General features: G+C 63.1%; 50 protein-coding genes and 2 pseudogenes (2 of these 52 only partly in view). 10 read left to right on the forward strand and 42 right to left on the reverse strand.

Annotated features, from left to right (window positions below):
- The 4 genes from QX132_RS19160 to istA form a co-directional block, all read right to left on the reverse strand.
- Window positions 1–445 carry the 5' portion of an alpha/beta hydrolase gene (locus tag QX132_RS19160; RefSeq protein WP_315744980.1) on the reverse strand. It extends 314 nt beyond the left edge of the window, so only the first 445 of its 759 coding nucleotides appear in the window; its start codon is at window positions 443–445; its stop codon lies off the left edge, out of view.
- A 69-nt stretch (window positions 446–514) separates the two neighbouring features.
- A complete protein-coding gene (locus tag QX132_RS19165; protein ID WP_315750880.1) occupies window positions 515–1,318 on the reverse strand; it encodes an FUSC family protein in 804 nt (267 codons plus the stop codon).
- Between the two features lie 449 nt (window positions 1,319–1,767).
- A complete protein-coding gene (istB, locus tag QX132_RS19170) occupies window positions 1,768–2,634 on the reverse strand; it encodes an IS21-like element helper ATPase IstB (protein ID WP_316162385.1) in 867 nt (288 codons plus the stop codon).
- Window positions 2,634–4,133 (reverse strand): IS21 family transposase, encoded by a 1,500-nt coding sequence (gene istA / locus QX132_RS19175; protein WP_409977817.1) that lies wholly within the window; start codon window positions 4,131–4,133, stop codon window positions 2,634–2,636. The genes istB and istA overlap by 1 nt, the downstream gene beginning before the upstream one ends.
- Before the next feature lie 145 nt (window positions 4,134–4,278).
- Here istA and QX132_RS19180 point away from each other — a divergent pair, with 145 nt between their 5' ends.
- Entirely contained in the window at window positions 4,279–4,725 is a 447-nt protein-coding gene (locus QX132_RS19180) for a hypothetical protein (protein ID WP_315764428.1), read from the forward strand.
- A gap of 327 nt (window positions 4,726–5,052) precedes the next feature.
- Here the strand turns inward: QX132_RS19180 and QX132_RS19185 are convergent, their stop codons facing one another.
- From QX132_RS19185 to QX132_RS19195, 3 genes are all read right to left on the reverse strand, one after another.
- On the reverse strand, window positions 5,053–5,217 hold the full coding sequence (locus tag QX132_RS19185) for a hypothetical protein (RefSeq protein ID WP_315744986.1): 165 nt from the start codon (window positions 5,215–5,217) through the stop codon (window positions 5,053–5,055).
- 334 nt (window positions 5,218–5,551) lie between these two features.
- The gene (locus tag QX132_RS19190) at window positions 5,552–6,304 is read right to left on the reverse strand and encodes an alpha/beta hydrolase (protein ID WP_315744988.1); all 753 of its coding nucleotides are present in this window, start codon (window positions 6,302–6,304) and stop codon (window positions 5,552–5,554) included.
- 454 nt (window positions 6,305–6,758) lie between these two features.
- The gene (locus tag QX132_RS19195; RefSeq protein WP_315773850.1) at window positions 6,759–7,772 is read right to left on the reverse strand and encodes an alpha/beta fold hydrolase; all 1,014 of its coding nucleotides are present in this window, start codon (window positions 7,770–7,772) and stop codon (window positions 6,759–6,761) included.
- A gap of 359 nt (window positions 7,773–8,131) precedes the next feature.
- On the opposite strand from QX132_RS19195, the pseudogene QX132_RS33060 reads away from it, so the two are divergent.
- A pseudogene (locus tag QX132_RS33060) lies at window positions 8,132–8,305 on the forward strand (ferritin-like domain-containing protein); the annotation flags it as partial.
- A gap of 539 nt (window positions 8,306–8,844) precedes the next feature.
- Here the strand turns inward: QX132_RS33060 and QX132_RS19200 are convergent.
- On the reverse strand, window positions 8,845–9,513 hold the full coding sequence (locus QX132_RS19200) for a type 1 glutamine amidotransferase domain-containing protein (RefSeq protein WP_315750757.1): 669 nt from the start codon (window positions 9,511–9,513) through the stop codon (window positions 8,845–8,847).
- A 370-nt stretch (window positions 9,514–9,883) separates the two neighbouring features.
- Window positions 9,884–10,341: pseudogene (locus QX132_RS19205) on the reverse strand (transposase); the annotation flags it as partial.
- 65 nt (window positions 10,342–10,406) lie between these two features.
- Between QX132_RS19205 and QX132_RS19210 the strand changes: the two are divergent.
- The 3 genes from QX132_RS19210 to QX132_RS19220 all read left to right on the forward strand — a co-directional run bounded on the left by QX132_RS19210 (window position 10,407) and on the right by QX132_RS19220 (window position 17,670).
- Window positions 10,407–11,006 (forward strand): cytochrome-c peroxidase, encoded by a 600-nt coding sequence (locus QX132_RS19210; RefSeq protein ID WP_316162389.1) that lies wholly within the window; start codon window positions 10,407–10,409, stop codon window positions 11,004–11,006.
- An 847-nt stretch (window positions 11,007–11,853) separates the two neighbouring features.
- Complete coding sequence (locus QX132_RS19215) at window positions 11,854–17,394, forward strand: AAA family ATPase (protein WP_315773851.1); 5,541 nt, start codon at window positions 11,854–11,856, stop codon at window positions 17,392–17,394.
- 36 nt (window positions 17,395–17,430) lie between these two features.
- The gene (locus QX132_RS19220) at window positions 17,431–17,670 is read left to right on the forward strand and encodes a hypothetical protein (protein WP_315745072.1); all 240 of its coding nucleotides are present in this window, start codon (window positions 17,431–17,433) and stop codon (window positions 17,668–17,670) included.
- A gap of 341 nt (window positions 17,671–18,011) precedes the next feature.
- Here QX132_RS19220 and QX132_RS19225 read toward each other — a convergent pair whose 3' ends face one another.
- The 25 genes from QX132_RS19225 to QX132_RS19340 form a co-directional block, all read right to left on the reverse strand.
- Entirely contained in the window at window positions 18,012–18,233 is a 222-nt protein-coding gene (locus QX132_RS19225; protein ID WP_315750751.1) for a DUF2274 domain-containing protein, read from the reverse strand.
- 3 nt (window positions 18,234–18,236) lie between these two features.
- Window positions 18,237–19,439 carry a TrbI/VirB10 family protein gene (locus QX132_RS19230; RefSeq protein WP_315750749.1) on the reverse strand — a complete coding sequence of 401 codons (1,203 nt, stop codon included), beginning with the start codon at window positions 19,437–19,439 and terminating at the stop codon, window positions 18,237–18,239.
- On the reverse strand, window positions 19,436–20,383 hold the full coding sequence (gene trbG / locus QX132_RS19235; protein ID WP_316162391.1) for a P-type conjugative transfer protein TrbG: 948 nt from the start codon (window positions 20,381–20,383) through the stop codon (window positions 19,436–19,438). The genes QX132_RS19230 and trbG overlap by 4 nt, the downstream gene beginning before the upstream one ends.
- Window positions 20,380–21,063 (reverse strand): conjugal transfer protein TrbF, encoded by a 684-nt coding sequence (gene trbF / locus QX132_RS19240; protein WP_316162560.1) that lies wholly within the window; start codon window positions 21,061–21,063, stop codon window positions 20,380–20,382. Before trbF ends, trbG begins: the two co-directional genes overlap by 4 nt.
- A gap of 2 nt (window positions 21,064–21,065) precedes the next feature.
- Window positions 21,066–22,289 carry a P-type conjugative transfer protein TrbL gene (gene trbL / locus QX132_RS19245; protein WP_316162393.1) on the reverse strand — a complete coding sequence of 408 codons (1,224 nt, stop codon included), beginning with the start codon at window positions 22,287–22,289 and terminating at the stop codon, window positions 21,066–21,068.
- Window positions 22,286–22,600 carry a putative entry exclusion protein TrbK-alt gene (trbK-alt, locus tag QX132_RS33065; RefSeq protein WP_410052874.1) on the reverse strand — a complete coding sequence of 105 codons (315 nt, stop codon included), beginning with the start codon at window positions 22,598–22,600 and terminating at the stop codon, window positions 22,286–22,288. The genes trbL and trbK-alt overlap by 4 nt, the downstream gene beginning before the upstream one ends.
- The gene (trbJ, locus tag QX132_RS19250) at window positions 22,600–23,337 is read right to left on the reverse strand and encodes a P-type conjugative transfer protein TrbJ (RefSeq protein ID WP_316162395.1); all 738 of its coding nucleotides are present in this window, start codon (window positions 23,335–23,337) and stop codon (window positions 22,600–22,602) included. The genes trbK-alt and trbJ overlap by 1 nt, the downstream gene beginning before the upstream one ends.
- A complete protein-coding gene (trbE, locus tag QX132_RS19255; protein ID WP_316162397.1) occupies window positions 23,334–25,778 on the reverse strand; it encodes a conjugal transfer protein TrbE in 2,445 nt (814 codons plus the stop codon). Before trbE ends, trbJ begins: the two co-directional genes overlap by 4 nt.
- A 10-nt stretch (window positions 25,779–25,788) precedes the next feature.
- The gene (locus QX132_RS19260; RefSeq protein WP_315750739.1) at window positions 25,789–26,070 is read right to left on the reverse strand and encodes a VirB3 family type IV secretion system protein; all 282 of its coding nucleotides are present in this window, start codon (window positions 26,068–26,070) and stop codon (window positions 25,789–25,791) included.
- Window positions 26,070–26,399, reverse strand: a complete 330-nt coding sequence (locus tag QX132_RS19265; protein ID WP_315750737.1) for a TrbC/VirB2 family protein — start codon at window positions 26,397–26,399, stop codon at window positions 26,070–26,072. The genes QX132_RS19260 and QX132_RS19265 overlap by 1 nt, the downstream gene beginning before the upstream one ends.
- Entirely contained in the window at window positions 26,396–27,376 is a 981-nt protein-coding gene (gene trbB, locus QX132_RS19270; protein WP_316162399.1) for a P-type conjugative transfer ATPase TrbB, read from the reverse strand. Before trbB ends, QX132_RS19265 begins: the two co-directional genes overlap by 4 nt.
- 140 nt (window positions 27,377–27,516) lie before the next feature.
- Window positions 27,517–27,957: a CopG family transcriptional regulator gene (locus tag QX132_RS19275; protein ID WP_315750733.1), complete on the reverse strand. Its 441-nt coding sequence runs from the start codon at window positions 27,955–27,957 to the stop codon at window positions 27,517–27,519.
- Window positions 27,958–27,969: 12 nt separating this feature from the next.
- Window positions 27,970–29,973, reverse strand: coding sequence for a conjugal transfer protein TraG (locus QX132_RS19280; RefSeq protein WP_316162401.1), 2,004 nt, complete (start codon window positions 29,971–29,973; stop codon window positions 27,970–27,972).
- A gap of 157 nt (window positions 29,974–30,130) precedes the next feature.
- Window positions 30,131–31,942 carry an MFS transporter gene (locus QX132_RS19285; protein ID WP_316162403.1) on the reverse strand — a complete coding sequence of 604 codons (1,812 nt, stop codon included), beginning with the start codon at window positions 31,940–31,942 and terminating at the stop codon, window positions 30,131–30,133.
- Window positions 31,943–32,020: 78 nt separating this feature from the next.
- On the reverse strand, window positions 32,021–33,073 hold the full coding sequence (locus QX132_RS19290; RefSeq protein WP_316162405.1) for an alpha/beta hydrolase: 1,053 nt from the start codon (window positions 33,071–33,073) through the stop codon (window positions 32,021–32,023).
- 47 nt (window positions 33,074–33,120) lie between these two features.
- Window positions 33,121–34,872 carry a relaxase/mobilization nuclease domain-containing protein gene (locus tag QX132_RS19295; protein WP_316162407.1) on the reverse strand — a complete coding sequence of 584 codons (1,752 nt, stop codon included), beginning with the start codon at window positions 34,870–34,872 and terminating at the stop codon, window positions 33,121–33,123.
- Window positions 34,869–35,834 carry a lytic transglycosylase domain-containing protein gene (locus tag QX132_RS19300; protein WP_316162409.1) on the reverse strand — a complete coding sequence of 322 codons (966 nt, stop codon included), beginning with the start codon at window positions 35,832–35,834 and terminating at the stop codon, window positions 34,869–34,871. The genes QX132_RS19295 and QX132_RS19300 overlap by 4 nt, the downstream gene beginning before the upstream one ends.
- A 212-nt stretch (window positions 35,835–36,046) precedes the next feature.
- The gene (locus tag QX132_RS19305; RefSeq protein WP_316162410.1) at window positions 36,047–36,562 is read right to left on the reverse strand and encodes a S26 family signal peptidase; all 516 of its coding nucleotides are present in this window, start codon (window positions 36,560–36,562) and stop codon (window positions 36,047–36,049) included.
- Window positions 36,559–37,023: a DUF2840 domain-containing protein gene (locus QX132_RS19310; protein WP_316162412.1), complete on the reverse strand. Its 465-nt coding sequence runs from the start codon at window positions 37,021–37,023 to the stop codon at window positions 36,559–36,561. The genes QX132_RS19305 and QX132_RS19310 overlap by 4 nt, the downstream gene beginning before the upstream one ends.
- Before the next feature lie 313 nt (window positions 37,024–37,336).
- The gene (locus tag QX132_RS19315) at window positions 37,337–38,242 is read right to left on the reverse strand and encodes a replication initiator protein A (protein WP_316162562.1); all 906 of its coding nucleotides are present in this window, start codon (window positions 38,240–38,242) and stop codon (window positions 37,337–37,339) included.
- Window positions 38,242–38,523 carry a helix-turn-helix domain-containing protein gene (locus QX132_RS19320; protein ID WP_316162414.1) on the reverse strand — a complete coding sequence of 94 codons (282 nt, stop codon included), beginning with the start codon at window positions 38,521–38,523 and terminating at the stop codon, window positions 38,242–38,244. Before QX132_RS19320 ends, QX132_RS19315 begins: the two co-directional genes overlap by 1 nt.
- Window positions 38,524–38,808: 285 nt before the next feature.
- Window positions 38,809–39,324 (reverse strand): DUF2285 domain-containing protein, encoded by a 516-nt coding sequence (locus QX132_RS19325; RefSeq protein ID WP_316162564.1) that lies wholly within the window; start codon window positions 39,322–39,324, stop codon window positions 38,809–38,811.
- A gap of 67 nt (window positions 39,325–39,391) precedes the next feature.
- Window positions 39,392–39,577: a transcriptional regulator domain-containing protein gene (locus QX132_RS19330; protein WP_316162416.1), complete on the reverse strand. Its 186-nt coding sequence runs from the start codon at window positions 39,575–39,577 to the stop codon at window positions 39,392–39,394.
- A gap of 157 nt (window positions 39,578–39,734) precedes the next feature.
- On the reverse strand, window positions 39,735–40,010 hold the full coding sequence (locus tag QX132_RS19335; RefSeq protein ID WP_316162418.1) for a DNA -binding domain-containing protein: 276 nt from the start codon (window positions 40,008–40,010) through the stop codon (window positions 39,735–39,737).
- 785 nt (window positions 40,011–40,795) lie between these two features.
- Window positions 40,796–41,281: a hypothetical protein gene (locus QX132_RS19340; RefSeq protein ID WP_316162419.1), complete on the reverse strand. Its 486-nt coding sequence runs from the start codon at window positions 41,279–41,281 to the stop codon at window positions 40,796–40,798.
- Between the two features lie 103 nt (window positions 41,282–41,384).
- Here QX132_RS19340 and QX132_RS19345 point away from each other — a divergent pair, with 103 nt between their 5' ends.
- The gene (locus QX132_RS19345; protein ID WP_316162421.1) at window positions 41,385–41,723 is read left to right on the forward strand and encodes a helix-turn-helix transcriptional regulator; all 339 of its coding nucleotides are present in this window, start codon (window positions 41,385–41,387) and stop codon (window positions 41,721–41,723) included.
- Window positions 41,724–41,989: 266 nt separating this feature from the next.
- Here the strand turns inward: QX132_RS19345 and QX132_RS19350 are convergent, their stop codons facing one another.
- The 8 genes from QX132_RS19350 to QX132_RS19385 all read right to left on the reverse strand — a co-directional run bounded on the left by QX132_RS19350 (window position 41,990) and on the right by QX132_RS19385 (window position 54,161).
- Window positions 41,990–42,310 (reverse strand): DUF736 domain-containing protein, encoded by a 321-nt coding sequence (locus QX132_RS19350; RefSeq protein ID WP_316162422.1) that lies wholly within the window; start codon window positions 42,308–42,310, stop codon window positions 41,990–41,992.
- A 544-nt stretch (window positions 42,311–42,854) separates the two neighbouring features.
- The gene (locus QX132_RS19355) at window positions 42,855–43,313 is read right to left on the reverse strand and encodes a hypothetical protein (RefSeq protein WP_316162423.1); all 459 of its coding nucleotides are present in this window, start codon (window positions 43,311–43,313) and stop codon (window positions 42,855–42,857) included.
- Between the two features lie 188 nt (window positions 43,314–43,501).
- On the reverse strand, window positions 43,502–44,431 hold the full coding sequence (locus QX132_RS19360; RefSeq protein WP_316162424.1) for a DUF2493 domain-containing protein: 930 nt from the start codon (window positions 44,429–44,431) through the stop codon (window positions 43,502–43,504).
- Window positions 44,432–44,772: 341 nt separating this feature from the next.
- Window positions 44,773–45,819 (reverse strand): toprim domain-containing protein, encoded by a 1,047-nt coding sequence (locus tag QX132_RS19365; RefSeq protein ID WP_316162426.1) that lies wholly within the window; start codon window positions 45,817–45,819, stop codon window positions 44,773–44,775.
- Entirely contained in the window at window positions 45,816–50,123 is a 4,308-nt protein-coding gene (locus QX132_RS19370; RefSeq protein ID WP_316162427.1) for a strawberry notch family protein, read from the reverse strand. Before QX132_RS19370 ends, QX132_RS19365 begins: the two co-directional genes overlap by 4 nt.
- 213 nt (window positions 50,124–50,336) lie before the next feature.
- Complete coding sequence (locus tag QX132_RS19375; protein WP_316162430.1) at window positions 50,337–52,460, reverse strand: ParB/RepB/Spo0J family partition protein; 2,124 nt, start codon at window positions 52,458–52,460, stop codon at window positions 50,337–50,339.
- 108 nt (window positions 52,461–52,568) lie between these two features.
- Window positions 52,569–53,525: an ArdC family protein gene (locus QX132_RS19380; protein WP_316162432.1), complete on the reverse strand. Its 957-nt coding sequence runs from the start codon at window positions 53,523–53,525 to the stop codon at window positions 52,569–52,571.
- 399 nt (window positions 53,526–53,924) lie between these two features.
- On the reverse strand, window positions 53,925–54,161 hold the full coding sequence (locus tag QX132_RS19385; RefSeq protein WP_316162434.1) for a helix-turn-helix transcriptional regulator: 237 nt from the start codon (window positions 54,159–54,161) through the stop codon (window positions 53,925–53,927).
- Window positions 54,162–54,379: 218 nt separating this feature from the next.
- Between QX132_RS19385 and QX132_RS19390 the strand changes: the two genes are divergently transcribed.
- The 4 genes from QX132_RS19390 to QX132_RS19405 all read left to right on the forward strand — a co-directional run.
- On the forward strand, window positions 54,380–54,883 hold the full coding sequence (locus tag QX132_RS19390; RefSeq protein ID WP_316162435.1) for a hypothetical protein: 504 nt from the start codon (window positions 54,380–54,382) through the stop codon (window positions 54,881–54,883).
- A 195-nt stretch (window positions 54,884–55,078) separates the two neighbouring features.
- On the forward strand, window positions 55,079–55,261 hold the full coding sequence (locus QX132_RS19395) for a helix-turn-helix transcriptional regulator (protein ID WP_316162437.1): 183 nt from the start codon (window positions 55,079–55,081) through the stop codon (window positions 55,259–55,261).
- A 266-nt stretch (window positions 55,262–55,527) separates the two neighbouring features.
- Entirely contained in the window at window positions 55,528–56,514 is a 987-nt protein-coding gene (locus QX132_RS19400) for a hypothetical protein (protein WP_316162439.1), read from the forward strand.
- Window positions 56,515–56,643: 129 nt separating this feature from the next.
- Window positions 56,644–57,671, forward strand: partial view of a cysteine desulfurase family protein gene (locus QX132_RS19405; RefSeq protein ID WP_316162441.1) — the 5' portion only. Its footprint extends 154 nt past the window's final position; the window shows 1,028 of its 1,182 coding nt (coding positions 1–1,028); the start codon lies at window positions 56,644–56,646; its stop codon lies off the right edge, out of view.

Genomic DNA, 57,671 nt, shown 5'->3' on the forward strand with positions numbered 1-57,671 from the left:
AACCGTCCGGATCCTTGACGAAGGCCTTGAGGCTCTCGGGATCCGGATATTTCGAGGTGGCGCTTTTCACCGATTCACCCTTATCGGGCGCGTATGCCGCCACATACACGAGCGATTTGACCTTTTCGTCATTTCCCGCTTCAGTTATGACGGCACCACCCCAGGAATGGGCGACGAGGACGACAGGACCTTCGGCATTCCGGATGGCCCGCTTGGTCGCGGCGACGTCGTTGTCTAGCGAGTCCAGCGGGTTCTGGACTGCAATGACCTTAAGCCCGGCCTTCTCGAGATAAGGAATGACTTTCTCCCAGCTCGACCCGTCCGCGAACGCACCATGCACAAGGACGGCGGTCTTGGCTTTTGGTTCGGCAGCCAAGACTTGTTGGCTGATCGCGACCATAGCTGTTAGGAGGCTCAGGCTCAAAACGCCTTTATACGACTTCATTGCTGCATTCCTTCATTTGGTGGGAGGTCTTGGTTTTGTCGATACGAGATCATCGATAACTTTGCTCGGTCACGTAGCTATAAACTTGCGGCCGCGCACCGCTGTGCACACGTCATAGCGAGAGTGGATGCGGTATACGAGATCGATCGTCGGGAGCATCGCTTGCAGTTCGTCTTGCGTTGAAACGTTCGCTCTGACGGTCATATCTTCCAGTCCGGCCGCGGTTATGCGACCAGTAGAAGCGTCTGGTCGCGATAAAGCGAGTTTAAAGATGTAAAAGCGCTGGGCGTGGATAAATCGTGCCGACCGCACTAAGCGCTGATCGCGTGGGTGGCTTGCTTCGGGATAACCGTCACAGGTGTCGACGATGAGTATCGGCACTTCCTTTTCCGGTAGGAGCGTGCGCACCACGCGCTTCTTGCGATCGGCAGGGCGCCCATCCGGTCGGCGTCTGTCATGCGCCGGCCTGCCTCTCTTTCGAATGGGACGCGTCGTCGGAAGCCGGGACGATGTCAGCTTGGGCCACGGCCCTTTCGCCAGCGTGCCGACCCTGATCCCAACCACGGTGTCGAGCAGACGGAGCGATGGCTGCGCCAGCGCATGCTTCGGATCGATGGCAGCGACGACCAGCACAACCGTCGTCGTGATCCCGATCGTCACCATATCCTCGTGCCGTCCCAGCACCATCATCACAATGGCGCCTAGGCCGATCACGAGGCCTATGCCCGCCGCATTGACAGGAGACAGGGCAATGTAGATGAAGCATAGAACGAAGCTCACGAAAGTCGCGGCCAACCGCGAAATTCCGGATGAAAGGCTCCCCTGGCGCGTCTCGCGGAGGACGAACAGTGTTGCGACAGCGGCCCACTCCACCAAGGAGGGTATCGCTCCGATCGATAAAGCCGCCGAGCAATTCAGTCGTCAGTAGGTAGGCGCCAGCGCAGGCTGCCGCCATAACGGACGCGTGAATCAAGTCCCGAGCCGTGAGTTGGTTCATGACAACCCAGATCCGATGTTCACACAGCGCCGCCTCCCTCAATCGCCAAGAAGTCCGTCATGGCACTCTTTGGCGTGGAAACAGGTGGCGGCAAATCGATCAAGTTCACGCCTCGGCGGCGTGACGTTCAGCTGCGCTGTTGTTCGGCTCTTCATTGTAGGTGCTCTATGCGGGGCTCGATCAGGCCAATCGGCTCGATTGGCTCGGGTCCGCATCGTGGTCAAGCTGTTTGCTAGGGGCGCCGCCCTGTTCATCGCTTTCCTTGCTAAGGAACGGACCTACGGTCCAGAATATGGACCGGGCCTTCGAGGCTTATACCCAGGTGTCAACCGGCGTTCAAAATTGACCCCGGATCGGCGTCCAATTTTGACCCCCTCGGGCCACGAGTCCTGGCGGTAGCGCTCGCGGCGTCGGAGCTGGTCGGGGTTGCGGAGACGCCGCGAGCGCGGGTTGGGATGTGATCGTCGTCGCGGCTCTTGAAGCGCCAGCTGTCATTACCGGTTTCGATGATGTCGCAGTGGTGGGTCAGGCGGTCCAGCAACGCAGTCGTCATCTTGGCATCGGTGAAGACGGTCGGCCATTCGCCGAATGACAGGTTCGTGGTGACGATCACCGAGGTGCGCTCGTAGAGGCGGCTGATCAGGTGGAACAGCAGCTGGCCGCCGGACTGGGCGAATGGCAGATAGCCGAGCTCGTCGAGAACGACGAAGTTCATGCGGGTCAGGTGGTCGGCGAGCCGGCCCTGCCGGCCGCTGCGGGCCTCGGATTCCAGCCGGTTGACGAGGTCGACGACGTTGAAGAAGCGGCCGCGGGCACCGGCACGGATGCAGCTGCGGGCAATCGCGATGGCCAGATGCGTCTTTCCGGTCCCGGTGCCGCCGATCAGGACGGCGTTACGCTGCTGAGCAAGGAAGCTGCCACCGGCGAGATCGCGCACCAGAGCCGCGTTGATCGGCGTGCCCTCGAACTGGAAGTCGCCGAGATCCTTGGCCAGCGGCAGCTTGGCGATGGTGAGCTGGTACTTGATCGAGCGGGCCTGCTTCTCGCTGATCTCGGCGGTCAGCAGATCGCCGATGATGCGCTGGGGTTCATGCTGGCGCTTGACGGCGTTGGCCATGATCTCGTCGAAGGCAGCCTTCATGCCATGGAGCTCAAGCTCAGCCATGAGATCGAAGAGTTCGGATCGTTCCATCAGACGGTTCTCCTGAGGTTGTCGTAACGGGCGCAATCGGCGACCGGGGCGTGGCGAAGGGTCAGTGCGGCGGGCGTGAAGATGGTGGGAGGCGGTTCCGGATCGCGCCGGCGCGCGAGGATGTTGAGGATGACGTCGGCGGAGTGGACGCCCTCGGCGATCGCCTCGGTGCAGGCAGCCTCGACCGCCGGCAGGCCATCGGTCAGCACGGCGGTGAGGATATCGACCATCTGCCGGCCGCCATCGTCGACACCGGCGAGCCTGCGCCGCACGCGCTCCATCGCAGCCGGCAGCACCCAGTCCTTGAAGGGGGCACCGTTGCGCAGGGCTCCGGGCTTGCGGGCGAGCACCGGGACGTAGTGCCAGGGGTCGTAGAGCGTCTCGCCTCGGCCGAACGCGCGGCTGTGCTCAGCGACGATCCTGCCGTCCTGGCGGATGACGATACGGTCCGCATAGGCATGCACCTCGACCGGGCGGCCGACGGCGCTCGCCGCCACCGAGTACTTGTTGTTGTCGAAGCGGACCAGGCAGGTCTTCGAGACCGAGGCCGGCACCGCATGGAAGCCATCGAACTGTCCGGCATAGGGGACGAGCTTGGGGCGTTCGGCCTCGAACACCTCCCAGATCGTCTGCTCCGCCAACTCGGGATGGCGATGCGCCTTGGCGTAGGCGATACACTTGTCGAGCAGCCAGGCGTTCAGCTCCTCGTAACTCCTGAACCGCAGCCGGGGCGTGAAGAAGCGCTCGCGGACCAGGCCGACCTGGTTCTCGACCTGGCCCTTCTCCCAGCCGGAAGCGGGCGTGCAGGCGACCGGCTCGACCAGATGATGGCTGCACATCTGCAGGAAGCGGCGATTGTATTGCCGGTCCTTGCCGACGAACACCGTCTCGACCGCGGTCTTCATGTTGTCGTAGATGCCGCGACGGCAGGCGCCCTTGAACAAGGCGAACGCCCGGTCGTGAGCGTCGAACACCATCTCCTGCGACTCGCGCGGATAGGCGCGGACGAACAGCATCCGGCTGTGACAGAGCCGGACATGGGCGACCTTCACGGTCACCGTCACCCCGTTCAACAGGACGATCTCGTGGCTCCAGTCGAACTGGTAGGCCTCACCCGGCGCAAAGCTCAACGGCACATAGGCCGCCGCCGTGGCCTCACCGTGTTCCTTGGCCCAGCGCCTGGCGTAGCGCCGCACCGCATCATAGCTGCCGTCATAGCCTTGGCCGCGCAGCTCCTCGAAGATCCGGATCAGCGTCAGCTGTTCGCGTGACGTCTTCGCCGCGTTGGCCGACAACAATCGCTCGAGCTCGTTCGTCCATTGCCCAAGCTTCGGCCGGGGCTGCACCACCCGCTCGTACTCGAATGATGTCTCGCCCGACCGCAGCACCTTGCGGACGGTGTTCCGCAAGACCTTGAGGTCACGGGCAATCTCCTTGATCGTCTTGCCCTTGACGAAGTGCTCGCGCCTGATGCGCCCAATCGTCTCCACAACCAGCATCCCCCTGACCACCCGCTTCAACCCAAAGCGGGCAGCCTGCTACGGCCAACAATCGGGGGGTCAATTTTGGACGCCGATCCCCCAGCTTAGGGGGTCAAATTTGCACGCCGGATAACATACCCAGGTTCTCGGCGGCAACGAGGTCATGCGGGATGGCGATCTTCACGGCCTCCCGATCCATAACACGCTTATTACCGACCAGGACATCGTAGTGCGAGAGCTCAAGGTCGATCCACGTTCGATCGGCCTGCCCGACTTAACGGGCGGCACGCAGCGGCTGGACCTCCGCTTCGTTCAGTTCGACATTTTTGTGATCGAGCTCTTTCAGCATCGCAAAGCGGACCAGCCGATGGGACGCGGAAACAGCTGGGCGGAGCCACGCGACCATATGAGCCCCGCTTACCCACGACCCATGCATATCTGCTACTACATCCACGATGATGTGAATTTTTCAAATTTCATCAACGATCTCGAGGCCCTATGGGCCCGCGGCGGCATGACTCTGGTCAAAGCGAACCGCGTTGTTTCGGTGCAAACGGAAGATCAGCGCAAGGCCGCGCCCCCGAGCGCCGATGCCAACAAGATTGCTTGAGGCAAATCGAATGGCTGGTCGCCGATCTACTGCAAAGGGCCGGAAGGCGAGCAGCTTGAGTTCGTCCAGGCGCTCGCCCCCGTGAAGCAGACTTTCCAACAAGCTCTCGAACAGCTTCGGCGCCCCCGAAGCGCTGGCTGAGTGCCCGATTTCTTGGCGGGGATGTGGAGGGCTGACAATGCTGCATCCGATCAAGGTGCGTTCTTTTGGCTTGTTGTTGGCCGTCGGGATGACTTGCGCGCGAGCGAGTGGGCAAGACGGTCCCCGAGCTGAATATTCCAGCGTACCCGACAATGCCTTCTCGACCGACCATCTTGCTTCTCTTGGTCAGCTCACCGCGGGCGTCGCCCACCAAATCAAAATACGCTCAATTTCGTCAACAACTTTACGGCGTTGGCCGTTGAACTGACGGACGATTTTAATGATCTCTTGAAGCCGATCATCGTCGCAGAAGATAATCCGTTCGAAGGCCGACGAATTGATTGTTCTCAAGGACAATCTCGGGAACTGTCTAGCATGGTGGGCGAGCCGACTTCACCGTCAAAAGTACGCTGCTGCACCCGCGCGACCGCACAGGCGAGCGCCGCTCCGCTGACATCAATGCGCTGGTCGAGGAGAGCCTCAGCCTCGCCTATCACGGGGCGCGTCTCAGCGCATATTGCCTGGCTCCGCCCTGCATTGGGCAGCCATCTCGTCGAGCAACAACCAGAGTCCTTGCACCTTTTTGGGACGCGCGGTCAGGACTGCGGCGATCCTTTACGGCTATAATCATCGCGTGACCTCCACGAACCAGTGTACCCCGTTTCGAGTGAGTTGATCGCGTCGATCATCGATCGGCAGACTCGATGAACGCGGCGACCTCGCGCGGATGAGACAACATGACCGCGTGGCTGCTCTTGATCTCTTCCGTGCGCGCACCGCTTCGCTGGGCCATCTTCCTTTGTGAACTCGGCGTTATCATGCGGTCCTGAGACGGGATCAGGAAGGAGCTCGGCTTTGCCTTCCAGCCAACTTTCGTGATCTTGGCTTCGACGGCCTTCAGTCCCCATGGCACCTGCGCGACCGCCATGAATTTGGTGAGTGCCTCAGGGGAATCAGCGGCGAAGGAAGCCGGGAACTTCACGGGATCAACCAGCAGGTACCCGTCCTGCGGCGGCAGCAGGGGCGCCTTCGCCTCACCGGGCTCTGCTGGCCATTCATTCAGCGATGCGGCAGATTCGCCAGCATCCGGCGCAAACGCCGCGACGTAAGCCAGGCTCTTGACCTTCGGATTGGTGCCGGCCTGGGTGATCACCATGCCGCCATACGAGTGGCCAACCAGCGTGACAGGGTATTTGGCTGCTGCGATCACGGCTTCCGTGGCGGCGACATCACCCTCGAGCGTGATAGTCGGATTCTGGACCACCAGTACCTCGTATCCGACGTTGCTGAGGAGATCGTATACCGCTTGCCAGCCTGAGCCATCGACGAACGCGCCATGCACGAGTACGACGGATGTCGTTTTCTGTTGCTGGGCTACCGAGGAGGTCGATGTTAATGCGAGAGCGGAGAAGGCCAACAAAGATGCCCGATCGTTCATGGGATTCCTCTCGTGTTGTGAGGACGGCGTTTGGAATGTTGGATTGGATCGACGATCTGGCCGTCATAACGGAACGACGGTGCCATTGCGCACAGAGTTGATCAATTTTGCGAAAAGATAATCAGACCAGGATTCCCGCCGTTGATGAGCCTTCGCGCGCTGATACGCGTTCGTGGTATTAACGAAATACATGGCCGAGTCGGGCGCATCGTCGCTGGTGGGCTGGCGCCCAGTTGGAGTTGCAAACACGACCCTGAACACCCCTCAATGTCCACCGTGGCTGGTGGCACGACCAGTTCATTAAAGTAATGGCCGGTTGGACCGGTCCGACTCGTGCCTATGCGCACGTCGATCCGGGTCGCTGTCGACACCAGGATCTGTATTTTTCCCTTGGACATAACTCATTCTTCCTTGAGCTAAGTAGGCCATGGTCTGGTTCGTGCGAAAGCATGCGTCAGCGTCGTTCATTCATTCGGTCGAGAAAATCGTTGATCAGCGGCGCCATCACGTCGAGTTGGTCCTCGAGCGCGAAGTGACCGGTGTCGAGGAGGTGCAACTCGGCGTCGGGCAAGTCGCGCAGATAGGCGTGTGCGCCGACTTCAGCGAAGACCTTGTCGTTCTTCCCCCAGACAATTAGAGCGGGCGGCTTCCATTCGCGGAAAAAGGCCTGGAACGCAGCGTAAAGCGGGACGTTGGTCCGGTGGTCGTAGAACAGATCGAGCTGAATGTCTTTGTTGCCCGGACGATCCAGTAGCGCTTGGTCGTGGAGCCAGTTATCAGGACTGATGCGCGTCGGATCGCGGACACCATCGGTGTACAGGAATTTCGTCGCGGAGAGAGAGACGAGGGACGAAATCGCATTCCTCCGCTCCTCCGTCCCTTCCTTCCAATACGCCTTGATGGGGTCCCAGGCCTCCCGCAGTCCCTCTTCGTAGGCGTTGCCGTTCTGGATGATGAGGGCAGTCACACGCGCTGGATGCTTGATGGCGAGGCGATAGCCGACCGGTGCGCCATAATCCATGACGTACATGGCGTAGCGCTTCGCTCCGAGTTGGTTTAGCAACGCGTCGATCATCTCGGCATAGTTGGCAAACGAATAGGAAAATCGGCTGCGATCCGGCGAATCGCTTTGCCCGAAGCCCGGGTAATCCGGCGCGATGACACGGTATCGGTGGGCCAGATTCGGGATCAGGTTGCGGAACATGTGTGAGGATGTCGGAAAGCCGTGCAGAAGGAGCACGACGGGTCCATCTACTGGCCCGGCTTCGCGATAGAACACGTTCACGCCGCTGATCACGGCCGTGCGGTAATGAACCGTTGAAGCGTCCACGCTGCCGAAGGGCGTCGGCGAAATGCAGCGACGAACGGGCGTTTCGGCCGGTCCAAATGCCGATGTCGTGGACTGCCCAAACGCTGGATGCGCGCTTGCAATGGTCAATGCGATGACGGTCGCGCAAGAAAGTCGCATGGCGGCTCCTCCAGTAGGTACACGTCGGGTCTGTTGGCAATAATCGGGTGTAATCGACCTGAGATCCAGTAAAGGAATGTAAAGGGTGCTGAGCCATCATCGAGCACGCAGCAAGATCCTTTGGAGAGGGACGGTTTAGACAGTCGGCGGATCGATCCCGGACAGCGTACGAGGAGTTATCGTTCTCGAAAAGCCAACCCATCGGTTTGCGAACGACTTGATGTCGACAATTGCCTCCATCGAGATCGCGGCGCGAAGGATAACGAGCGAAGAGGTGCGCGTTACACTCGCTAGCGTGGCACAGCACGTTTCAACACGATCCTGACGGACATCTTTGCCGCCATTGCAAGACCAGGAACTATCATTGGTATATGACCGGGCCGCGCTTTCGCGGCTATCACCTATTGCTGGACGATCAGGCGTCGGAAATCTTCACGGTTACGGACGACATCGCCGAGCGGCTTTGCAAGACGGGCCACACCACCCTGCGGTCGCGGAATAGTCGCTCCTCGACAGACGATCAAGGATTATGATGCCGATTTCGTATCTCTCCTCAACATATTCGTCGAGCTCCGCGATGAGAGTTTTGCGCCAGTCCGCGCGCTCTGGGAGGCGAAAGTGATCGCTGATGAAGCCAACGGCACCTCCGGACTGCTCGGCCCGGCAGAGCAGCGGGCCTATTTTACTTTTTGAAGCCACAAGGTCGACATGATGCTCGCAGCAGTTCAGTCGCGGTGCTCTCTCAAGATGATATTCGTGGATCGGACGCGGAACACGTAACCAAGATGACGATTACCCAGTCATCTTCCGTCTACCGCCTCCGCCGTTATCGACATACGCTCGGCAAATACCGAAACCTCGGCCAAATAGGCTTGATAATGCTGCGAGGCTCGATAAGCTTCGCTCGCTGTGCCGTCTCGGTAAAACTCTCAAGGCCGTACGACTGCTATTTTAGCGTACGCAATCGCTCTTGCCCGGACAAGCGACTAAGATAGCAGTAATTTTGACGGCATGTCCTCGCTGGCCCGTGGGAAAGTGACTTTTGCCCAGCGTTGCTCGGCCGCCTAATCACTTATTTTCTAAGTGCAGCCAGAAGCTCCTCAGCAAGTAGCCCGGCCGACGCCGGATTCTGGCCAGTGATCAGACGTCCATCGACGACGACGTGAGGTTCCCAGTTTGCTACAGACGTATATTCGGCGCCCTCTGCACGCAGTGCATCTTCCAATTCGTAGGGAACGTCTTTGCGCGCGTAGTCGTACTCTTCCTTCTTCGAGAAAGAGGTGAGCTTTTTGCCTTTCACGAACGGCTTGCCATCGCCGAGGTCGACCCCGAGAAGCGCGCACGGACCGTGACAAACGGCAGTCACAAACTTTCCCGTACTCCAGGCGCGCACAACTGTATTTTGAACGACAGGGTTACGCTGGATATCGACCATTGGTCCAAGACCGCCTGGCACGAAGATGGCATCAAAATCTGCAGCATCCACGTCCGCAAGTTTGCGACTGCGGTTCAGGCGGCGAAAAGCCTTGCTTTCAAAGAAGACCTTCTCCGCGCGATCTTTCTCGTCGTAGGCATCATATGGTGTCCATCCGCCTCTCAAGGAAGCGAACTCGATGGCGATACCTGCCTTGTCAAGAACATCGAACGGATGCGCGACCTCGGCGAAAAAGAAGCCTGTTTTACGATTGTGCGGACCGATCACCGCTGCGTTGGTTACAACAAACAGAACATGGATAGTCATGACTTCCCTCTTTAGTGTGTGGACGCACCAAACCAACCTTGTCCTTCGCTAGCAATTCGCTATACCCAGCAGCGCGTAGCAGGTCGCCGAGCAAAGGAGGCTCTTGTTCATAGGCCGATACGAAAGACCTTTGCGTAGAGTGCAAGTGATGTCAGTCCGCTTCTGTAGGCGCTTTATCGATGAAGGCCGCAACTTCTCGCACGTACGCACTTTAGGCTGCCGGGTGGCGCAGACGAGTTAATTCAGGTAAAGATTTGCGGTCTTTGGAAGTACCGTAAGCCCTAGTGACGGCCGCCTTGCGTCGGCGGTGAGGCTTCGCGAAGCGATAGGACCAGTACCTCGACACAGAGGTTTTGACTCTTTCGTTTTTCGCCGGTTTGGCGGGTTTTTTGGGATAGGCACGGCCTAATTTGGTGCGCGCCTGTTCGGTGGTGAACATCCAATTGATTTGGGCGCGCGCGGTGTTTCGACGTCTCTCCCACGCCGGGGTCTCTTGGACGAGCTTGGCGTAGCTGTCGATGCGACGATCGAGACATTGCTGCTCGAGAGCGCCGATCTCGACCATGTTGAGCCAGCTGGCATGCTTCGGGGTGTGATGGAATTCCAGGCCTCGCAGCAAGCGACGCGCCTGGTCGGCCGGGAACGCCTGATAGAGCGCGCCGGCCGTATGGGTTGACAGATTGTCGAGCACGACGCGAATGCGACCGGCCCTGGGATAGTGCACGTCGACGAGTTCGCGTATGCACTGGCGAAGTCGGTGGCGGCGCGGCGCTCGGTGACCTTGACTTTGCGCCAGGGTCGGTTCACTTCCATGAACACGAACAGGTTGTAGTGATGAAGCGGGGGCAGAAGCCGTTCTTTGACAGCCGGCTTTTGGGCGGCGGGATCGTGCCTTGCGCCACAGTCACGATCCGGCACGCGCTTTCATTGATGGGCGGTCGAAGTCTGTTAGTATTTACGGCCGCGTCGGTCAACGCAACGCCCCGACGGCGCTCAACGCGTTCTATTACACGACCCAGCTCCGGGAAGGCCGTGTTCATACGCTGGAGCAGCAGGCTGCCCTCTCGATCACCAACCCGTTCGAACAGGGCTCATCCAGCGTCGCCGATGCTGCATCCAGGATCGCCGGCGACAAGGACTACCAAGCGCAATTCATGGACGGCTCTGGCCGCGAGGTAAACGAGAAGGAAATGCTGCGCGCGATAGCGAGCTACGGACGCGCGCTGATTTCCTTCGATTCACCGTTCGATAATTTCGTCGCTGGAGATGCGAACGCCATCAGTGACGCGGCCGAGCGCGGCTGGGATCTGATCAATACCAAGGCGCGCTGCAATCTCTGCTATGCACCGACGGAGAATGAGCGGGACGTCACGTTTCTCTCCGACAATAAGTTCCATCACATCGGGATTGGATTCTCCAGCATCACGTTGGCCCTCTGGCACAGCAGGCGAAGCGTGAACTGGTGCAGGGCCAGCAGTTGGATCTCGACATAGCGGCGATCGAGGGCGAGATGTCGATCTTGGGGCGTTTTCTCGTCACGAATAGGCAGAGAGAAATTGCCGTCTTTAAGACGCCCAACCTGCGGAACGTCCTTTTCACAGGCCTTACTTTCACGACGGGTCGATGCAAACATTGTGGGACGCCATGCATCACCATAACCATGGAGATGGCGTCACAAACCCATGGCTCAACCGGGATATCCAGCCTCTGGCGAGCTGATAAAGATCGAAAAGGTGGATGGAACCGTGATCGTCACCAGTGATCTTGTCGGCGACTTTCCCGGAAGCCCCATTGACTTGCGATATTTCCTTCGGCTACAGGCAGAAGGATCGCGGTCCTGGAAATGGCCTTGTGAAGTCCAGCCCCGACCGCCAGGCCAAACGTATTTTGCTCGGCAGATTGGCAGAATAATATCTCACGCGAAGACGAACTCGCCCTGGTGCTCCGCGCGAGCCGCGCATTTTAACAAGCGGAGATCAGCGTTTGGCGCAAGTCATGACTGCACATCGGGTTAGGATGCAAGCTCGTTGATGGACAACGTCACTAGATCGGCCCAGGGCGGAGTCAATGAAGCGGAATGTCGCTCCTGCGAGGTTACTTATCTCAAATATGATCTACTCGATGTGAGTTTGCGTTAACTTCTCAGACGAGATAACGTACAGTACGTCTGCAAGTTTACAAATTTTAACAAGCGCTAAGTACCGAAAGCGAGCTTTCCGGTGCTCTATTGCAACCTCCGCAGTCAGAAGGTGCGGTTCCGTCGATGGCGCAGGACGCAGCTCTCACGGCCGGCGGCTCGGCGCCAGACGTCGCTGGCCGGTGGCCGGGGAGTATGATAAGTTGAGCCAGTCCGTCCCTTTTTTGGGATCCTCGACGCAGCAGGGCGGTGAGTTGCAACCGCTTTGGGAGGATGGAGAAAGGGTATTTTCCCGTGGGCAGCTAAACGGGGACGAGCGCAGGCAGAGGCCTGTGCTGGTGGTACGTGCCGCAGATGATCGAGCGCCGCCAGCACTCCTCGATCGCTTCGCTCATGAATATGGCTTGCGCGATGTATTGAAAGATGCGCCCGTCCTCGTGCCACTTGCGTTGGAACGAGACGGCAACAAGACTCTGCTGCTGCTCGAGGATTTTAACGGCGAGCCGCTCAGCCAGTTGCTGGGCGAGCCGATCGAGGTCGGCATCATGCTGCGCATCGCCATAGCAATCTGCGCGGCAGTCGGTGTGATCCATCGGCGCGGCCTCGTCCACAAGGATCTCAAGCCCGCGAACATCGTCGTCGATATTCCGTCCGGGCAGGTGAGACTCACTGGCTTCGGCATAACCTCGCGGCTGCCACGCGAACGGCAGTTTCCCGAGCCGCCCGAGACCATCGCCGGCACGCTTCCCTACATGGCGCCTGAGCAGACAGGGCGCATGAACCGTTCGATCGATTCCCGCAGCGATCTCTACGCGCTCGGCGTGACGCTCTACCAGATGGCAACCGGTTCGCTTCCCTTCTTCGCCCATGACCCCATGGAATGGGTCCACTGCCACATCGCCCGCAAGCCGACGCCGCCAATCGAGCGGCTCGAGAGCCTTCCCAGCGCGATCTCCGCGATCATTTTAAAGCTGCTCGCCAAGATCGCGGAGGAGCGCTATCAGACCGCCAGCGGCGTCGAGCGCGACCTTCGGCGCTGCCTCCACGAATGGGAAGCCGGGGGCCATATCCGCGATTTCCCGCTCGCCCGTGAAGACACACCGGACCGCCTGCTCATCCCCGAGCGCCTTTACGGCCGGGACCGAGAGGTCGAGGCCCTGATGTTAGCCTTCGACCGCGTGGTCGGCTGTGGCGAGCCGGAGTTGGTGCTGGTCTCGGGCTATTCTGGCATCGGCAAGTCTTCGGTCATCAACGAGTTGCACAAGCTACTGGTGCCGCCACGGGGCTTGTTCGCGGCCGGCAAATTCGATCAGTACAAGCGCGACATCCCCTACTCGACCCTGGCGCAGGCTTTGCAGGGACTAGTGCGACCACTGCTTGGCAAGACTGATGCGGAACTGGCCCGCTGGCGCCGCTCCTTCCTTGAGGCGTTCGAGCAGAACGGCCAACTGATGGTGGATCTCGTGCCCGACCTCCGGCTTATCATCGGCGATCAGCCCGACGTGCCGGAAATGCCGCCGCAGCAGGCGCAGGCGAGATTCCAGCGGGTGTTCAGGAACTTCATCGGTGTTTTCGCACGCCCCGAGCACCCGTTGGCACTTTTCCTAGACGACCTTCAGTGGCTCGACGCCGCGACCCTCGACCTGATCGAGGACGTGCTGACCCGATCGGATCTTCGCCACTTGATCCTGATCGGCGCCTATCGCGACAACGAGGTCGACACCGCTCACCCACTGGTGCGCAAGCTCTTCATCATCAAGGCGACCGGCGTGAAGGTGCAGGAGATCACGCTCGCGCCGCTGGGGCGGGAACACATTGCGCAGTTGATCGCCGACACGCTGCACTGTGCACCGATCGCAGTCGCCCCCCTAGCCCAACTGGTATTGGACAAGACCGGCGGCAACCCATTCTTCGCGATTCAGTTTATCTCCGCGCTCGCCGACGAGGGAATGCTGTATGTCGACCACGTGACCGGCCGGTGGTCATGGGACTTCAGCCGTATTACCGCCAAGGGCTTCACTGATAACATCGTGCACCTCATGATCGGCAAGCTCGCCCGTCTGCCGGAGAAGACACGGCGAGCGGTGCAGAATCTGGCTTGCGTCGGCAACGTGGCCGACCTGTCCCTACTCGCGACCGCCTTCGGCGTGTCCCGAGCCCAGGTCGAGGCGGATCTGTGGGAAGCGGTTCGGCTCGAACTTGTGGAACGGCGCAAAGACGCCTACGCCTTTGTCCATGACCGGATATATGAAGCCAGTTACTCGCTGATACCGGAAAATGCGAGGGCGCCAATCCATCTTAGGATAGGCCGCCTCCTAGTCGACCGGACGACGCCGGAACAGCGGCAGGAGACGATATTCGAGATCGTGAACCAGTTGAATCGTGGCTCGGCATTGATCGAGGAAGACGACGAGCGGGCACGGCTTGCTGAGCTGAATTTGATCGCCGCCCGGCGCGCCAAGACGTCGACTGCCTATGTCTCGGCCTGCGCCTATCTGCGTTTTGGCATGGCGCTGCTCGGGGACGAGGCATGGAAGTTTCGACGAGAGCTCGCTTCCACCCTGTGGCTGGAACGGGCCGAATGCGAATATCTGAGCGGTGACTTCGACGAGGCCGAGCGGCGTATCGCCGAGTTGCTAACTCAGGCTGGATCAAAGATCGACAAGGCGGCCGCATATCGCATCAGGATCGACCTTCAGGTGATGAGGTCGGAACATGTGGAGGCGATCGACACTGCCATAGAGTGCCTTCGTCTGTTTGACATCGAGCTCTCGCCCCATCCCCCGCGCGCGGAGATGGACGCGGCCTATGCGCAGGTCCTGCACAAGCTCGACGGCCGTCGGATCGAGTCGCTGGTCTCGTTGCCGAGGCTGACGGATCCGAACGCGGAAGCGGCGATGACGATACTAGCGACGATGTGCGGCCCGGCCATGTGGACCGATTCGACACTCTCGGTACTCCAGCTCTGTCACATGGTGGTGCTCGCACTGGATCACGGCGTGACGGGAGCCTCCGCGCCAGGCTTCGCGGCGTTCGGCATCATGCTCGGGCACGTCTATGGGCGCTACGAGGAGGGTTATCGCTTCGCGCAGTTGGCGCGCGCGCTGGTCGCTCGGCACGGCCTGGCAGCGAACGAGGCGATGGCTCTCTGGGCACTCGAACTCGTAAGCCTCTGGACCCAGCCGGTCTCCACCGCCGTGGAGGCGATAAGGGCGGCTTTCGAGAGCGGCGTGAAGTCCGGCGACATCCCCGTGGCCTGTTATTGTTGCAACCACATCGTCTCCAATCTCCTGCTCCGCGGGGACCGGCTGGAGGAGGTTTGGACGGAATCAGAGCGCAGCCTCGCCTTCGCTCGGCGTGCCGGCTACCGTGACGTGGTGGATGTGATCACCGCGCAGCGGCGCTTCATGCTCACGATGCGCGGCCTCACAGAGAGCTTTGGGAGCTTCGGCGCCGGAGATTTCGACGAGAGCGAATACGAACGCTCGCTGACATCCGACCGCGCGACGATCATGATCTGCTGGTACTGGATTATCAAGGGGCAGGCCAGATTTCTGGCGGGCGACCTAGCGGTCGCGCATGACTGCTTCGAGCGCGCTGCGCCTCTACTGTGGGCCTCTCCGGGGCACATCCAGCTGCTCGACTATGAGCTCTACGCGGGATTGACCTTGGCGTGCCTAGAACCAGAGCTGCCGGACGTGGGAGCCGATGTCAGGCGCGCACGTCTCCTTGGCCATTGCGGTCGTTTGGCAACGTGGGCGGAAAGCTGTCCGTCGACCTTCGCCGACAAACACGCCCTTCTCCGCGCCGAGATCGCCCGCCTGGACGGCCACGATACCGATGCGATGCGCTTTTACGAGGTGGCCGTCCGCTCCGCACGGGTCAACGGATTTCCCCATTACGAGGGTCTCGCATACGAGCTTGCCGCCCGATTCTATCGCGCGCGGGGATATGAGGAGATCGCCGATCTCTACCTGCGCAATGCTCGTCGCTGCTACGCCCTCTGGGGAGCAGACGGCAAGGTGCGCCAACTCGACGAGACCAATCCGCATTTTCGCCCCCTTGAAACCGCTTCCGCCTCCTCCAACACGATCGGGACACCGGTCGAGCACCTCGACCTCGCCACCGTGATGAAGGTGTTGCAGTCGATCGCCGGCGAAATGGTGCTAGAGAAACTCCTCGACACGCTGATGCGAACCGCGCTCGAGCAGGCCGGTGCCGAGCGCGGCCTGCTCATCCTCGCCCGCGCCGCCGAGCCGCGAATCGCGGCGCGGGCGGCGGTCGCCGGCCCCGTCATCCGCGTGGACCTGCCGGACGAGTCCGTCGACCCCGCCGCGCTGCCGCAGTCGGTGCTTCAATATGTCCTGCGTACCCATGACGCCGTTATCCTGAGCGACGCTGCGCTGGAGGCTCCCTTCGCCGGGGACGCCTATGTCCGCGAGCACAGGCTGCGCTCGGCGCTGTGCGTGCCCTTGATCAATCAGGGTAAGCTCATCGGCGCGCTGTATCTGGAGAACAACCTCGCGCCGCGGGCCTTCGTGGCCGCGCGGATTGCGGTCCTAAAGCTGATCGCCTCGCAGGCCGCGATCTCGCTGGAGAACACGCAGCTCTATCGCGACCTCGAACAACGTGAGGCGCGGATCAGAAGCCTGGTGGACGCCAACATCATCGGCGTCTTCTTTTGGGATTTCGAAGGCCGGATCCTCGATGCCAACAATGAGTTTCTACGCATCGTCGGGCGTGATCGCACCGATCTCGCCTCCGGTTCGCTGCGCTGGACCGACATCACGCCTTCCGAATGGCTCACGCGCGATCAGGAGTTGTGGGTACCAGAGCTCCGAAGGATCGGCACCACCCCACCCTTCGAGAAGGAGTTCTTGCATAAGGGTGGGACGCGAGTTCCGGTGCTAATGGGCGTTGCGTTGCTTGAGGGTAACCAGGAGCAGGGCACGGCCTTTGTGCTCGACCTTAGCGAATACAAGCGCGCAGAGGCCGAGGCGATCGAAAGCGACCGTCGCTACCGTGAAGCGCAGACCGACCTGGCGCGCGCCAATCGTATCTCGACGATGGGCCACCTCACCGCCTCGATCGCCCATGAGGTGCGCCAACCGCTCACCGCGACGATCGGCAACGCCCAAGCCGGCATGCGTTGGCTCGACCGTGCACCTCCCGACATAAAGGAGGTCCGCAAAGCCTTCACCGCCATCGTGAAAGACGCGGCGCGCGCTAACGACATTGTAAATCGAATCCACGACATGGTGCGGAAGGCGCCGCCCCGTGTGACGCAGGTCAACGTTAATACGGTCGTGCGGGAAGTCATCGAGCTGACCCGCAGCGAGACGAACCGCCATAGGGCACTGGTCGAGGCCCGCTTTGCCGAGCAACTCCCTCTTGTCACAACCGATCGGATCCAGTTGCAGCAAGTGATGCTCAACTTGATACTCAATGCCGTTGAGGCCATCGGCAGCGTCGAAGACGACCCCAGGGAAGTCCTGATCCGCACTGCAGTAGAGGGCGCCGGTGTCATCGTGACGGTGTGCGACACCGGGCCTGGGCTGCAGGTGGCCGAGCCCGAGCAGGTTTTCGAGGCTTTCTATACGACCAAGTCGGGCGGATTCGGACTCGGCCTGTCCATCTGCCGCTCTATTGTCGAATCTTACGGCGGCAGACTGTGGGCGATGGCTAACCAACCCCGCGGCACCACCTTCCTGTTCACGCTCCCAGCGTCGATATCGGTCGGGTGAACTAAAACGCCCTCCATAGCGCGACCGGACATGGTCATGGGCCGCCTCAAGCTCGGTCTGGCCGGTGGACCGCCACGCATTCCACACGTCCGAAAAAATGACGCTTCAACCAAGCCGATGTCGTCTACCAGCAGGGTAAAGGCGATAGTCGATGCGATCTGTGAAAATGCAGCCGATCGTCCTGCTGATTCGTTGATTGTCATGACTGAGTCTTGCGTTGTTTCTTGCATGCCACTGATGTGCGACGAACTCTCTTCAGTGGCTCTGGCGGTTTGACTGGCCAATGACTGGACTTATGAGGCGACCACCGCAAAACCTGGCGCCGCGCGCCGGCGCGGCTCGACCTGACTTCGCAATGCGTGTCGTCAAGCTTCTTTTGAGCGCCAAATCCGACCAGCAAATCGCCCTGGTAACCGTTCAAACGGCATGGAATTGGCTAGAAGGCCACCCACATCTCATGCTTGAGCGCGTCGCGAGCATTGTCATGAGAGATGCTTTTGGACGACGTTGCGGCGTGTGGCGCTCCTCCGTAACTTGGATGACCAAGATGCGTCTCCATTAGTGGCCCGTTCCTCGGCAGACGACGGATCATGATGGCCTGATCCTCGCTTGTCATGTTATTCGCGATTTTTCCGCAGTTTCGCGAAGGCCCGGTCTGTCGCCATGAAGCGCGCGACCATCGCGGTCACGAGTTTTCCCAGATCACTGGCCGGCTGCCCCGATTGATGCGACACCAGCTCCGAATAAGCCAGGAGATCTCGGTGCACCGCGGCAGGCAGCTCGACGGAGACCTTAACGGGCTTGTCATCCGGCAACGTTGTAATCCTGAGTTTTGCCATTGCTCACCCTCGATACGGCTCGAGCACAAGATCATGGTTGACCATCACCCGCACCGGAAATCCCGGCCGGATCGTCAAGGTCGGCTGGATGTTCATCTGCTGCCGCACGAGCTGCTGCCCTGTCTGGCTCGTCGCGTTGCCGAAGCCTTGCCGCAGCGCCTGAATGATTGCGGCATTGTTGGCATTGCCATTGCCTCCCGCGTTCACCTCGCTGCCAACGGAGAGTAACGTCGACAGCAGGGCGGACCCGATCAGCTGCTTCCAATGATTGTCGACCTCGTCGTCAAGACCCGAATAGCCACCGGAATCCGCGCCCTGCTGCCGCTCCAGGACGATCGAACGGCCATTCGGCAGGATCAGCCGCGTCCAGACCAGAAGCACCCGCGACTGGCCGATCGCCACCTGGCTGTCATAGGCTCCGATCAGCCGGGCTCCTTGAGGAATGAGCAGCAACCGCCCTGTCGGCGTATCGAACACATTCTCTGTCACTTGGGCCGTAACTTGTCCTGGCAGATCTGAGCGGATTCCCGTGATCAAGGCGCCCGGAATGACCGTGCCCGCCTGCACGACGTAAGGAGACGCCGGCCGCGTGATGCGATCAGGGCTCGTGGTGCGGCGATCCACCGGCCCATTCACGAAGGCGAGCTTGCGGTCCTGGCCGTTCTGCGCGAAGGCATCGTCCGTGGCCGGCGGCATCCCTCCAAGCCCGGCGCCCAGAGCCACATTTGGCGAGGGCTGCGTTGCCGTCGTCGTGGCCGTCGCAAACAACCGGCTGACGCGCGCGGCCTCCTGCTCCTGTTCGCGGCGCTGCTGATCCTGGTCTTGACTTGAACCAGGTGTTTGCCCTTGGGAGGCAAGGATTGGCCGTCCGAGATCGCCGGGCAAGGGCGGCCCGAGCACCGGGACGTCTTTGGCAACCTGCGTGTAGTCACGCGGCAGGCTGGAGACGCCGTCCGCGACCTCGCGATGCCCCGAACTGGCGAGCTCGGGTTGGGCCGCCGGCTTACGCGCGCCAGGGCTTTGCAGCGCCCACAGAACTGCGCCTGCGATCAGCGCGAGCGCCACGGCGCTGCCGCTGGCCAGAATCTTGCGCGACAACCGAGTGATCCGTGGCGGCTCACCGCCGAGGCGGAAGGGCGCCGCAGGATCGGCAGCCGGCTCCGGATCGTTCGGCCGTGCGCTCGTGCCTTTGTCCTCCGCACTCATGGCCGAACCTGTCCGTCGGTGCGAACGATCCGCACGGTCTGCTGCGGGTCGCCGCCCAGGCGCAGCTCGGCTGCCGCGAACAGCCGGTCCACGATCAAGACGTTGCCATAAGCTCGATAGTTGACGATTTCCGGCTTGCCGTCGGAGCCGGTCACGAACAACGGCGGCATCTCGCCTTGAACGATGCCGGGAGAGAATTCGACATAGACCTTGCGGCCGTCGTCATAAGCGGTCACCGGTCGCCATGGCGGGTCATCGCCCTCGATGCGATAGCGGAACCGGCGCTGCACGGGATCTGGCAGGACGGGCGTCAGGGCTACGAGCGCCCTGCGCGCAGCATTCGCTTCCGGATAGTACCACGCCACGGCCGGCATATAGGGCTTCTCACGCGCGCGCAGCTCGATCAGATAGGTGCGGCGGTCGGTGTTGACGACGAGATTGGTTTCGATGCCTGCGCGCGTCGGCTTGACCAGAATGTGCACGCGACGCGTATCGCCGGCGCCGCTCTCGGTGTCGCCGACCACCCACCGCACGGTGTCGCCGGCCGCGACCGGGCCTGATCCCGTGAGCTGTTCACCCTGCTCAAGCGCAATATCGGTAATTTGCCCCGGTGCTGCATAGACCTGATAGATCGCTCCTGGACTATAGGCATAGATCTGCGCCGCGTTGTAATAGCCCCGCTTGCGCGGCTCGACGCGGGCCGCACCATTGGCCGCTTCGATCCGATCGACAGGATCGCCCTCCTCCTTCGCGCCAGCCTTGCCACCAAAGGACACCTTCCATGGCGGCGGCACATGGAGCGCCCGCGGCCTGTCATCAACCGTGACAGGCGCCGCCGGCAACGGTGGCACCTCAGCGTCATAGCGGATCTCCGGCGGCTTCGACGTGGCGCAGCCGCTCAGCAGAAACGAAAGCGCCGTCACAGTGAGGAGGCGGCCGTTCATTGCGACAGCTCCTTCGACCAGCTGATGGCGTGGACATAGACCCCAAGAGGGTTCTTGCGCAGCCGGTCGGCATCGTCAGGCATCGCGAGCACGATGGTGAGAATGGCGGTCCAGCGTTCGGTCGCACTCAGCGCGCCATTGTCGTAGTGCCGCTCGATCCATGCCACGCGAAAACTTTCGGTCGAGGCCCGGATGACGCTGGAGACCTCCACCGAGACCTGGGCTTTGCCTAGCCTCGCGAAGGGATCATTCGTCCGGGCGTAGTCATTGAGCGCGGCTGCCCCGCGATCGCTCGTGAAGTCATAGGCGCGCAGCCAGCTCTGGCGCAGGACGATGGGATCGGCGGGGAGGCTTCTCACGTCCTCGATGAAGCGCGCGAGATGAAAGGCGATCTGCGGATCGGTCGGTTGATACTCGGCAATCGCCGGGGCCACCCGCTGGACGTCGCCGAGATGGCCGACCTCCACCACCCAAGGCGTCACACTGCCCCTTGCCGATTGCCAGACGAGGGCCGCGGCCAGGCCGCTCGCCAGCGTCAGGCACCCGAACGCCATCAGCCGCCAATTCCTGGCTTGCACACGCGCCGAGCCGATGCGCTCATCCCAAACCTGCGCAGCCTTCTGATACGGCGTGACCGGTTGCGGCGTACGGCCATAATGGACAGCGGGACGTTTGAACATTGTCATGATTTGTCCTCCGAAAGATCGACGGAGCTGCCCTGCCCGCCTTGTCCGGCGCCGCGCACGGCCTGCGTCGCCGCCGAGGTGCCCTGACCGATGGTCCGCCCTGCCGTCAGCTGCTCGGCCCATCGCGGCGAGCCCGATGCGGAACCCCCGCCATCCTCCGACCCTGCGGACGAAGGGCCTCCCGCATTGTTCGCGGCTGCCTGTCGCAATGGACTGGCGGCGGAAGCCTCCGTCGGAGATTGCTCTCCGCCGCCGCGCAGCGCTTGGACCACTCCGCCGCCCAGCGCCGACGCGCCTCGACCCGCACCGGTCGCCGCCGCGCTGGCAAGACCGGCACCGCCCGCAATGAGCCCCGCGCCGGCAACAGCGAGACCGCCTGCCGCGAGCGCCGAGCCTGCCGCCGATGCGGCGCCGAGCTGCGGTCCGCCGGAGACGAGTCCGTTGGCGATACCAGGACCGAAAATGCCGAGGCCGAGCAACGCCAGTGCGCCGAGCACGAGCGTCATCGCGCTTTCGATGGTCGGCGGATCACCGTTGCTGGCCGAGATCAGCTGCGAGAACTGGGTCGAGCCGATGCCGACGATCACGGCGAGCACGAGGACCTTGATGCCCGAGGACATGACGTTCCCGAGCACGCGCTCCGCGGCAAAGGCCGTCTTGCCGAACAGTCCGAACGGAATCAGCACGAAGCCAGCAAGTGTCGTCAGCTTGAACTCGATCAGGGTGACGAAGAGCTGGATTGCCAGGATGAAGAAGGCGAGCAGCACCACGATCCAGGCGAACAGCAAAACCGCGATCTGGACGAAATTCTCAAAGAAGCTGACATAGCCCATGAGATTGGCGGTGGCCTGCAGCATCGGTCGTCCGGCATCGAGGCCGACTTGCGCGATCTTGCCCGGACGCAGGAAGTCGGCAACCGAGAGCGCGGAGCCCGACGCCTTCAGACCGAGACCAGCAAAGCTCTCGAAGACGATCCGGGCGAGGCTGTTCCAGTTGCCGATCAAATAGGCGAAGACGCCGACGAACAACGTTTTCTTCACAAGGCGTGCGATGACATCGTCCTCGCGGCCCCAGACCCAGAACAAAGCAGCGAGGGTGAGATCGATCGCAGCCAGCGTCGTCGCTAGCGTGCCAACATCGCCGCTGACGAGACCGAAGCCGGAGTCGATGGTGCGGGTGAACGTCTCCAGAAACTGATCGATGATTCCTGTCCCGGTCATCGCGTTCGCTCCACAGGTTCGGGTGCCGGCGAACGCGAGTCACCGCTCGGTGTGGCCGGCAAGATCGTGCCGAAGAAGTGGCGACGGCCCTCCGACCACGTCCCGCGGCAGTCCGCGAACGCCTCAGCCTGCTCTGGTCGAACAGCACGGCAGCGTGTGAGCTTCATCTCGAGCGCGTTGGACTTTGGCGCCGGCTGCCGCATCTCCGCGTCCTGCCCACTCCGCAGCGGGATCGTGCAGGCGGAGAGAACAGCGAGCGTAGCAACTGCCACAGCAATAGGCCGTGGCCATTTGATGGGACTTCTCTGCATCAATGGAACATCTGTACGTTGGAGGGCTGGTAGCCTTGACCTGGCGTCAGGAATCGCTTGAGCTGCTCGCGGCCCTGATCCTGGGCCGCGGCGCGCTGGGCAGTGTCCAGCATCGCGGCCCGGCCTTGCGCGGCCACGCTCGCAGTGAGATCGGCCAATTGCTGAGCCTGCAGCGCCAGGATCTGGTTGCCGGCCTGGGTGACCTGCAAAGCCCCGCTCGCGCCCTGGCTCGCCGCAATCAGCGCGGACGACTGGGTCTTGACGATGTCGAGATTGCCGACGACACCGGCCTGCACCTTCAAGGCATCCTGCAGCGCGGCCACCGAAGTCTGCCAACGCGCCTGCGCATTATCCATCAGCGCCTGACTCGATTGGCCGCTGCTCGCCGGCGCATAGGTGGTCGCGAACGCCTTGTCGATCTGCTGCACGTCGTAGGCGAGGCGCTGGGCCTCCTTGAGCAGCTGCTGAGTGCGCTGGATCGACTGCTGCAGCTGCGCCAGCGACGAATATGGCAGACTCGCAAGGTTTCTCGCCTGGTTGATCAGCATCTGCGCCTGGTTCTGCAGCGAGATGATTTGATTGTTGAGCTGCTGAAGCTCGCGCGCGGCCGTGAGTACATTCTGGGCGTAGTTGTTTGGGTCGAACACGACCAGCTGCGCCGACGACATGGAGGTCGACGCCGCCCAGACGACGATCGCCGCCGCAGCGCAACGGGCGAGACCACGAGGATCCGTCATGCGAGGACCTCGCGGCCATTCAGATGGGGAATGAGGTCGATCGCCCAGCCGATACCGCGATGGGTGAGCCAGCCGGCAAGGAAACCATCCTGTCCGTGCTCGGCAAGCACGCGCGTGATGTCGGCCTGGTCGGTCTTGGAGGACGCCGCGATCAGCGCCAGCGCGACCTCGCCGAGACCGAGCTCGAACAGCCTGTTGCCGCGGCGCGACTGGCAATAATAGTCCCGCTTCGGCGTGGCACGGGCCAGGATCTCGATCTGGCGGTCGTTCAGGCCGAACTGTCGATAGATGGCTGTGATCTGCGGCTCGAGCGCGCGCTCGTTCGGCAGTAACAACCGGGTCGGGCAGCTCTCGATGATGGCGGGTGCAATCTTCGATCCATCGATGTCGGAGAGCGACTGCGTGGCGAAGACGACGGACGCGTTCTTCTTGCGCAGCGTCTTCAGCCACTCCCGGAGCTGGCCGGCAAAGCCGTCATCGTCGAGCGCGAGCCAGCCTTCGTCGACGATCAGAAGCGTCGGGCGGCCGTCGAGCTGGCCACCGATGCGGTGAAAGAGATAGGCGAGCACGGCAGGCGCTGCCGCCGTGCCGATCAGACCTTCGGTCTCGAAAGCCTGGATGGACGCACCACCGAGCCGCTCGGCGTCGGCATCGAGCAGCCGGCCGTAAGGACCGCCACCGAGGCAAAAGGGTTGTAGAGCCCGCTTCAGCGCATTGGACTGCAGCAGGATCGACAATCCCGTCAGCGTTCGCTCAGACTCGGGCGCCGACGCCAGCGAGGTCAGCGCCGACCACAGATGATCCCTCACCTCAGGGGTGATGCTGATCTGCTCGCGCGAGAGCATCGCCGCGATCCAGCCGGTCGCCCAGCCGCGCTCCGTCACATCCTCGATGGCCGCAAGCGGCTGCAGGGCGACCGCGTCCGCTGCGCCCTTCGACAAGGCACCGCCGAGATCATGCCAGTCGCCGCCCATGGCGAGCGCGGCCGCGCGGATCGAGCCGCCGAAATCGAAGGCGAACACCTGGGAGCCGGGATAGCGTCGGAACTGCATGGCCATCAACGCCAGGAGCACCGACTTGCCAGCACCGGTCGGACCGACGACGAGCGTATGCCCGACGTCGCCGACATGCAGCGAGAACCGGAACGGCGTCGAGCCCTCGGTGCGCGCCACGAACAGCGGCGGCGCGCCGAGATGCTGATCGCGCTGCGGGCCGGCCCAGACCGCCGATAGCGGGATCATATGGGCAATATTCAGGGTCGAGACCGGCGGCTGGCGCACATTGGCGTAGACTTGGCCAGGCAGCGACCCCAGCCAAGCCTCGACCGCATTGACCGTCTCGACCATGCAGGTGAAGTCGCGGCCCTGGATCACCTTCTCAGCGAGCCGCAATCGCTCGTCGGCAATGCGCGGATCCTCATCCCAGACCGTGATGGTCGCGGTGACCAAGGCTTCCCCGATCAAATCCGAACCGAGATCCTGAAGCGCCGCATCGGCGTCGAGCACCTTGTTGTGGGCATCGGTGTCGACAAGTGCGGCGGCCTCGTTGGTCACGACTTCCTTGAGGAGCGCGGCAATCGACTTGCGCTTGGCGAACCACTGCCGCCGGATTCTGGTCAGGAGCTTGGTCGCGTCGCTCTTGTCGAGCATGATCGCCCGGGTCGACCAGCGATAGGGAAACGCCAGCGCGTTGAGTTCATCGAGAATGCCTGGTGTCGTGGCGGTCGGGAAACCGACGATCGTCAGGACCCGCAGGTGAGCGTCGCCCAGCCGCGGCTCGATGCCTCCTGTCAGCGGTTGATCGGCCAGCAGCGCATCGAGATGGACCGGGATTTCGGGGACGCGGACGCGCTGCAGCTTGGTCGAGATGGTCGCATGCAGATAGGTCAGCGTCTCCTCGTCGTCGAGCCACCGGCACTCTGGCATGAAGCCATCGAGCAGTTGCAGGATGCGATCCGTGCGGTCGGCGAAACCACGCAGGATCTCGTGGGCATCACTCCCCTCGCCTTGCGCGCGTCCCTCATACAGCCAGCGCTCGGCGCGCGAGGCATCTTCGGACGGCGGCAGATATACGAAGGTCAGGAAATAGTTCGACTCGAAATGCGCGCCTTGCGCCTGGAACTGCGCCCGGCGCTCGGCCTCCACCAGCGCGGAGGCGGGATCAGGGAATTGGCTCGCGGGATAGAGCTGAGACGGATACCTGAAGGCCTCGACGAATAGCGCCCAGCCAGAGCCCAACCTGCGGAGCGCATTGTTGAGCCGACCCGCGACCGCCACGAGCTCGGCCGGCACCGCCGAGTCCAGATCCGGCCCCCGAAATCGGGCGCTCCGCTGTAGCGAGCCATCCTTATTGAGGACGATGCCATGATCGACCAGAGCGGCCCACGGCAGATAATCGGACAGGCGCGCATTGCTGTTGCGATATTCGCGCAAGTTCATCATGGCTTGCTCCTCACACATTGAGATGACCGGGAATGCGCAGGTGCCGGCGCACGACCTCGACGAAGTCCGGATCGCGTTTGGCGGCCCACACCGCCACGCCGTGCCCGATCGCCCAGAACAGAAGCCCCGCGATCCAGAGCCGCAGCCCCAAGCCAAGCGCCGCAGCGAGCGTGCCGTTGAGAATGGCGATGGCGCGCGGCGCACCGCCGAGCAGGATCGGCTCGGTCAACGAGCGGCGCACGGCGATCGCAAAGCCGGGAAACGGCTGATCGGCATAGAGCGGAGCCTCCATCAGATCACTGCTCCGCCACCGAACGAGAAGAACGCCAGGAAGAAACTCGAGGCCGCAAAGGCGATCGAGAGCCCGAAGACGATCTGGATCAGCCGGCGGAATCCTCCCGACGTGTCGCCGAAAGCGAGCGTCAGGCCCGTGCTGATGATGATGATCACCGCCAGAATCTTTGCCACCGGCCCCTGGACCGAGAGCAGGATCTGATTGAGCGGCTGCTCCCATGGCATGTTGGAGCCGGCGGCGCAGGCCGGGCTTGTCGTAAAGCTGGCGAGCGTCACAGCCGCGGACGCCACCGCCCAAAGAGCCGAAGAACCAGAGCGTTGCTTCATGGCTGTTCTCCTGACGCGGGTGCGAGCTGGGTGAGCTGATAGTCGCCGCGGGCATTCAGTCCATCGACGCGGGCGAGCTCGACCAGGCGCCGGTCGGCGCCGCGGCCGGCGAGCACGGCGATCAGCTGGATGGTCTCGGCGATCAGAGCACGCGGCACGGTGACCACGGCTTCCTGGATCAGTTGCTCCAGGCGCCTGAGCGCGCCGATCGCGGAGCCCGCATGGATGGTGCCGATCCCGCCAGGATGACCGGTCCCCCAAGCCTTGAGGAGATCCAGCGCCTCGGGGCCCCTGACTTCGCCGATCGGGATGCGATCGGGCCGTAGCCGCAACGCGGACCGCACGAGGTCCGTCAGGCTGGCAACACGGTCCTTGGTCCGAAGCGACACGAGATTGGGCGCTGCGCATTGCAGCTCCCGCGTATCCTCGATCAGCACCACGCGATCTTTCGTTTCTGCAACTTCCGCCAGCAGCGCATTCGTCAGCGTGGTCTTGCCAGTCGAGGTGCCCCCTGCGACGAGGATGTTGCTGCGCGCGGCCACCGCTGTTCGCAACTGCTTGGCCTGCTCTTCCGTAATGATGGCGGCTGCGACGTAATCCGCGAGCGTGAACACGGCGACCGCGGGCTTGCGAATGGCAAACACCGGCGCGGTCACGACCGGCGGCAGCAGACCTTCGAAACGTTCGCCGGTCTCCGGCAGCTCGGCCGAGACACGCGGCGCTCCGGCATGAACCTCGCTGCCGACATGATGCGCGACCAGACGCACAATGCGTTCGCCGTCGGCGGGCGAGAGCGTCTCACCCGTTGCAGTCAGACCCGAAGCGAGACGATCGACCCAGAGCCGGCCATCCGGGTTGAGCATCACCTCGATGACGGCGGGATCATCGAGCCAGTCTGCGATGGCAGGCCCCAGCGCCGTGCGCAACATTCGCGCGCCGCGCGAGCTCGCCTCCGTTCGCCATGAATGAACCGCCATGATCACCCCCGTGACCGGCGACGGCGCCTCGCGCGTCGTCCACAGCGATGATCAGAAGCGGCAACCGGCAGAGCTCCGCAATGCGCTCACTAAGGACATCGCGTTCTGGCGTAGAAAGAGAAACGAATGGCGAAATGGGGTCAGGACGAGCGGCTGGACTCGTCGGATTGCGTCTCTCTGGCCGCGACATCCTGAGATATCTCGGCGGCAAGTGTCTGCCCTTTGGCTAACCGCCGTCCAAGAGCCTCGACGAAACCCTCATAGCGCTCGCGGCCTTTGGCCTGCGCGGCCGTTTGAGCCGTATCCGGCAGCGGCGGGGTCACGGTCAGCCAGAACCGCACGAACAGCGCGAGCGCCTCGTTGGCGATCGTCACGTGACGCTCGAGCCGCTCCACCTGCCGGCTCAGCCGGTCGAGACGCCGCCCTAGCGCTGCCTCCATCCGCTCGGCATTGTCAGGCGACAGATAGGACGTCAGCGCGGTCTCGACGACGAGCGCCTGCGGCACACGCTTGCGGCTGGCGTAATCAGCGAGCTGACCTGCGAGGTCTGGGGGCAGCCGAAAGGTGTGCTTGGTGCGCATCATGAGCCTCCTTTACAGACCAAGGCCATCGTCCGGGTCCAGCGCCGCCTGTCGCGGCAAGCCACGAAGCTGGTCACGGAGCACGCTGTTGCGCACCGTCTCAGCATCCACGTCTCGGTCTTCAAAGTTGAACTCCTGCGCAGGCCGCGCTTGCTCCGGCACGATCTCCTCCTGCTCGGCAAGCTCCGGCTCCCTCCGGACCCCGGCATTCGCGGCGTCACCGGCTGCACTCAGCGCAGGCGGCCTCCCCTGCTCTCTTGCTGCGATCGTCCGAGCGATCGGCGGCAGCCTGCTCCAGTCGTCCGCCAACATGCCGTCGTCTTGGTCCGTCAAAACCGGATCGGGAGGTGGCAACCCCCGATCGACCAGCCGCGGATCTGCGAAATACCGGGCCTTCTTGCCGCGGATCGGCGGAACACCGGAGACCAGCACCAGCTCATCATCACCGGGCAGCTGCATCACCTCTCCCGGCGTGAGCAAAGGACGCGCCGTCTCCTGGCGTGAGACCATGAGATGTCCGAGCCAGGGGCTCAGTCGATGGCCCGCATAATTCTTCATCGCCCGCATCTCGGTCGCGGTCCCCAGCGCGTCCGACACACGCTTGGCGGTACGCTCGTCATTGGTCGCAAACGACACCCGCACATGACAGTTATCGAGGATCGCGTTGTTGGCCCCGTAGGCCTTCTCGATCTGATTGAGCGATTGCGCGATCAGAAAGCTCTTCAGCCCGTAGCCGGCCATGAACGCGAGCGCGGACTCGAAGAAATCGAGCCGGCCGAGTGCCGGGAATTCGTCGAGCATCAGAAGCAGCCGGTGGCGCCGCTCGCGGGCCTGAAGATCCTCGGTCAGGCGGCGGCCGATCTGGTTGAGGATCAGCCGCACCAGCGGCTTGGTCCGGCTGATGTCGGAGGGCGGCACGACGAGATAGAGCGTGGTCGGCTGCTCGCCCGCGACGAGATCACGGATCCGCCAATCACAACGGCGCGTCACCTGCGCCACGACAGGATCACGATACAAGCCGAGAAACGACATCGCGGTCGAGAGCACGCCCGAGCGCTCGTTCTCGCTCTTGTTCAGGAGCTCGCGGGCGGCGGATGCGATCACGGGATGCGGCCCGGCGTCCCCCAGATGCGCCGTTGTCATCATCGCGCGCAGGGTGACATCGATCGGCCGCCTCGGATCGGAGAGGAAGTTGGCGACCCCCGCCAGCGTTTTGTCCGGTTCTGCGTAGAGCACGTGGAGGATGGCGCCGACGAGCAGCGCATGGCTCGTCTTCTCCCAATGATTGCGCCGCTCCAGCGACCCTTCGGGATCGACCAGGACGTCGGCGACGTTCTGGACGTCGCGGACCTCCCACTCCCCTCGCCTGACCTCGAGCAGCGGATTGTAAGCCGCCGATCGCGCATTGGTCGGATCGAACAGCAACACCCGGCCATGCCGCGCGCGAAAGCCCGCGGTCAGCTGCCAATTCTCGCCCTTGATGTCGTGGACGATGCAGCTGCCCGACCACGTCAGCAAGGTCGGCACCACCAGGCCAACGCCCTTGCCCGAGCGGGTCGGCGCGAAGCACAGCACATGCTCCGGACCGTCATGACGAAGGTACTGATCCGCGTACCGCCCCAGCACCACGCCGTCCGCTCCCAGCAGCCCGGCCGCGGAGATCTCCTTCAGCGTCGCCCATCGCGCAGACCCGTAAGTGAAGACATCCGCCGGCTCTCGCGCCCGCCAGACCGACATGCCGAACGCGACCACGATCGAGGCCACACCGCCGAACGCCGCAATCAGTCCTCCCTCCGCAAACACCTCCGGCGCATAGGCGTCATAAGCAAACCACCACCAGAAGAATGCGGGCGGGAGATAGACAGGCATGCCCCGCGCCAGCTCGAACCAGGGCGGCCCAAGCTGGAGCTGGTAGCCCAGCCGCCACGCCGTCCACTGCGTCGCGGCCCACATCGTGACGAGCACGATCGCGACGACCGCTGTGATCTGCCCCCAGAGGATTCTCGTGCCAGGCATGAGGGCAGGTCAGACGCCGAGATCGCCGGGCGAAAGCGGCCCCGAGCGGTCGGCGAACGGCCGCCCCGTTCGACGCACAACTCGACGCTCGGCAGGCGATGACTGCAGCAGACCGACCCTTGGCAAGACCTCGTGCAGAAGGTCACTCCCGATGCTGTCAAGCACGCCGCAGATCCCGCTCAACGAATTGTTGGCACTCCTCCCCGCTCCAAGCGCTTGCCCGGGACGGAAGCGTGAACCAGATCGCAGCCGCGATCTGGAGAGCGGCGTTCACGCCGAAAGCTGCCTGGTACGCGATTGCCGGATAGTGACCTCCGGCCGCCGGCCAGAGCTGGACCACGAGTCCCGTCAAGCATTGCAAGGCGAATGCACCTCCGATGTGGAACACGTTGAGCGCCGCATTGGCTCGTCCAGCGACCTCTTTCGGAAAGTACTCTGCCAAGACGGCGTAACTCAGCACGGTCGCCGCACCGACGGACGCAATGACCACCCAAGAGATCCACGATGGCAGCGGCAGGCGCACGATCAGCGCCGATTGAGCGGCGATGAACAGGATCGCAATGGACGACAGCAACTGATCTGGCCCGATGCCGCGCCGGCGCAATCGATCCGTAACGACACCAAGCAAGAGCGCGCCCAAACTCAAGGCAACAGCCATCATCAAGAGGTTCTGTAGCAGCGCCGGTCGGCTGAGGCTTTCGACATCGCTGAACCATGATGCAGCCCAAAGCCCCTGGAGCGACCAGGCCGTCCCGATGCAGGTGGCCGAAAGCGGCGCCAGACGCCAGAAGCGTGGGTCAGCGTAGATGGTCTTGAGGCCGATCTTGGCCGCACCTGAAGCAGATGGCGACGCCGGCACGACCTTGGGCACGATCAGAAAGATCAGCAGCGAGCAGCCAAGCGATCCAAGCGCGAGAAGATTGAACAATCCACGCCAGCCGATCGAGGCGACCAGCCAGTCCGCCGGTAGCGTGGCGGTGACGGCTCCCGATGCTGCCATCATGACCATGAGGCCATTGAGCAACGGCACCCGCTCGCCCGGAAACCACAGCAGCAGTGCCTTCAGGCCGGACGTCATAGCGGCAGCAACGCCGAGGCCGATCAGGGCGCGGCCGGCAAGGAGGAGCAGGAAGTGATCCGAGACCGCAAACAGCGCCGCGCCAGCGGCCGCGGCCAACAGCACCGCACTCTGAACGAGCCGTGGGCCATATCGATCCAGGAGAATGCCAATCGGGATCTGGGCTACCGCGAAGGTCAGGAAGTAGACCGACGTCAACAGACCGAGATGGCCGGCGCTGAGGCCGAATTCGGCGGCAAGCGAGCCTGCTATCGTCGCATTGATGGTTCGGAACAGAAACGAAAGATAGTAGGCACCAACGAATGGCAGAAATACCCTGAGGGTCAGCTGCCACATGGACATCTGGCCTGTGCCCGCCTGGCGCGGCGACGCATGAGCCTGCAAATCGTCTACCGAATGCGTGACATCGCGATCAGCAGCAGCGGATTCCGCGCCGGTCTGCGATCGCGCCGTCTCCTCGGGCTCGTCGTCCGGCGCGCTCTGGACCGCCGCGCCGAGCCGGTCCAGCGTCTCACGGACCAAAGAGCGACCCTGATGAACGCGGGCGGAGACCTGCGCCGCAAATTCGTCGAAGCGTTCGGCCCCCCGCTGGCAGGCTTCGTGCAAGGCAGCAGCCGGGAGGCGTGGAGCCATGGCAAACTGAAAACGCGCCTGAAGCGCGACAGCCTCGCTGACGAGCCTGACATCGGCCGCCAGCTGCTCCAGCTGTCGGTTCATGATGCCGATACAATCGCGCACGGACTCACCGTCTTCTTCGTCGGGGCCCAGGTAGCGATCAAGAGCGGCTTCCACGAGCGCGGACCTCGACTGGCCCGGGCGTTGAACCGCGACGGCGACTGCCAAGCGTGCTGCGACGTCCTGGGAGAGATAAACGCCGATCCTGGATTTCATATTGCCACGCGGAGAGGACTGAGTGGGATCGATGGATGAGCAGCGGCGTCCGCATATTGCGGTGAGCCGATCGACGGCTCAGCGCATTCGCCGCTGGACCAGGGAGATCGCGGGGCCAGCCTGCTCGGCGTCGAGATTTCGGGGATGCTGTTTGGATGTGGAATATCCACGACGCCAGCAGCCGCGCTCGACGGCATCGAAGAACCCATCGACTTGCGCATTGAAGGCAGCCGGCTCTTCCAGATTGATGGTGTGGCCGGTGTTTGGACAGATCCAAAGGCCGGCGTCGGGCAGGCACGCCTTCAGCATCAGGTTGGTATCGAGACAGGGCGTGTCCTCGTCGCCGACAGCGAGCAACACCGGGATCGCCAATGCCGCCAAGCTGTCCCGGGAGTCGTACAGCGACGGACGCAACATCTGATAGCGGACCATGGTCGTCGACAGTCCCTGTAAAGACAGCCGCCCGAGCCGGTCCGCGAACTCCCGCCATGCCCGGGGATTCTTGTGCTTGAGCTGAATGCGCGTCGGACTGTGCGCGATCCTGTCCGCCGTCACATCCAGGCCGCGATCGATGAACGACCGCGCCAACGTCGACGTCTGCTTCAGCCAATGCTCGCGCTGCGACGGCGAACAGCCCGATCCCGCGGCTGCGGCAACAATGGCGCCGACGCGTCCAGGATATCGCAATCCGAACTGCAGGGCGGCATAGGCGCCCATGCTGGCGCCGACCAGATGCGCTCGGTCGAGCCCAAGTCCGCGCATCACCGCATCGATATCGCCGACGGCATGCTCCCAGCCGTAGAGCGCGGCATCCTCGGGAACATCGCTGGGCGGGTAGCCCCTTGCGTTATAGACGACGCAACGGTGGCTCTTCGCGAAGTGACTGACCTGCAGATCCCAGCTTCGCAAGTCGGAACCGAACTCGTGAGCAAAGATGATCGGATGGCCCTGGCCGGTTTCCTCGACATAAAGATTGACCCCGCCAGCATCGACATACGGCATCGCGATCGTCCCCCGTTGCATATCCGCGCTCGTGGGACGAAGGAACCGACGAGATACAAGCGAGGCAATGCCGCAACGGTGCTCATCGTAGTCTTGCGCAGAATCTCGCGGAATAACCGGGGTGTCCAAGCCTCCCTGGTGGTCAGCCCCAGGTCATTTCGATTTCTCAGGGGCGATCAGAGGCCGAGGCCGAGCTTGCGTCCAAAACTCCAGCTCACGCCGCCGCCGCTGATGGCGATCCCGCGCACCTCGCGCCCGAGATGCTGCTCCAGCGCCGGACGCCAAGGCACGAGCTGAAAGCCGAGCCCGTCGTCGATCATGGCGAAGCGACCGGACGCCAAGGTCACACGTTGACGGTAGATGCCTGCGATCGAATCGCCTTCGCCGATCGGCCGGTAGGACAGCGCCGTCTCAGCCGAAAGCCTGGATGCGGCAGCATTGAGCTCGCGCTGGCGCAGGGTGGTAAGCAGGTCGCGAGCGAACACGACCTGTTGCCCTTGCCGACGAGCGAGACCCTCAGCAGCCAGATGATCGATCCGACGTTCCATGGCGGCCCGGACGTCCGCCCCGAAGCCGCCGGCAGCAGCAACGGGCTCGCGCGCCAGCAATTGCCGATCGAGCCATGTCGCACCATCCGCGCTCACCTGGGCGTCGAGGGCGAGATCTGATCGTGTCGCCAGCGACAGCCGCTTGCGACCCTGGGCATCGTCGTAGACCCGCGCCTCGACGATCGCTGCCGGTTGAGCATCGCCGGTCAGCTCGAGATCGGCGAATCTGAGATGATGGGTTCGGCCATCGACGCCGTCCACGATGGCATAGGCCGAGCCCTTGAGCTCGTCGTGGAGACCACGCGCCACGAGGCGGCCGAGCACCGGATCGGCCGGCCGATCACCATGCAGCGCAAAGCCCGCGACGTCGGGCTCCCGGCCAAAGCCGGCGATGGCCCGGTGCATGGATTTGATGATATCGCCGCGGATCGCAAGATCGCGCAACGTCTCCTCGAGACCCGGCTTCAGCGTCCAACGCCCCGACGCGATCTGCTCGGCCAGACCAAGACGTTCCAGCCGGGCCGCCCTGCCGGTCATCAGCCTTCGCAGCTCCGGGTCTTCCCCGCGGGCCGCTGGGCGAAGATCGGCCACGCCAGCTCCTTCGTCGGCAACAGCGCGAAGCGTGCGATCAAGTCCGGTCCAGCGCTCCGCCTCGACCTCGCGTTCGAGAGCCGACTTGATCTCGTGCTCACTGCGCGGCCCGAGCTCAAGACCGACGCGCTCCGCTGCCCGCTCGCGAAACCCTCGACTGATATAGTCGCGGCTGATGACGAGATCCTGGCCGTCATCGCTTCGGCCACGCACCAGGACATGGATGTGCGGATTGTCAGTGTTCCAATGGTCGACCGCGATCCACTCCAGCCGCGTCCCGAGATCGCGCTCGGCATCGCGCATCAGCTCGCGGGTGAAGGCGCGCAGATCCTGCATGTCCGCGGCATCCTCCGGCGAGACGATGAAACGAAAATGATGCCGGTCGCCCTCGACGCCAGCAGCGAACGCCCGCTCATCGGCCTTGTCCGATCGCGCATCGAACATTTTGGCATCGACGCTGTCGCGCGTGACGCCCTCACGCTTGAGATAACTGATGTGTTTGGCAAGCGGCGCCGAGCGGAACTTCGTCCCCCTATGCCGGACCACGCGCGCCTTGATCACGACCCGGCGCGTCGGCGAGCGCAGCGACAATGCCAGCGCAGCAGACCGGCCGCGCCCGAACCGTCCCCCGGCCCCTCGTCCCTCACGACCGAAGCCTTTGCCTGTATGACCAGCCTTCCGGGCTGCGCGCATGACCTGGCCAACAAAACTCTTCGGCTTGGCTGGCCCACGGCCGCCATTCCTGATCCGACCGGGACGAACGCGGAAGTCGCTCTCGTCCTGGCTCACGGCGACCTCGGCGAGATGCTGACTCGGCTGACGGCGCTCGTGCTACTGATTTGACTGCGCTTTCGCCGTGAACCGCCAGCCGGACTGACTTCGATCACGCCTGAAACACGAATCCAACCAACCACATGCGCCCGACGGCCGTCGGCGCTTTTATCTCGCAATCCATGGCCGAGCTTTCCTGGCCTCACATCTTCACCCTCCAACATGCGATGATCCGCGACGGGCCACGAAGAAGGCTGCGTTGATGATCGCCAGAGATTTCCGTGCCGATGCCGAGCAAACAAGGAGTTCGAATGCGGCGGGAACGCCGAGAGATCGATAACGCGGGCCGCGCACAATGACCGGTTCGGAGGCTTGCCGAATGCACGTCGAACGTCGGGTGAATGCTGCGCGCTGCGCGAGACGAACAACATCGCAATCGATTGAACGGATGTCCGGAAGACAGTCATCTGGCGTTCCGTTTGCTCAGCTTCGGCCACGGATGAGAGCTTTGCGACGTAAGCTCGGGTCTCATCCGGCAGCGGTCGACCTGTCGCCAGATGACGTTCGTAGCGCCCGGGACCGGCATTGTAGGCCGCCAAGAACCCCGGCATTCCGTAACGGCCATACAGCTGGCGAAGATAGGCTGCGCCCGCCAGAATGTTGTCGTGTGGATCGAAGGGGTCGGCGCCGAGGTCGTAGCGAGCATGCAGATCGCGCCAGGTTTCCGGCATGATCTGCATCAGACCGATCGCGCCTTTGGACGAGCGCGCACGCCAATCGCCCCCGCTTTCGACGCGCATGACCGCGTTGATCCAGCCCTCGGGGATGTCGAACCGGCGCGCGGCTTCGCTCACGGACGTTGCGATGGCCTCAGCACTGAATCCGCTCACGCTATGTGAGCGGAATGACAATGACCCGGCCTGCGCCGTTGAACCGCAGAAGATTGACCATGCGACGGCTGCAGCGATGATGGCGTTCATCGCACGACTCCACGAGCGTATGGCGTTGCTTGCACTGCTCGCATCCGAAGGCGGAACGTGTGGATCCCGTTGATGTTCAGGGACGCAATCGCAAGCACACAGTCGGCACCCGAACTGGGTGGCGAGCAGGTGAAGAGTGGCCGGTACGAGTAAACGCCGAGAGATTCGAGCAACGGAACGGCTGATAGAGGGAATGCGACCGTAATGCATGGTCACTGCTCCCCGCTCACCCAGAGCGGCTCGGCGCGGCCGATGATGGCGGACGCCGGCAGCACGCCAAAATATCGCCCGTCGAGTGAGATGGCCGAGCGCGTGTTCATCAGGAAAGCTTCGCCATCCGCTAGCGTTCGGCAGCCCTGCCACACCGGCAGCAGACGATCCTGGCCATCGCGCTCTTGCGCCTTTCCCACCTCGACCGCCTCGATCAGGATCGTCAGCCCACACCTGCAGACAGTCTGTCCGGTCAGGGCCGCCACATGCTTCAAGAGCGGCACGCCACCCGGCAGATAGCCCCGGCTCGTCAGGAAGGCCGCGAGCGGCTGTGGCGCCTCCACCGCGACGAGCTCGCCGACCAGGAGATCACCACGCGGATGAAGCCGATAGAGGCCGGTCGGAACGCTTGCGGAGACGTTCCAGACATACTGGAGGTGCGGTGTCCGCAGCATCGCCGATACAGCGATCGCAGCAGCTCCGAGTGTTGCGAGGCGGCGCACGACATCGCTCGTCATCGCGCAAGTCTCCGCCGGTGCAGCCAGGCCTGATGCCGCCCACGCGTGTAGTCGCGCGGCGCCTCATTGACGGACAAGCGGTTGTGAACGTGCTGCCAATAATCGGGCGCGGCTTCGGCCGGATCGATGCCGAGCGCCTCAACCCTGTCGATCCGCTGCAGTACGCTTTCGACCTTCGGCCAGCCGGCGAGCCGCAGCAGGATCTCGCCGCCGGGACGCACGAACGGCACGGTGGCATATCCCTGCCCTGGCGCGACCGCCCTAATGATGTCGATGCGCGAGACCACGGTCCCGAAATCGTTCGACGCCCACCGCACGAAGGCGAAGGTGCTGCCGGGCGCGAACGACAGGATGCGCCGGCGCCGGTCGATGATCGTCTCATTGGCCGCGTGACCAAAGCGAATCCAGTTCTCGATCCGCTTCTCAAGCCAGAGCAGCTCGACCTGCGTGAGATCGCTCATGCTGCTCTCCCTTGAGAGCAGATGTTTCGACCTCGGCCATGCTGGATGTGCGGCGCGGGGGCGCAGCAGCGCCTGGATCGCCGGTTCCAATCAACGCGGAGGAAGTCGCGCCAAAGCTGGGGGAATAGGTCATCCCCAAGCGTGCAAAGCACGCGGTCCGTTAGAAGGAATCCGAAGGATTCCAGGTTAGTAAAGTTACGCGCCCGCCAAGCTATTGATCCCCTGGCCGTTTCGTTCGATTCTGGTCCCCGTTGGCACGAGAATCGGGTCCCTGACGGCACGACCATGCGCGTCCTCGATCGCACGAATTGATTCACAGCTTGTCCCCCGACGAAGAGGTGAAGCCGCGCTTGCGCAGACGCGCAGCGAATGGGTCATCTTGGACAGGGGCGAAGGAGAGGCGTTCTGCTCCGGACAGACCGGCCTCGATGGCGAGCCGGTAGCCGGGCAGCGTCTGGCGACGGACGATGTCGCGCAGGTCGTAGGCGAAATGTTTGAGCGGCGACAGGCATCCGGACTTGGCGTGAAGATGCGCGAAATCGAAGCTCCAGCCGCCCTGCTGACGGCCGCCATGTTTGCGCACGAGGCGATAGAGCCAGCGCTCGAGCCCACCTTTCAGATCGAAATACGCACGATCGATGGTGAGCACGAGGGCGTCATCGAGCACGCCGGCGTAAAACCACTCCGGCAGGATCAGCTCCAAGCCGCGCGGACGGCCGTGCACATCAGCGGTCTCCTTCCATTCATTGATCCAGGAGAACCGATGTCGCCGCCGCTCCGTGGGCTGCCGGATCGAGGTCATGATCGTGGTGGACTGAAGGCGGTCCAGCGCTGCCTTGAGACGATCGTAGTCGCGCACACTGGTCCCGCGGCCAACAAAGGTCAGGATCTCGTAAGGCGTAGCCGCCATCAGACGCGAGGTCTTCAATCCGGCATCACGCGCTTCGACGATCTGTGAGGCGGCCCAGATCAGAACGTCCGCATCCCAGATCGTCGCCATGCCATGTTCGGGCACCGCTTCGACACGGATGCTGAGCTTTCCCGTCCGGAAATCGATTGGAACGACCCGCCTCGATTTGGCCAACGAGAAGAACGGATACGCCATCAGATCCTGCGCATCGCGGGCCGCGAGATCGCCAGGCAACGCTCGGAATAATTCGAGTTGCCCACGTTCAGATGACCTGGGGCGACGGGCTGGCCGATCATGCCGGGACTGCATCAGCGGCGGTCCTTGCCGGCATAGGGAATGAGTGCGGAGTGCCGCTTGGCCGGCAATACCGGCCTCACGCCAGGATCGGAGGTCGATGTCTTGGCACCGCCATCCGCCCACGCCTTGAGATCCTCAAGGGCATACACCACCCGGCCACCGAGCTTCCGATAGGCAGGGCCGGTGCCAAAGGTGCGATGCTTCTCGAGAGTTCGCCCTGAAAGACTCAGGAATCGGGCAGCTTCGGGCGTGCGCAGGTATCGCGGCGGGAAGCCGGCGTTCGGATCGGACATTGTCGAGGCTCCGTTTGCTCAAGGCGCGCTCGCGAAATCAGCGGCGCGTCGGAGGTCACGATGGCGGAGCAGCCGAGCGAAGAGGGATGCCGAAGATGAGGGTGTGAATATTCGGCACCCCGCACTGCCGGGATCACGATCACCCAGCGATGGTGCAGATCGAGCAGCAGCGGAAGAGCCGCTGCGCGTTAAGGCCAGCGACGCGCGATCGGCGGCACGTCGTCCTGATAGTACGTGGCAGCTAGCGGGAAAGCGGCCAGACCGCGGGGTTCGCGGCCGTCCCCATCAGCGCCTTCGCTTGCGATGTCGCGGCCGCAGCAGCTCCCGATAGCCACCGCGCATCAGGCGTAGGCCGAGTTGGACCAGGCGAATGGTTCGGCTGCGGAGGTCGTCAGTTTTCCAGGCGCGAGAGGGAATACGTGCGGGTCCGAACAGCACGCCGGCAATGGTTCGATACGAAGCACCCTCGAGGTGACCGTCGAGCGCACGAAGTGCCATCGCAAGCCGCCCGCGTTGCCGCGGCGCAAGTCCGTCCAGGGTCGGTCCGAGCGGCCTGCCGTTCAAGGCTCGCCACAGCCGCTGGGCCGCGCGGGCCCGTGCTTCGAAGTGCTCGTCGAGCGGCAGCTTGACACTGTATGTGACCCGCTTGCCCGGTCTGGTCGGCAGCCACAGCCGATGTGTTCCGCCGCCAAGCGGCAACACCACGTGCCAGCCGTCCGAGGCGGCGCGCAGTCGGTCGCCCGACAGCCCGGCCAGGTCCAAGGAGGACGCGGTGAGATTTGGCTGCGCCGCCTGGTCCATCAACAAGACTGTCGGCAGCGTCTCTGGCGCCCAAAAGATCGGTTGGGCGTCGAATGCGCGGCGGGGATCAGCTGCGAAAGACCAGTCCCCATTCGTTACGGAATGCGGCCGGCGCGAAGGCTTCTGGATTTTCTATGGATTGGTAGTCCCGCTGATAGTCTGGGTTGCGGCGCAGGCACTCCCAGGCAACGTTTGGATCTGCTGCATGGTCCAAATCGTAAGCCTCAGCCGAACGCCAATCGAATTTCGACATTTCCAATCCTCATTGCAACCGCACGGCGATTGCAATCGGACAATTGGGACTCTTTGTGATTGCGGAGTGCATAGCAGGTATCATGATAATGCACTACTACAGCGCAAACAAACTGCCTCTTCAACCAGTGCGGGTCGACCCATCGAGGGCGTCCGCATCAATCACCCGCACGCCGTAACAGATGACGATAGCCCTTGCTCGACATCCATTTGGCGCGGGCAAGATGACTATCGTAGGCGCGCCGGGCACGTTCGGGGTCTCGATCCGGGTCGATATGAAGAACGATTCGAGCTACCTCGCGCCAATCCGCGTCCTCAGCTGCGGCATCGAGCATGCGCAGGTACGTGGAAATGTGCTGATCATCATAAGCAGTCAGCACGTCTTCGCTCGGCGCGAGATCATTGACATCTGGGTCCGGCGGATGGGACGGCATGACGGTTTTTTCCGGCCTTGTCGGAGTCAAAGGATTAGACGCATTTCACGCCGCAGCCACCACAAACGTTCCATGTGGCCTCATTGAATGCTTCGGAAGCTTACGTAGCGGCTCCCACAGCGCTCAACGCTCGGTGAGACATCGTGGCAAACTCGGCTCCCGCGCACTCCCTGGAGATCAGTTCCGAGATATTCCGGCAGCCAACTGCGAAAATTCCGATCCGCGAAAAGAAGGTACGGAGGGGCTCGTTCATAAAATCGATCTATTCACCTCAGCTCAATCGTACGAGCGACGGAATCTGCCGCCAGCATCGATGTCGCCAACGTCTTGCCCATCCGGCTTGATGCAGCAGCAGCCGATCTTCTCAAATACCGATCGCCCGGAACACAGAGACAGCTCACCTGTCGAATCGCTTTAACTGTCAAGCAAGCCAGAAATTGGGCAATAGCTCGGAACGCGCGCGACCCTTGCAACGAACGCACACTAAGTACGACCCAAGCGCTCCGGGACTGCAGGTAACGTCGATCGCAGCACTCGGGCACAAGCAACACGAGAAGCCTGGCTTAGTTACCTCGCCTGCTGTCAACGCCAGCCAGGATTGTGCATGAAGGCAGGTGTAACGCCGGTCGCCCGAGAACTATCTTCGCGCGATCGGTACTTCGAGAGGTGGATTGTAACGTGATCCAGGCGCTCGTTCTTTGAATCGGACCGGTAGGGCAGATTCAGCGGCCGTCTGAATCGACGGGTGATGAATCGATTCGTATCGGGCATAGTTCGCGGTGTTTCTACGCTCCTTGAAGGTCTGCTAGATTAGGAAATGGCAGTCTTACCCCGGCGACCTCGCACACCGCTTCAATCAACAAGCGAATGGCGCGGGCGTCCCAGTCGATGTGCTCAATTGGAGCGTCCCAATGTTCGGACACCACATAGGCTGCGTGCCAAGCCTTAATACCTAGACCTACGATCGTCCTCGCTGGTGTTGCCATAATCTCACGCTCAATAGGCTCCAGGCGGCACAAGACAGATTCGGCCGCTCTCGTCAGGGTCGCGTCGTCGTCCGAGCTGATCCTCGCCAAGGCCAGTTGAGCCAAATCGTCAATTTCACGATCGTTCTCGCGTTGTAGAGCGCAAACCTCTGACAACAGAGTGCGAAATTTCGTGTCCAGCTGAATAAGCCTAAAATCATCCGGTAGGTCGTCAATGATATCTCGCGGGTCCGCTTGATATTCGTTCGGCGCCGGGTCGCCTCTCCTAGAACCATTAGTTTTCATTGGCCAGCTCGCGACGGCTTCCGGCTGTACCGGTACGATTTGTACCGATGACAGTACAATAGTTACATGGACCGGACAAGCTGCATCGGAACAAATTGTTCTTATGCAGGTACTGGGGCAAAAGCTGCGATCGCGCGCCAAAGAACTCGGTTTATCGAATGCCGAGGTCGCACGTCGGGCGGGATTGAGCGAAAGAAGATACGGGTTCTATGTCACTGGTGACCGTGAACCCGACTTGTCGACCCTTTTACGCATCTGCAAGGTGTTGGCCTCTACCCCGAACGCTTTGCTCGGCATTTCCGAAGACGGAAAAGAAGGTTCGAATCGAGCTGCCATTCTCGAACGGCTTCGTGCGGCAACTCGCGTGCTCTCCGAACATGATCTTCAGATTGTAGCGATACAGGCTGAAGCGCTCGCAGCCCACCGCGGCCGCTCCAAATAGCGTAGATAAACCGCTTGTCGGTCTAGCCGCTTGGCTGAGCGCGCCAAATACTGACGCACGGGTTGTGTAAACACACCGGATATTACGAGGCAGAGCCGATGGGCCTGCCCGCCCGTTGGACCAGTCATAGCTTGGAGTCAGCACGTTGAGCGGCAGCGCGCGTTTGGCAGATCAATATCAAGCCAGGAGCCGTCGGCTCGGTGTAGATCCAACCGGGTTCGGACCGTGCCCCGCCCGGACAACCCGGGCGGGGCGCGCTCGTGTCCTTACTCCCCGGTCTTGCGCGGGCGCGACCAGAGCAGGTTGTAACCGTCACCACCCTCCTCGCTGATCAAGTTGGCGTAAATCGGCGCGTTGAAGGAGGGATCATCGAGCTTGAGCGAGAGATAGTCGCGTCCCTCCTCGGAGCGCCGCGCCCAGGCGGCGCCGATCTCGGCCCGGCCTGCGTAGACGCGGTGGGTGGGGGCCGTCTCGCCGGAGCGGTTGGCTTCCGTGACGATGCGGACGCCCTTGGCCTTCAGGCTCAGGGTGATGATCTCCCCCTGGAAATCGCTGCCGACCTTCTTGAAGGAACCGATGCTCGCCATGTCATGTCTCCTCTGAGTGTTCGGGTCCGCGACCACCGCGGCCTCGATGGCCCGTCGTGGGCCGAATGACGAGCGGCGACGCACCCCTGGGCCGCAGCGCCAGCGGAGGATGCCGGCGTGAGACTTTCTTGCTTCGCGAGGAATGGGCGTCAGCCCAGGGGAAGAAAGTCGATCGACGGCATTGCGTTCAGACGATCGAGGCGCAGCCGGTCTTCGGCCAGACCAGGCCATCAAGAGGCAAGGCTGGTCCGCGTGCTGAACAATCAGACGACATGACTGGCGAGCATCGGTCCGCTCCGGAAATCGGCGCAATCCAGGACGAGATCCTCACGGTCGCCGGGCGAGCAGCGCATCGGATCACGAGCCGATCCATCAGCGTGGCCCATGCGCCCACTCGCTGTTCAGCCCGGCATACGCCGCCGTTGGTCCAGCGTTTCCCAGAGGGGCCACTATCTCTCTCCTGCGCTCGATGATCCCCCCTCAACTCGCCACGCCCCACTGAAGAGTTCGGAAGGTCGATGGCTCTGCCGCCTGCCGGTCGCGGTCAGAGGCCGGGGTGAGGTTGGCGCCCTGCTCCGTCCGAGGCGAACCGGCGGGGATGTCCGAGCATCGCAAGCCGGATCCAAGCGGCACCGGAGACCAGAACGGCTGCGAATGCCGCCAAAACAATTTGCCAAGTCCGCGAAGGCGCAGTGAACGACAGAAGCCCGAACGCAGTGTGGTAGCCGGCCATCCCGGCAGGCGCGAGGAACACGGCCGCGATGACCCCGCGCAAGATCGCGGATTGTACGGCGGCATAAGCGAGCCGCCCGGCCCCGACCGTCAGCACAGCTGCTAGCCCTCCGACAAGCACCGCACCGGCCACACCGGAGCCATGGTGGAACGACGCGATACCAATGGTGACAGCGACGAAGAGGGCGAGCGCATGGACCGAGAGCGCAAACAGTACCCAGCAGAAGATGCCGATGGCGCTGAGACTGAAGATGAGTCCCATGGCGAGCATTGTGGTGGTCTCCGTGCAAAGTTATGACGGCATGCGCCTTCCACCACCACCGCGGCGCGAGCGAGAAGACTAGCGCGCAATCTGGACGAAGTTGCGGAGAGCTAGCTTCGACCATCGCTACCGGTCGAACGGATCCAACCGTGAGCCGCGGCGCATGCGCGAGAACGTTCGACGGCGAACGACGGCGCTTACGCGCCGCCGAACGTCCAGACGGGAATGCCGAGGCGCCGTGCCTTATCAGCCAGGTTGGCCTGGATGCCCGAGCCGGGGAAGACCATGACGCCGATCGGCACTGTCTCCAACATGGCGTCGTTGCGCTTGAAGGGTGCGGCCTTCGTGTGTTTGGCCCAGTCGGGCCTAAAGGCGATCTGCGGCACCTTACGATTGTCGGCCCATTTCGACGCGATGAGCTCGGCGCCTTTGGGGGAGCCGCCGTGCAGTAGGACCATGTCCGGATGCTTGGCGCGGACCTTGTCGAGCCGGTCCCAGATGAGCGCCACGTCGTTGAACTCGGTTCCGCCGGTGAGGGCGATCTTGGGCCCGGCTGGCAACATGATGTCGGTCTCGGCGCGACGTCGGGCTGCGAGGAAGTCTCGGGAGTCGATCATCGCGGCAGTGAGCGTGCGGTGGTTGATCAGCGATCCGGTGCGCGGTCGCCAGGATGAGCGGGTGTGGAGCTCGAAGGCCTCGACGGCGAGGTCACGGAACAGCTCCATCGCGTTTCGGCGCTCCACAAGTGAGATGCCTTCAGCGGTCAGCCGTTCGAGTGCGACCGACTGCACTTCAGAGCCGTTCTGCTCGCGCTGGCTCCGCCGTTGCGCCTGCTCGTTGTCATCGAGCTCACGCTCGATGCGCATGGTCGCCCGGTGGAAGAGATTGACGGTGGACCAGAGCAGATCTTTCAGCTCAGGCTCGAGGCGTGTGTCACCAAGCGTCGCTACCAGGGCATCGAAGATGTCGGCGATGGCACCGGAGATGGCCCTCCCGTCGGGAAGCGGCCGTGGATCTGGCTCATCCTCGAACGGCCGGTAGCCGTGGAGCTGGAGCTCGGCCAAGGCGTGGCTGATCGCTGATGGTGTGTCGTGCGGCTCAAGCGTGTCGTCGTTCTGGCCGGTCATGGGGAACCTCGTCTGTGATCGCTGACCGCGCCGATCGCGGCCTTCCATAGCGATCTCCAGACGGCGGGGGGGACCGGACCAGAACCCGCCGCCCTTGCGGAGGGCCGGAGCGACAGCGGAGGATGGCGGGGCGCGGCTATTTTGCCTCGCGATGCAAAGGCCCGCGCGCGGGCCGGCGGAAAATAGCCGCGCCCAGCCATTGCCGGGCCGGACCGCCTGCCGTCCGATCGCGCCCCTAAGAAGGCCCTCGACGTGGCTCTCACGGACACAGGATGGGCTCCCTTGCCGGCCACATGTCACGACCGCAGAGCTGCGCGCCGCAACTCGAGACCAGCGAGGTGCTAGGCCAAGGTGACGTCCAGGAAGCGAGCTGCGTCGTCAGGCAAGAGCTGACCGCTGAGTGCCTCCCGGAGCGCACCGGTGCCAAAGGCGCGCAGATCCTCGTTGAAGTCCTCCAGCCGCGATGACAATGCGATCGTCTCCACGCCAGCGTCGAGCGCCCGTGCGGTCAATGCCTTTGCAGCCGCATGGCCGGCGGGGTCAGCATCGACAGCGATATAGAGCCGGCGCAAGCTTGCCGGCCACAGCAGCGCCGCGAGGTGGTTCGCCGACAACGCGGCGGCCATCGGCATGGATGGCAGAACCGTCCGCAACGACAGCATGGTCTCAATGCCCTCGCCGGCCGCCAGCACGTCATCCACGTTGCCGAACCGAACCGCATTGCCGAGCAGATCGCCCATCGCTCGTCGAGGTGTGTCGATTGGGGCCTTGCCGAGCCTTCGATCGTCATACCCGTCCGGATCGAGCCAGGTGCGTTGGAGGCCGGTGATGCGGCCGTTGACGTTGGTCACAGCGGCAATCAGGGCCGGCCAGGTCTCCACCTGCGTGGTATCGTCGTGACGATAGTAGCAGCGCGGATGGAATCGCAAGGCGTCGGTGCTCACGAGCGGGTCAATCCCGCGGCGGCGGAGATAGACCTCGCCCAGCGTTCCGGACAGCGGCTGCGCCATTGCAAACAGACGCTGGGCGGTCTTCAAGTCGCGCGGACGCTGGGCAGCTTGTACATCGATCGTCTGCTCGCGCTGCCAGTGTGGCAGCTTCAGGAACCGACGCGCCTCCTCGGCAACTTCGCGAAAGCTATGCAAGCCGCACGCCGCCGCGATGATGTCGAGCAGATCACCATGCTCACCGGTTGCGGCATCGGTCCATTTGCCGGCCGGCCCCCTCGAGGAGGTGTGTAGCCGCACGAACAGGGAGCGGCCGGGCGTATTCCCGATATCGCCGACCAGCCAATAGCGCCCTTGCCGGCGGCCGTTGGACAGGTAATGGCGGCACACCGCCTCCGCCTCACGCGCGAGGCGGCGCGCCAAGTCGGACGCGTCGCTCATGACGCCCGCTCGCGAGTGCGGACTACCGGGAAACGATCCAGGACCCTCGCTAATACCGCGACGCCGCCCTCGTCGGTCGGCACGAACATCCGCAGCTTCCAGGAGATGATCTCGCCGAACAGGCCGTAAGCCCTCAAGGCATCCCGGAGCGCATCGGAAAAGCCCAAGAGCTCGATCCGATTGGTGCCCATGACGCGGGCGCGCCGCAGCTGCAGGCCTTCGGCGAGATCAATCACATGGCCGTCGCGCAGCACCGCCAAGAATGCGTCGTCCGGCGGCAGTGCCGGCCTGTCCGTGGAAACTGCCGTGACCCAACTGAGCGGGACCTTGCGGCCTATGATGCGCTCGCCCGTGTCAGCCTGCAGCCGATAGACCCGGGTGGATTCATGCGGCAGCCGCTTCCAGATCGGCAGAAGAAGACCCGTGACCAGGTAGATTGTCTGGGTCGTGAACTCCGGGATGGCGGCGAGCTGCGCGCTCCAGCCGGCTTCGAACTGCTCGCGATCGGCCCCGACCCAACCGAGCTCGGCGAGTTTGGCAAGGGGCAGAGTCCGGCGTCCCATCGGTCCGATCAGATGAACACGCGGCTCGATCTCGCCATCGTCATGCAGCCAGGTCGGCGCCGGCACCTGGATCGACGTTTGTCCGGACCGCTCATGGCGCAGCGGCACGGCATGGCGCTGCCTGAGCCGATCGAGGGCCTCGTCCACCGGCATCGGCTGGTTGCGGTCGCGCTGGACGATGGTGACGAGATGCGTCACAGCACCTGTGGTGGGATGAGTGTAGATCGTGCGTCGCTCCTTGACGACAAAGCTCTTGGCGCGCAGCGTCTCCAAGCCGGCATCGTAAGTCCCGGACGCGATCGCGCCCTCGACCCGAACCGCGAGCAACTGCTCGAACACCGTGAACAGGATGTTCTGCAGCTCGATCGTCAGCGCCAAGAGACGGTTGAGGAAAGTGGTGATCGGCGGCAGCTCGTCACGCAGGCCGTTCTCGTCCGTCAGCTTCAATCCCGTCGCCTGCTCGAACCGTTGCAACGAGCAGCTTCCGACTTGGCCGCGGACCAGAAGCCCGTAGAGCTGACGCAGGGCGTCGCGGGCGTGCGGGCTTTCTAGATTGTCCTCTGGGCGGAACAGCCCTTGCCCGCCGGTCTGGCGCTGGCCGCGAGTGATAGCGCCCAGCGTGTCCAGTCGGCGCGCGATGGTCGAGAGGAACCGCTTCTCCGCCTTTACGTCGGTGGCTATCGGACGAAACAGCGGCGGCTGCACCTGGTTGGTGCGATTGGTCCGCCCGAGTCCCTGAATCGCAGCATCCGCCTTCCAGCCCGGCTCCAGTAGATAGTGCACACGCAGCCGCCTGTTCTTCGCCGAAAGTTCGGCATGGTAGCTGCGGCCAGTGCCGCCGGCGTCGGAGAACACAAGGATGCGCTTCTTGTCGTCCATGAACGCAGCGGCCTCCGCGAGGTTGGCCGAGGCGGCCCTCGTTTCGACCGCAAGCCGATCGCTGATACGGATAATCCGTCGCGATCGTCCGGTGACCTCGGCGACCAAGTCCCGGCCGAAGCGCTGGACGATCTGGTCGAGCGCACCGGGCACAGGGGCAAGCGAAACCAACCGCTCGATCATCTGGTCGCGGCGCGCGACCGCTTCGCGGCATTCGACCGGGTTTCCATCGCGCGTGACGGGACGCGACGACAGATTACCGTCGCCGTCCGTGAACGGCTCATAGAGCTGGACCGGGAAGGAATGAGCGAGATAGTCGAGAACATATTCGCGGGGCGTAATGTCGACCTGGACGTCGCCCCACTCCTCCGTCGGGATCTCGGCGAGCCGGCGCTCCATCAGGGCTTCGCCTGTGGAGACGATCTGGATGACCGCGGCATGGCCGGCTTCGAGATCACGCTTGATCGCATTGATCAGCGTCGGGGTCTTCATCGAGGTCAACAGGTGCCCGAAAAAGCGCTGCTTGGCGGATTCGAAGGCCGATCTCGCAGCCGACTTGGCCTGAGCATTCAACGTCCAGGTTGCGCCGGTGATGTTGGCCGCGCGCATCGCGGCTTCGAGATTGTTGTGAATGACCGCGAACGCCTCGGCATAGGCGTCGTAGATTCTGACCTGCTCGTCCGTCAGCCGGTGCTCGAGAAGCTCGTATTCGACACCTTCGAACGAGAGAGAGCGCGCTGTATAGAGCCCGAGCGCCTTGAGATCCCTGGCCATCACTTCCATGGCCGCAACGCCGCCCTCCTCGATCGCCGCCACGAACTCCGCCCGCGTTGCAAACGGGAAGTCCGCGCCACCCCAAAGGCCGAGCCGCTGGGCATAAGCGAGGTTGTGGACGGTGGTCGCGCCAGTCGCCGAGACATAGACGATGCGGGCATTGGGGAGTGCGTGTTGCAGCCGCAAGCCGGCGCGGCCCTGTTGCGAGGCAGCTTGTTCCCCACGATCGCCCTTGTTGCCAGCGGCGTTCTGCATCGCATGGCTCTCGTCGAAGATGATGACACCATCGAAGTCCCGGCCCACCCAATCGACGATCTGGCGGACTCGGGAAAGCTTCTCGCCCCTTTCGTCGGTCCGCAGCGTGGCATAGGTCGTAAATAGGATGGCTTCATCCAGCCGGATCGGCGTCCCCTGGCGGAAGCGCGACAAGGGCGTGACCAGCAGCCGCTCCATGCCGAGGGACGCCCAGTCACGCTGGGCGTCCTCGATCAGCTTGTCGGACTTGCTGACCCAGATTGCCCGGCGCCGGCCCTTCAGCCAATTGTCGAGCAGGATGCCCGCGACCTGGCGGCCTTTGCCAGCCCCGGTGCCATCGCCCAAGAACCAGCCGCGCCGGAAGCGAACGGCGTTCTCGACATCGTCGGCGGCAGCTGTGACACGATCGAACGTCTCGTCGACTGCCCAGGAGCCTGCGAGGAAACCCGAATGAGCCTCGCCGGCATAGATGACGCTCTCGAGCTGCGCATCCGACAGGATGCCGCCGGCGACGAGCCGCTCGGGAAGATGCGGCCGGTAGGAGGGCTTGGGCGGCACGACGGAGGCCATGGCCGCTGACTGCACGAGCTTCGTCGGATGCGGCTGCGCACTGGGAATCCGGATCGACTGCAGCCGATATGGCTCATACAGCGCCTCGTTGAGACGTGGCCCGTCCTCGGTCGTACCATCAGCGACCTCATAGGCGAGCTCGCATGCGTCAGGCTCGCACATCGCTGAAACGGACGCCGAGCCGACGTCAGCGCCCACGCGACGCGCTCTCGACCGTACCACGGGAGGTTCAACGACCGGCGCAACGAAGCTGCCATCCATCGGCAGCCGCGGCGGCACGAGCGCCGTGATCCAGCCGAGCAATGTCCTGACGTCCGGCGCCAAGCCGGCCGATTGCGGGAAAACGCGGGGGTCGAGTGCCGGCTGCTTGTCCATCACCATCAGCCGCGTCGCGGTCGTGGTCCCCTGCCGCGCGTAGACGGCACCACCGATCGCAGCCGAGAACACCAAGCGTCCGTGGTTCTGCAGACGCACGAAGGCGTCAGTCCACGTGGGATTGTCGGGCGCAAAGCCGGCGGACGTGATCGCCACCAGCCGTCCACCCTCACCGAGCCGGGCCAACGCTGAAGAAAGATGACGCAGCGTTGTGTCCGCCATAGGCCGATCCACATTCGCCGTTGCGGAGAATGGCGGATTCATCAGGACGATGCTGGGGACGCAGGCGGTATCGAGATGATCATCGATTTGCGCTGCGTCTAGGCGCGTCACGGCCAACCCCGTAAACAGCAGTTCGAGCAGGGCTGCGCGGGTTGGCGCGAGCTCGTTGAGCAGCGGCTCACCACCGGCGAGCTGGGCGAAGACAGCCAAGCTCCCCGTCCCCGCCGACGGCTCGAGCACGCGATCCGCGGGTGTCACCCGCGCCGCCGCGGCGGCGGCGAGCGCCAGCGGCAACGGCGTCGAGAACTGCTGCAGGCGCTCGCTCTCCTGGGTCCGCCTGGTATGTGCAGGCAGCAGCGCCGCGATCTTTGTCACCATCGGCAACACGGCCGATGGCGCGCCGTGGCTGGCTCGGATCATCGTCGGGCCGTACTTGGCGAGGAAGAGGATAGCGGCCGCCTCACAAGCCTCGTAAGCGGTCTTCCAGTCCCAGCCTCCGTCAGCATCACTGACGCCGAACGCCGCCTGCATGGTACGGCGCATGAGTTTTGCGTCGATGCGCTCACCGCGAGTGAGGCTCGGCAGCAGCAGATGTGCCGCACGAAGGATGGCTTGCGCGCGGACAGATGGTGCAGCGAAAGCCGCACGGCAGATCTCGTTGGTCATTTCAGGAGTTCCGAACAGGGAGAGCGAGCTGAATGAGCGCCGCCGAACGCTCTCTCGTCTTCGAGCGGCCTCACCCGCGCGACTCCGTCCTTTGCCTCTCCCCGAATCTGCTTGCGGCCCAAGCCGACATGACAAAAGCCCGGCCAGAGAGGCCGGGCTTCGGATGACGATCAGCAGTCTCGATTGCGGGCGATCCCCCGCCCTGAGCTCAGATCATTCGGCTGCGGTGATCTCTTCGACCTCGTCGGCGCCGTCGCTCGCCTCGTCATCCTCGTTCAGGAAAGCCGGTAGTCCTTCGGCATTGGTGCCCTCAGCCGCCTGTGCCACCTCAATGTCCGCTCCGCGCAGTGGCTCCGGCAGCCAGCCGGTGCCGTCGAGCAGGCGTTCGGCTTCGCGCGCCATATCCGCCTTCTTGAGATGATCGATGAGCTGGACCGAGGCCTCACCCTTGGCCTCGCGCACCGCCTGCAGGATACGGTGCTTGGTCACGCGCCCCAGATAATTCTCGACAGTCGGCTTCCAGCCCGCACTGACCATGTCGAGACCGACGGCGCGCGACAACCGGTCGGCCTGCTCGAGGCGGCCACGCACGGTTTGCGCGGACATCCGGCCGTGATGCACGGGCTTGTCCGGCTCATGGATCGCATTGACTGCCTGCGAGGCGCAGTGTGCGAAGAGCTCGGCCTGCGCTGTGCCGTCCATCGCGGACAGTGCTGGCCAGAGCTCTTTATCGCTGGCCGGCAGCCGAGCCTTCCAGGTCGCGTGACGCGCGGCGATTGCCTTGGCAGAGGCGCTTTCTCGCAAGCCGGTCGGCTCGGCCGGAAAGCTCGGGCTCCTCAACGAGATATCGAGGCAGGCGAGTGACGATCCAAACGGATAGAACGTCGCCAGCACGAAACTGTGCAGCACCGCCTGGAATGCGATGGCGGGCTCGGCGCCGAGCGCAGCGCGAAGAGCAAGCGTCCGATGCGCCGAGAGCTCGCTGATCAGACGATCGGGCAGCGGCCGTTCGGAGTCTTCAGCCTCGTCATCGGGAGCTTCAAGCCCGGTACCTCCGATCCTGACAGCGGCAGCCTGACCGACTCCCTGCGCGCCTTGAACGCCGGTTCCGTCCTCACCTGCGTCGGCATCCACGCCTGGTCCATCGCCCGGATCCGCCACCTCGTCTTCAGGGCGGACATAGCCGCGTTCGACACGCAACCGCCCTTCCGCATCAATGCTGACGAAGGCGCCGGCGCGCGCCATTTCTGCGGGCGCGTAAATCATCTGCCGCTCCTCGACGGACGAGAGAGCCGCCTCGATCTCCCCGAGACGCTGATCGACGTCTTCAGGCAGCTCATCGGCACCCTCGTAGTCGCCCTCGAGCTTGGCCCGCTCGGCGTGCAACGCCGCAATCGCGGCCTGCTCCTCCGTGGTCAGATCAGCCGGCCGGCCTTCGAACCGGCGCAGCCCCTGAGTGTGACCGAACGGAAAACTGATCCCAGCCTCGATCCACTTCCAGCCTTCGGCCGCGATCCGTTCGCTCTCGCAACGGAGTTTCTCCACGACCAACCGTTCGAGCAGCGCGACATCCTGCAGCCAGCCTCCGTCATCGGCCTCGAATAGATCGCGCATGACTGCGCCACCGGCCGTCTCATAGGCTTCGAGCCCGATGAACTGCGCCCGGCGATCGGATGCGCGCACCGTCTGTTCGGTCAGCTGGCGGCGGATCTGATAGGGCTCATCGAAGCGCGAGCGGCTGACCTTGTCCCAGACCTCCTGCTGGCGGGCATTGTCTTGCGTCACCGTGAACGCCATCAGCTGCTCGAGGGTCATCCCATCGGACGCATAGATGTCGAGCAGGGCCGGCGCGACCGACGCGAGGCGCAGACGCTGCTTGACCACTGCAACCGTCACGAAATGTCGCGCCGCAATCTCCTCCTCGCCCATGCCGGCGTCACGCAAGGCCTGAAAGGCGCGGAATTGGTCGAGCGGATGCAGGCCGACGCGCTGATCGTTTTCGGCGAGCGAGTCGTCAACGGCCAAGCCCCGATCGCGCACCACGCAAGGTACAGCCTGGGTCTTCGCCATCCGTTTCTGTTTGACCAGGAGTTCGAGCGCCCGGTAGCGACGACCGCCGGCCGGCACTTCGAACATCCCTGTCTCTCGGCCTTCGCCATCGAGGACGGCGCGAACGCTCAGGCTCTGCAGCAGCGTGCGCTCGGCAATGCTCTCCGCCAGTTGTTCGATCGAAACGCCGCCCTTGATGCGGCGTACATTGGACTGGCTCAGCACAAGCTTGTTGAAAGGAATGTCGCGCGACGGCGACAGCGTGATCTTCTGGGTAGACTTGGTCATCGCTTACTTCTCCGCGACGGGCGGCCCGGAGCCTCTCTCTCGAGCCTTTTCCCATCGCAGAGCACCTCTCGCCCTCTTCCTCTCCTCCTCGCCCGACGGGCGCCGCGCTCAGGCAGGGGCACAATCCGGTCCGATGGACTCGGCCATGCGAGCCGTGCCCTGTGCAAAGCCGAGGAGATAATCGGCCGCACGGCTCGCCTGGCTCGCCGCGCGAACGATCGCGCGATTGTCCTCCCGCAAGACATCGAGCCAGCAGCCGACATAGTCCGCATGGCGCACCGTTGGTACGACGCCGAGCGCGGCGCAGCTGAAGGCCGACGCGATTTCGGCGATCAGCTCCTCGAAGGCGTATTTGCGGCTGCCGAAACGACCGGAGAGATCACGGTCCAGCCGGGAGGCGTGACCACTCGCATGGGCAAGTTCATGCAACGCCGTGCGATGCCAGTTGATCGGCTCAAAGAACGCTGCGGGCGGCGGCACCTGCACGAAGTCTTCGAGGGGGGCATAGAACGCCCGATCCCCGCCAATCCGGAATTCGACGCCGCTGTTCGCAATCAACGACTCGACCACGGGCTCGATCGCACCCGCCGGCGGTGGCGGCGCAGCGGTCGCGATCTCCTCCGGCAGAGCATCGCATTGGTCTGTGTTGAAGACGGTAAACCGCTTCAGAAACGGAATAGCCTGCGCCTCCTCACCGGCCTCGCGCGCACGCTGCCGCTCCTCCGACGGAACGAAGCGGTCGGCGTAGACGACCGTGACACCGCGCTCGCCCTTGCGCACATGGCCGCCCAAGGACAGCGCCTGTCGGAACGTCATCCAGCTCTGGCCGGCAAACCCGCGCTCGATCACGGCGCCCCAGAGGATCAGGACGTTGATCCCGGAGTACGGCCGACCCGTTACAGCATTCCTTGGCAACGCCAGCTGAGCTTTCGCCGCCTGCGTCCCCCAGGGTCGAACCCAGGGCATCCGGCCGGCCTCCAGCTCGCCGATGATCTTGCTCGTGATCTCCTCATAGAGGCTCGCCCGGCTCTCACCGGCACGCGCTCCAACTCTCCGTCCGTGCATCGCGGATCTCCGCGACGGGCGCGGCGGAACTCTCTCGCCGCTTCCAACCCGTCACGGCGGGCCCGGCCTGCACTCTTGCTCTAGAAGAGCCGGCCGCCGGTCCGAACTGCCGCGTACATGCATCGTCTCCGACGGGCGGCCGGCAAGCCTATGATTGAACGGAGCGATCGTTTGGGACGGCACCATCCGTGAGTAGCATCTGAGGATCGGCGCAATCGGCGTGCCCCTCGCGAAATTCCGAAAAGCAAAGGCAGTTCTGGCGGTCGAGAGCTTATCCGAGACCTCAGAGATGCCCCGAACACAGTCGGCTATGTGCTACGCTCGGGGGAGCCCTCGTTAAGTGAGAGATTCAAACCGGCCGATGCCTGTGGCACTGGACGGTGCTTAACTGCTTGATGCCTACTTGCGACTCAATTTCCTGACCACGTCAGCCGGGTCGAACCCAAGGATCTTTCCGAGCTCGATTAGCTCGACGACATCAATCCGACGCTGACCAGACTCCATATGAGTCACCCAGGACTGGTAGACACCCATCTTTTCAGCCAAGTCGACCTGCCTCAGCCCCGCAGCCTTCCTGTGCTCGACCAGCGTGGCGGCAAGCTTCTTCTGCAGCGGTGATGTCACCGTTTTCGGCATCCTGGCCTCCCGCGGGGGCCAGAGACATAAAACGACTTTTCAGATACCTATAAATTCGGTATTGTACGGGGTCGCCCCTATTTTCCTTCCGGAGTTTTCATGTCAATTGCCGACCTTTCGCGGCTGCGTCGCCTGCGCTGGCGCACACCATGACCAGTAGGTGCAGCTTCCCGGATCAGCATCCCGGGCAATTGGGCAACGCATCGTCAGGGCAAGCGATGAATACCACGACCTCTCTGACAGCGAAGGAACCAGATTTTCGGAATGAGTTTACGGCGAATCAGACAGCCCCAGCTGAACAGCTTGAGCCCGATTTTGCGCTTATCCAATTGGACACGACCTTTGTCACGCTGTTGTCGGAGATTTCCGCGTTGGAGTATCATCAGGTTGATAGTCAGGACTCACGAAGTGCCGAGAACGTCCGCGCGGACGAGGCAAGCCGAACGCAGAAAATCGAATCGGTCTTGGCTCGCTTGACCCCGGTTGAGCGGGCAATTATGACCACGCCGGCCCAGACGATCGTAGGTCTGGGCATAAAAGCCCGCCATGCAGCTTACGTAGTGTCAGAGCATTGGGACGTGCCTATTGATCAAATGGAATGGGATGCCCGGGCCGTTCGGCTCCTGATTGAAGCGATTTGTAAACTTGCCGGCGTGCCGTTGCCACTTCTGACGGTGCGAACGATGCCTCTCTTTGACGGCCTCCGAACTTCGCCTTTGTGAAAGCCGGTCGCGCTAAGGCGATGCGTGGCTCGTCACTTACGGGCTTTCGCGCGATCGAGACCGTAAGGATGAACTAAACCGATCACGATGAATGCGCCTCGGCCAGCGATCTCCAACCGGCTGCATGACCTTCGCCGCGCTCGGGAGCTAGTCATCGTCATAAGTAAGCAGGCCGCCTGTCATACGGCTAAAACCTTGGCCAACGAGGCGGAATGGCGCGAATATGATGTAGGCAACCCCGCCGGCGTCGACCAAAATGCCGTCAGCCTCATCGAGAACGCCCGCTCCAACCCCACGATCATCGCGATCGAGGGGATCGCGAACGCGCTGGAAGTGCGCATCACCGACCTGCTCAGACCGCCGAGACGTAGAAGTTAGCTCGAAGTCGGGATGACGGCGCCATCCCGCCCGATCCGCCGAGCACCCGCACCGCGAGGACCGCAGAGGGCCGTCGGAACGCGTTGCTGATAGAATTGACGGCCCACGATGCGATTCGGCAATCGGTGTCGGTCCCCCGACGGGCGAGAGGTCGTCCGATGCTCCGTCTCCTATCGCGTCTGTACAAACGGTCGAGACCCGTGGATTCGATTCAGCGACACATGGCGGAAATGGCCCTCAGGCATCGACGCAGGATGGCGCATCCGATGCTCGCGTCGATCGTGCCCGGAATGGACCGATTGGAGTGGTCCGACGACGACGCTCCCAAGCTCGCCTACCGGGCGATTGATCCGGCGACTCAGTTCTTCGAGTGCAGGTGCGGAAAGCCCGACTGCGCGCTGAGCAGGCTGAGGCCGTTCCGCGAGCACATCAAAGCTCTCTACGAATCATTGTCGGACGCGATCCACCTCGGGCGCCTGAAGAGCGAACAACCCGAGGAAGGCTGGGAAGGCGTGCTGTTTGCGCTTCAGATGGCGGCGAGCATCGAGGACGCGTTCGCCGACACCTCGTACGTCACCGAAAGTCCCGACGATCTGTACTGCCCGCCGCCCTGGGACGAGGCGCTGATCAACAGCGAGATCGCGGCCAAATACGTCGCGGGCCTGGCCATCTTCAACTTCATCTGGTCGGCATACGAAACGACGGTGAAGACCGTCACGCCCGGGAGCGCGGGCGGCGAGAGGACCGCGGTCAGAGGCCGGCGCCTAGCGGACGGTCTGCGTCATATCGAAGCCGACATTCCCGAGTTGTCGAAACTGTACCGAATGGCCGTCTACGCCTGTCGGAAGGGCGGACATCTCGACGCGAAGATCGATCCGATAAAGGATACCTACGGGCTTTCCGGCCTGGCCGCCGCCGCCGAACTCTGCCGCATCTACCGGAACTTCATCGCCCACGGCGATGACGTGGTGCCGAAGGAATACGATTGGCGCAAGAACGGCTTGGGAACCGGCAACTTCGTCGTCTACCGCATGTACGGCGTCGGGCGGTTGCTCCTGATGCTTATCCAAGCCTTCGCCTACCATTCGCTCTCGGATCCCGATGCGCGCATGCCCGTCAGATCGAGCCGGCTGGACGGAGAGGATTCGGAATTAAACGGAAAGCAGATGTTCCTCGAGCTTCAACTCATCCCCGAGGACGAGCGGGCGGAGAGCCCTCAAAACGCCGAGGTCGAAACATCGCAAGGGCCGTAGTCCAACGACCGCTCGAATTGTCCGGGCGAGGACGAGTTCGCAGAGACCATCTGGCACCGCTTGGTCGAAATGCTAATACGTGGGCGTGCGGATCCCGGTCTATGACCGCGCAGACAGGACGATGAGAGCATGGGCGCGACCGACGCCATCTACTTGGACAATCAGGCCACGACGCCGACGGATCGCCGCGTTCTCGAGAGCATGTTGCCATTGCTCGAAGCAGGCGGCGTCGGAAACCCGCATTCGCAGCATTTCGCCGGCCAACAGGCCGCAGAAGCGGTGGAGCGGGCGCGATCTCAGATCGCCGAGCTCGTCGGCGCCGTCCCGGAAGAGATCGTATTCACGTCGGGAGCCACCGAGGCCAACAATATCGCGATCTTGGGCATCGCCGGCGCCGCCGGACGCCGGGGCGATCACGTCGTCACCTGCGCGACCGAGCACAGCTGCGTTCTTCAAACCGCTCTCTCTCTGAGGGAAAGGGGCTTCGACGTCGACGTCCTGCCGGTGGACGGGAGCGGTCTCGTCGACGTCGCGCGCCTCGCCTCCCTGATCACCGAGCGGACCGCCCTCGTCTCGGTGATGACGGCCAACAACGAGATCGGCGTGCTGCAGCCCATTTCGGAAATAGCGACGATCTGCCGCTCCCACGGCATTCCGTTCCACACCGATGCCGCGCAGGCCGCAGGAAAGATTCCCATCGATGTCGTCGCGAGCGGCGTCGATGTGATGAGCCTGTCGGGGCACAAGATCTACGCGCCGATCGGCATCGGGGCCCTGTTCGTCGCTGAGGACTGCCCGGTGCGTCCGGAGCCGGTCTTTCGGGGCGGTTCGCAGGAGCGCGGATTGCGGCCCGGGACGGTACCAGCCCACCTCGCCGTCGCGATGGGAGCGGCGGCCGAACTCGCGCGCAGGCGTTTGGGCGCCGACGCGGACCATTGTTCGCGCCTGCGGGCGCGATTTCTGGAAGTCGTCATGCCCGCCTTCGCGGACGCATTCGTCAACGGCGCGGCCGCGCCGCGACTTCCCGGTAGCCTCAGCCTCACGATTCCGGGCGTCGACGCGGACCACCTCGTCGGCGCGCTGCAGCCTCGCGTCGCGATCTCGACCTCGGCGGCCTGCTCGTCGGGAACGATCGAAGCCTCGCATGTCCTTCGGGC

The organism is Bradyrhizobium sp. SZCCHNRI20481 (assembly GCF_032485055.1).
Lineage (GTDB): Bacteria > Pseudomonadota > Alphaproteobacteria > Rhizobiales > Xanthobacteraceae > Bradyrhizobium.

Excerpts from the sequence above, each read along its gene's own strand:
- QX132_RS19375 (WP_316162430.1), bottom strand. The coding sequence starts at position 52,460 with ATGACCAAGTCTACCCAGAAGATCACGCTGTCGCCGTCGCGCGACATT.
- QX132_RS19355 (WP_316162423.1), bottom strand. The coding sequence starts at position 43,313 with ATGCTCGCCATGGGACTCATCTTCAGTCTCAGCGCCATCGGCATCTTC.
- QX132_RS19200 (WP_315750757.1), bottom strand. The coding sequence starts at position 9,513 with ATGACTATCCATGTTCTGTTTGTTGTAACCAACGCAGCGGTGATCGGT.
- QX132_RS19275 (WP_315750733.1), bottom strand. The coding sequence starts at position 27,957 with ATGCGCACCAAGCACACCTTTCGGCTGCCCCCAGACCTCGCAGGTCAG.
- QX132_RS19265 (WP_315750737.1), bottom strand. The coding sequence starts at position 26,399 with ATGAAGCAACGCTCTGGTTCTTCGGCTCTTTGGGCGGTGGCGTCCGCG.
- QX132_RS19310 (WP_316162412.1), bottom strand. The coding sequence starts at position 37,023 with ATGAGCGATCTCACGCAGGTCGAGCTGCTCTGGCTTGAGAAGCGGATC.
- QX132_RS19380 (WP_316162432.1), bottom strand. The coding sequence starts at position 53,525 with ATGCACGGACGGAGAGTTGGAGCGCGTGCCGGTGAGAGCCGGGCGAGC.
- QX132_RS19230 (WP_315750749.1), bottom strand. The coding sequence starts at position 19,439 with ATGAGTGCGGAGGACAAAGGCACGAGCGCACGGCCGAACGATCCGGAG.
- QX132_RS19285 (WP_316162403.1), bottom strand. The coding sequence starts at position 31,942 with ATGAAATCCAGGATCGGCGTTTATCTCTCCCAGGACGTCGCAGCACGC.
- QX132_RS19370 (WP_316162427.1), bottom strand. The coding sequence starts at position 50,123 with ATGACCAACGAGATCTGCCGTGCGGCTTTCGCTGCACCATCTGTCCGC.
- QX132_RS19220 (WP_315745072.1), top strand. The coding sequence starts at position 17,431 with ATGGGCCGCCTCAAGCTCGGTCTGGCCGGTGGACCGCCACGCATTCCA.
- trbF (WP_316162560.1), bottom strand. The coding sequence starts at position 21,063 with ATGTTCAAACGTCCCGCTGTCCATTATGGCCGTACGCCGCAACCGGTC.
- QX132_RS19315 (WP_316162562.1), bottom strand. The coding sequence starts at position 38,242 with ATGCAGTCCCGGCATGATCGGCCAGCCCGTCGCCCCAGGTCATCTGAA.
- QX132_RS19335 (WP_316162418.1), bottom strand. The coding sequence starts at position 40,010 with ATGCCGTCCCATCCGCCGGACCCAGATGTCAATGATCTCGCGCCGAGC.
- trbE (WP_316162397.1), bottom strand. The coding sequence starts at position 25,778 with ATGATGAACTTGCGCGAATATCGCAACAGCAATGCGCGCCTGTCCGAT.
- trbL (WP_316162393.1), bottom strand. The coding sequence starts at position 22,289 with ATGACCGGGACAGGAATCATCGATCAGTTTCTGGAGACGTTCACCCGC.
- QX132_RS19180 (WP_315764428.1), top strand. The coding sequence starts at position 4,279 with ATGCGGGATGGCGATCTTCACGGCCTCCCGATCCATAACACGCTTATT.
- QX132_RS19325 (WP_316162564.1), bottom strand. The coding sequence starts at position 39,324 with ATGGACCAGGCGGCGCAGCCAAATCTCACCGCGTCCTCCTTGGACCTG.
- QX132_RS19280 (WP_316162401.1), bottom strand. The coding sequence starts at position 29,973 with ATGCCTGGCACGAGAATCCTCTGGGGGCAGATCACAGCGGTCGTCGCG.
- trbJ (WP_316162395.1), bottom strand. The coding sequence starts at position 23,337 with ATGACGGATCCTCGTGGTCTCGCCCGTTGCGCTGCGGCGGCGATCGTC.
- QX132_RS19350 (WP_316162422.1), bottom strand. The coding sequence starts at position 42,310 with ATGGCGAGCATCGGTTCCTTCAAGAAGGTCGGCAGCGATTTCCAGGGG.
- QX132_RS19320 (WP_316162414.1), bottom strand. The coding sequence starts at position 38,523 with ATGTCCGATCCGAACGCCGGCTTCCCGCCGCGATACCTGCGCACGCCC.
- QX132_RS19385 (WP_316162434.1), bottom strand. The coding sequence starts at position 54,161 with ATGCCGAAAACGGTGACATCACCGCTGCAGAAGAAGCTTGCCGCCACG.
- istB (WP_316162385.1), bottom strand. The coding sequence starts at position 2,634 with ATGGAACGATCCGAACTCTTCGATCTCATGGCTGAGCTTGAGCTCCAT.
- trbK-alt (WP_410052874.1), bottom strand. The coding sequence starts at position 22,600 with ATGCAGAGAAGTCCCATCAAATGGCCACGGCCTATTGCTGTGGCAGTT.
- QX132_RS19340 (WP_316162419.1), bottom strand. The coding sequence starts at position 41,281 with ATGAAAACTAATGGTTCTAGGAGAGGCGACCCGGCGCCGAACGAATAT.
- QX132_RS19225 (WP_315750751.1), bottom strand. The coding sequence starts at position 18,233 with ATGGCAAAACTCAGGATTACAACGTTGCCGGATGACAAGCCCGTTAAG.
- QX132_RS19365 (WP_316162426.1), bottom strand. The coding sequence starts at position 45,819 with ATGAGCGACGCGTCCGACTTGGCGCGCCGCCTCGCGCGTGAGGCGGAG.
- QX132_RS19360 (WP_316162424.1), bottom strand. The coding sequence starts at position 44,431 with ATGACCGGCCAGAACGACGACACGCTTGAGCCGCACGACACACCATCA.
- QX132_RS19305 (WP_316162410.1), bottom strand. The coding sequence starts at position 36,562 with ATGACGAGCGATGTCGTGCGCCGCCTCGCAACACTCGGAGCTGCTGCG.
- QX132_RS19190 (WP_315744988.1), bottom strand. The coding sequence starts at position 6,304 with ATGAACGATCGGGCATCTTTGTTGGCCTTCTCCGCTCTCGCATTAACA.
- QX132_RS19195 (WP_315773850.1), bottom strand. The coding sequence starts at position 7,772 with ATGCGACTTTCTTGCGCGACCGTCATCGCATTGACCATTGCAAGCGCG.
- QX132_RS19260 (WP_315750739.1), bottom strand. The coding sequence starts at position 26,070 with ATGGAGGCTCCGCTCTATGCCGATCAGCCGTTTCCCGGCTTTGCGATC.
- trbB (WP_316162399.1), bottom strand. The coding sequence starts at position 27,376 with ATGGCGGTTCATTCATGGCGAACGGAGGCGAGCTCGCGCGGCGCGCGA.
- QX132_RS19300 (WP_316162409.1), bottom strand. The coding sequence starts at position 35,834 with ATGAACGCCATCATCGCTGCAGCCGTCGCATGGTCAATCTTCTGCGGT.
- QX132_RS19345 (WP_316162421.1), top strand. The coding sequence starts at position 41,385 with ATGCAGGTACTGGGGCAAAAGCTGCGATCGCGCGCCAAAGAACTCGGT.
- QX132_RS19400 (WP_316162439.1), top strand. The coding sequence starts at position 55,528 with ATGCTCGCGTCGATCGTGCCCGGAATGGACCGATTGGAGTGGTCCGAC.
- trbG (WP_316162391.1), bottom strand. The coding sequence starts at position 20,383 with ATGAACGGCCGCCTCCTCACTGTGACGGCGCTTTCGTTTCTGCTGAGC.
- QX132_RS19390 (WP_316162435.1), top strand. The coding sequence starts at position 54,380 with ATGAATACCACGACCTCTCTGACAGCGAAGGAACCAGATTTTCGGAAT.
- istA (WP_409977817.1), bottom strand. The coding sequence starts at position 4,133 with ATGCTGGTTGTGGAGACGATTGGGCGCATCAGGCGCGAGCACTTCGTC.
- QX132_RS19330 (WP_316162416.1), bottom strand. The coding sequence starts at position 39,577 with ATGTCGAAATTCGATTGGCGTTCGGCTGAGGCTTACGATTTGGACCAT.